The sequence below is a fragment of the Pseudomonas sp. JH-2 genome (assembly GCF_036231725.1).
GTDB classification, from domain to species: Bacteria; Pseudomonadota; Gammaproteobacteria; order Pseudomonadales; family Pseudomonadaceae; genus Pseudomonas; species Pseudomonas delhiensis.
Genome location: NZ_JAZAQP010000019.1, coordinates 55,989 through 113,659, shown reverse-complemented (window position 1 = coordinate 113,659; position 57,671 = coordinate 55,989). Strand labels below are relative to the sequence as shown.

Below are 57,671 nucleotides of genomic sequence, written 5' to 3'. Positions count from 1 at the left end.
CCATTTCGAGGCACCCATCACCCGCTCGCCGCTGAGGTCGCAGGTGGCCGGGGCGCCGGGCTGGGCGCTGACCTCGGCGGGGCAGGGGGCGTCCTTGAACGACAGGTAGCTGACGTCGTTGTAGGAGCCGTTGAAGTTCAGCGTCAGGCCGCGGACCGGCAAGGCCGTGGCCTCGAACTCCAGGCCGCGCGAGCGCAGCTTGCCGGCGTTGGCCAGCACCTGGAAGCCGGTGACCGAACCGGCCGGCTGGTAGTAGGTGGTGGCCTGGTAGCCGTGGATGCCGGTCCAGAACAGGTTGGCGTTGAGCAGCAGGCGACGGTCGAACAGCGTGCTCTTCAGGCCCAGCTCGGCGTCGTTGGCGCGCTCCGGGCCCACCAGCAGGGAGTCCGCCCCGGCGCTGGGGGCGCTGCCAACCGTGAGGTTCACCCCGCCGGATTTCTCGCCGTGGGACAGCGAGGCGTAGCCCAGCAGGTTGTCGTCGAACTTGTAGCTCAGGCTCAGCAGCGCCGAAGGCGCGGCGTTGTGCAGGCTGAGGTCGCCGGAGTCGTAGGCGCCGGCCTGGCTTGCGCGCACCGCCGCCGGCAGGCCGCCGACCGCAGCGCCGCCTTCGGGTGCGTAGCGTTGCACCCGTGCCTGCTTCTCCTCGTAGGTGCCGCGCAGGCCGGCGGTGAAGTCGAGCCTGTCGGTGAGGTGCCAGGTGCCCTGGGCGAACAGCGCGTAGCTCTCGGTTTCGATCCTGCCCTTGCTGGTGCTGCTGACGTTGTTCAGCGCATTGAGGTTGGCGCCGATCAGGTTGAGGTCGGCCAGCGGTCCCAGGTCGACGAAGTAGCGGTTGTTCAGGTCCTGCTCGAAGGCATAGGCGCCCAGCACGTAGTCGAAGGCGCCGCCGGTGGGCGAGGCCAGGCGGATTTCCTGGGAGAACTGGCGGTCGTGGATCTCGTAGCCGAGGTCGCGGATCACCGGCACTTCCAGCTCGTCGGAGTCGTTGGCCGGGTTGAAGTGCCAGTAGCGGTAGGCGCTGATGGAGGTCAGGGTGTAGCCGCCGCCCAGCTTCCAGTTGGCCTCGAGCGAGGAGGCGTTCTGGTGCACGCTGACGTTCTGCCGGCCGTCGATGTTGGACTTGCCCAGCACCGGGTGCGCGCCGACCAGGCTGGCGCGTTTCCAGAACAGGTCGGAGGCGCCGTAGATCACGCCGCTGCCCTGGCTGGAGTTCTCGCTGTTGTACTCGTTGATCCAGCGCAGGCTGAAGTCGTCGTTTGGCTGGAACAGCAACTGGCCGCGCGCGCCCTCGCGCTCGCCGCCCAGCAGGGTACGGTGGTCGGCGAGGTTGTTCAGGTAGCCGTCGTCGCGGCTGCGGTACACCGACAGGCGACCGGCCAGGGTGTCGGTCAGCGGCCCGGAGAAGGTGCCCTTGCCCTGGAAGTAGCCGTTCTCGCCCCCGGAGGCCTCGACGCTGCTTTCCGGGGTGAAAGTCGGCTTGCGGGTGCTGATGTTGAGCACGCCGGCGGTGGTGTTCTTGCCGAACAGGGTGCCCTGGGGGCCGCGCAGCAGGTCGAGCTGCTCGATGTCCATCAGGTCGAACACCGCCATGCCCGGGCGGCCCAGGTAGACGTTGTCCAGGTAGATGCCGGCGGAGCCTTCCAGGCCGTCGCTGGCCGGGTTGTTGCCGATGCCGCGCACGGCCAGGCTGGACTGGCGTGCATGGATGTAGGCGACGTTGACGCTGGGCAGCGCCTGCTGCAGGTCCTGGATCTTGTAGATGCGCTGCTTCTCCAGGGTTTCGCCGGCGACCGTGGTGATCGGCGTGGGCACGTCCTGGGCGTTTTCCTCGCGGCGCCGGGCGGTGACCGTGACCTTCTGCAGGGTATCCGCCTGCGCTTGTGGCTCGGTTTCGGCGGCTGTGTCCTCATCGGCCGCCTGGGCGGCGCCGGCGGCCAGCAGCAGCGCCAGGGCCAACGGATGCAACGCCAGGCCCGCCCGGGCGGCGTGGGAAAGGGTCTTGCTCATGGCTTGTCCTTGCAGCAGAGCCGTGGCACGCACGGCGGGTTTCGGCTTGACGGGGGCTCATGCCCCTCTGGTTGCCGATGCTAGGCGCGCCGGGCGCGCAAGGACGGGCTTTTGCGGACAATCCATGGTCCGTTGCGGACAGCGCCTCACACCGCCAGCGCCAGGACCGATGTCCGCGGCGCCGGCGACGGGACGGCGCCCTGGCCGAGTTCGCGCTGGCGCCACTGCCCCGGGCTCTGCCCGGTCCAGCGGCGGAAGGCGCGGTTGAAGCTGCTGGGCTCGTTGAAGCCCAGGCGGTAGCAGACCTCGCTGACCGAGCAGCGGGATTGCCGCAGGTAGTCGAAGGCCAGCCGCCGCCGGGTGTCCTCCAGCAGTTCGCTGAAGCTGGTGGCGTGGCGCAGCAGGTGGCGGTGCAGGTTGCGCACGCTCATGCCCAGCTCTTCGGCCACCAGCGCCTGCTGTACCTCGCCACGCGGCATCTGGCGGATGATCGACTGCCGCACCTGCTCCGGCAGGTCGTGCCGTGCCAGGCGTTCGAGGTAGTCGCTGAGGCTGCCGTCGAGGGTGCGCGCCAGCTCGCTGTTGCCGCTGCGCAGGGGCACCTCCAGCAGGCGCGGGTCATAGTCCACGGCGTTGTGCTCGGCGCCGAAGCGCAACGGGAAGCCGAACAGGTGCTCCCAGCGCTGGGCATCCGCCGGGCAGGCGCGCGCCAGGTGCACGCGGCGCACCACCCCCAGGCCCCAGATCGGCGCGGCATGGCGCAGCCCGGAAGCCAGCAGGGCCTCGGTGGCCATCTGCTCGACCTGCACGCCGGCGATGCGCCGATAGACCAGGCGGCAGGCCTCCGGCGTACGCTCCAGGCTGACCTGGCCGGAGGTGCTGACCACCGACGAGAAACGCACCACCCGTTGCAGCGCCTCGCCCACGGTGGGGCTGCTCTGCAGGGCGAACAACAGGCCATGGAAATCGGTGGGCAGGCTGTGCGCCGCCACCTGCAGGCCGAAGCTGGCATCGCCGGTGGTGCGCTCCACCGCCTGCCACAGGGCGCTCATGCGTGCCAGGGGAATGCGCAGGTTGGCATCCTGCAGCTGCGCCAGGTCTATCCCGGCGCTGCGCAGCAACGGCCGCGGATCGTGCCCGCTGGCCTGCAGCGCGCGGGCGATGACCTGGGCCCAGGTGGCGATGGTGTCGGCATGCATGTCATGGCCCTCCGCAGTGGCTCAAGGGGCGTCCTCTGGCGTGGGCTCGGCGGGGAAGGGCGCGAGACCTCGCGAAGGCCCGCGGTCGAGCCGAAGGCGGCATGATTGGGGATTTCGACTAGGTCATAAAGGAATTATTTATCCGTATTAGATAACTTTACGATCTAAATGGGTGTCGCCTGCCAGCTCGGAGTCAAGCGGCCCGCCGAGCCAGGACCTGTTCGACGAAGGCCAGGATCGCCGCGTTCATTTGCCCCAGCCCCGGTTCCTCCAGGGGATAGTGCCCGGCGTTGTCCAGCAGCCGGGTGGTGACCTGGATGCGCCGCAGGCGCTTGAGGAAGGGCTCGCTGAGGCCGAGCGGGGTCCAGCGGTCCTCGGCGGGTTGCGTCAGCAGCACCGGGCAGACGTCGAAGTCTTCCGGGGCCAGCGCCGGGACGTAGCCCAGGTACGAGCTGAGGAAGCGCAGGCTCGCCCACCTGGCCAGCCTGCAGATGGCGCGCATCGGGGCGCTGATAGTCGGCATGCGCTGGCCGGCCGGCGGCGACTGGAAAGGGGCGATCGGCCAGGTCATCCGCGCTGCCGCCGCCTACTACAATGCCCATCCCGCGGCTGGCGCCCTGCTCATGCGCGGCAATTTCACGCCGATCGACCGCAAGGCCCACGAAGAGAAGGATGCGATGATCGGCAATCTGCTGCGCGAGCGCCTGCACACCCTGGGCGTGCTCGGCGACCTGCCGAGGCAGCCGGACGCGGCGACCCTCGCGGTGGAGATCGCCTTCGCCTGCATGAAGTACGGCTACATGGCCGAGGGGCATATCAGCGAGGCGATCTGCGCCGAGGCGGAGCAGGCCATGGTCGCCTACCTGTCGCGCTGGGAAGCGCCCTAGCCACTACGAAAACCGACCACTCAGGAGCTGGAGACATGCAAGAGGACGAGCTGTATGCACTGCTGGACAAGCTGGAGATCGCCTTCGAGCGGGTCGAACACCCGGCCTTCGGCACCATCGCCGAATTCCACGCGGCGGGCATCGAATTCCCCGGGCAGAACGTCAAGTGCCTGTTCCTGCGCAACCGCAAGGGCAGCCGCCACTACCTGCTGATCCTCGACGAACTCAAGAGCGCCGACCTGGCCGCCCTGGCGAGCCAGCTCGGCGAGACGCGGTTGTCCTTCGCCTCCGAGGAGCGGCTGATGGCGATGCTGGGGCTGACGCCCGGCTCGGTCACGCCCTTCGCCCTGGCCGACGACCGCGAACAGCGCATCACCGTGCTGCTCGACGACGGCATCCGCCAGGACGACCTGGTCGGGTTCCACCCGCTGGTCAATTCGCAGACCCTGTGCATCCGCTACGCGGACCTGCTCAGGTACCTGGCCCACACGGGGCACACGCCGGTCCGGGTGACGCTCTGAGCGCAGGGGCTATAGTGGGCAGGACCTACCCATGGAGGCGCCCCATGGCCGAGCTGATACTCACCACTTTCGACTGGGTCCCCCAGATGCCGCGCGGCTTCGTGCGCGACCTGCGCGTGCGCTGGGCGCTGGAGGAGGCCGGCTTGCCCTACCGCGTGGAGGGCGTGCCGTTCCGCGACCGCGGCCCGGCGCATTTCCTGCGCCAGCCCTTCGGGCAGGTGCCCTGGCTCACCGACGGTGAACTCTCCATCTTCGAGAGCGGCGCTATCCTGCTGCACTTGGGCGAACGCAGCGAGGCGCTGATGCCTAGCGACCCGCGCGGCCGCGCCGAGGTCAGCCAGTGGCTGTTCGCGGCGCTCAACTCGGTGGAAATGGCGGTGTTGCCCTGGGCGCTCTTCCTGTTCCTCGGCGACACCAGCGAAACGCCCGGGCACAAGCTGCTGCACGACTTCGTCCAGGCCCGGCTGCGGCACATGGACGGGGTGCTGGAAAACCGCGAATGGCTGGCCGGGGCCTTCTCCATCGCCGACATCCTCATGGCCGACGTGCTGCGCCTGGTCGAGCACTTCGATGGGCTGCAGACCTACCCGGCCTGCAGCGCCTACGTCGCCCGCGCCACGGCCCGGCCGGCATTCCGCAAGGCGCATGCGGACCAGCTGGCGCATTTCGCCGCGGCGGATTGAGCGGGGCCGGCATCAGCCCGGCACGCATGAGCCAGGTCAGCGCGCCCCCGACACCGGCGCCAGCTTGTCCAGGATCTGCCGCGCCAGGGCGTGGTACAGCGAGACCGGTGCGATCCAGCCGGAGACGGTGGCGGCCATGACCGTGGCCGCCAGCATGGGGATGAGCAGGTCGGGGCTGTGGGAGAGTTCCAGGACGATCACCGAGGCGGTCAGCGGCGAGCGCGTCACCCCGGCGAGGTAGGCGCCCATGCCCAGCAGCGCGCAGGTCTGCGGGTTGACGTCGGGCAACTGGGCCAGCAGCGGGGCGAAGGCCGCGCCTATGCTCAGCGAGGGCGAGAACAGGCCGCCGGGGATGCCGGCGAGGTAGGACACCACGTTGGCCAGGAACTTCCACAGCAGGAAGCTCTGCTCGGTCATCGGGTGGCCTTCCAGCAGGGCGCGGGTTTCCTCGTAGCCGGTGCCGAACACGTGGTTGCCCGAGGCCAGCCCCAGCAGCGCCAGCAGCAGCCCGCAGGCGCCGGCGAAGCGCACCGGGAAGCGCTCGCGCAGGCGGCACATGCGGCCCAGCCAGCCGGCCCGGGTGGGCAGCACCAGCTTGACGTAGAGCCCGCCCAGCAGGCCGCCGAGCAGCGCGCAGGCCGGCACCTCGCTCCAGCCCCAGCCCGCCGGCAGGCTGCCGCCGATCTCGCCGAAGTAGGAGTAGTGGCCCATCAGCCCGAGGGTGACGGCGCCGCCGATCAGCACCGCGGTCAGCACCAGGCCGCTGAAGCGCTGCTCGAAGGTGCGGCTGAGCTCCTCGATGGCGAACACGATGCCGGCCAGCGGCGTGTTGAAGGCCGCGGCGATGCCGGCCGCGCCGCCGGCGAGGATCAGCCCGGCGATGGTGCGCCGGCCGTGCAGCCCCAGGCGCCGGCCGAAGGCGTAGATGACCGCGGCGCCGACGTGCACCGTGGGCCCTTCGCGGCCCACCGAGCCGCCCACCAGCAGCGCGCCCAGGGTGAAGACCATGCGCACGGCGGCCACCGGCAGCGCCAGCACCTGGGCGCGGAAGCGCCGCGAAGGCGACTCCAGCGCGGCGATCACCTGGGGAATGCCGCTGCCCTTGGCCTCGACGAACCAGCGCTGGGTGACCCAGGCCAGCAGGGCGAAACCCGCGGGGGTGACCAGCAGCGGCAGCCAGGGGGCGACGCCGAGCATGCGCTTGAACAGGGCGAAGGACTGGTCCGCCAGCCAGGCGAAGGCCAGCGCCACCAGGCCCACCAGCAGCGCGCCGACCCAGAACGCCAGGCGCTGTCGCCATTCCAGCCAGCGGGGCCGGCGGAAACGCCGGGGGCGGGCAGGGGAGGCTTGTTCTGCGTTGGCTGGGCTGGGTTGCTCGGACATCGACGGGGCCTGGATCGGGGGCAAGCGCCGATTATGGCCGTCTCGCTAGCGCCTTGCACGCCGCGGGCGGGCTTCCCGTGCCGCGTAGCGGAATAGGGCAATGCCTTGTCGTCTGCTTGCGAAACTTGCCGAGTTCCAGTTGTGGTTATTTCCCACGTGAGTTTGGGACAAGTCTTATTTTATCCCCCCGTTCGCGTCGATACACTCGTAAATGGCTGATCTACGTGCGCAATGAATCCGATGAGTTCATGGGGCGAAAAGCGAATATCCGATTGGCTGGAAGTTATGGCATCGGTAGTTCTTAGTGAGGACTACGGCAATGTCACCGCTCTAATAGTTTTTTCAGAAGTAAGAAATGGAATTCGCGATCTTCGGATCGGGCTGTCGGCGCGCGCCTTCCCGCTGTTGCCATGAATTCCAGCCTGTTTGACTCACCCCTCACCAGGGAGGTATCTGGAGTAGTCATGGCTTCGAACAGTTTCCAAAATGAAGTGCCCAAGGCACGGGTCAATATCAAACTTGACCTTCATACCGGCGGTGCGCAGAAAAAGGTCGAGTTGCCACTCAAGTTGATGGTGATGGGCGACTACAGCAATGGCCGCGAACAGCGCCCGCTGTCCGAGCGCAACAAGGTCGACGTCAACAAGAACAACTTCAACAATGTGCTGGCCGACTTCAGTCCCAGTGTGAAGTTGGCCGTGCCCAATACCCTGGCCGACGACGGCTCCGACACCAGCATCGAGCTGACCTTCCGCAACATGAAGGACTTCGAGCCCGAGCGGGTGGCACGGCAGATGCCGGAGCTGCGCGCCATGCTGGCCATGCGCAACCTGCTGCGCGACCTCAAGTCCAACCTGCTGGACAACGTCACCTTCCGTCGCGAGCTGGAACGCATCCTCAAGGATGACGCCCTGAGCGACAAGCTGCGTGCCGAACTGGCCCAGCTCGCCCCGCAAGATCGCTGAAGACCAATTCAAGGAGAGCCCCATGTCTGCCGAAGGGACTGCCGCGCAAACCGGTAGCGCGAGCGTATCGCTGCAAGAAAACCAGGGCGTCTATGCGAGCCTGTTCGACAAGATCAACCTGAGCCCGGTGTCGGCACTGGGCGATTTCGAGGTCTACCAGGACAGCGATGCGCTGTCCGAAGCCTCCGCCGACGAGCGTGTGACGGCCGCGGTCAGCGTCTTCCTGGACCTGCTCAAGCAGTCCTCGCAGAAGGTCGAGCGCCTGGACAAGAACCTGCTGGACGAGCACATCGCCTCGCTGGATGCGCAGATCAGCCGCCAGCTGGACGCGATCATGCACCACGGCGACTTCCAGCGCGTCGAGTCGACCTGGCGCGGCGTCAAGTCGCTGATCGACCAGGTCGATTTCCGCCGGAACGTGCGCATCGAGCTGCTGGACATCAGCAAGGACCACCTGGTGCAGGACTTCGAGGATGCCCCGGAGATCGCCCAGAGCGGCCTGTACGTCCACACCTACACCCAGGAGTACGACACCCCCGGCGGCGAGCCCATCGCCGCTGCGATCTCCAACTACGAGTTCGACCGCGGCCCGCAGGACATCGCCCTGCTGCGCAACATCTCCAAGGTCGCGGCGGCGGCGCACATGCCCTTCATCGGCTCGGTCGGGCCGGCGTTCTTCGGCAAGCAGAGCATGGAGGAGGTGGCCGCGATCAAGGATATCGGCAACTACTTCGACCGCGCCGAATACCTGAAGTGGAAGTCCTTCCGCGACACCGACGATGCGCGCTACATCGGCCTCACCATGCCGCGCGTGCTCGGCCGCCTGCCCTACGGCCCCGACACCCTGCCGGTGCGCAGCTTCAACTACATCGAGAGCGTCAAGGGCCCGGACCATGGCAAGTACCTGTGGACCAACGCCTCCTTCGCCTTCGCCGCCAACATGGTGAAGAGCTTCATCAACAACGGCTGGTGCGTGCAGATCCGCGGCCCGCAGGCGGGCGGCGCGGTCACCGACCTGCCGATCCACCTGTACGACCTGGGCACCGGCAACCAGGTGAAGATCCCCTCGGAAGTGATGATCCCGGAAACCCGCGAGTTCGAGTTCGCCAACCTGGGCTTCATCCCGCTGTCGTACTACAAGAACCGCGACTACGCCTGCTTCTTCTCCGCCAACTCGGCGCAGAAGCCGGCGCTCTACGACACCGCCGACGCCACCGCCAACAGCCGCATCAACGCGCGCCTGCCATACATCTTCCTGCTGTCGCGCATCGCCCATTACCTGAAGCTGATCCAGCGCGAGAACATCGGCACCACCAAGGACCGCCGCGTCCTGGAGCTGGAGCTCAACAACTGGATCCGTGGCCTGGTCACCGAAATGACCGACCCCAGCGACGACCTGCAGGCTTCGCACCCGCTGCGTGACGCCAAGGTGACGGTCGAGGACATCGACGACAACCCCGGTTTCTTCCGCGTGAAGCTCTATGCCGTACCGCATTTCCAGGTGGAAGGCATGGACGTCAACCTGTCGCTGGTTTCGCAGATGCCCAAGGCCAAGGCCTGAAAAACGGCTTCAGGGAAGAACGCATGAAGATCGATCGCCCCTTGTGGGGTGCGGGGACCTTGCTGTCCCCGCAGCAATTCCAGCAGCAGGCTCGCTGGGAGGCCTGGACCAACGAATGCCTGGCGCGGCTGTCGCGGGTACATCCCTGGGGCGTCCAGGTGGCCTCCTTCGACCTGGACGCACTACGGCTGGGCAAGCTCAAGGCCACCCGGCTGCGCGTGCGGCTGCCGGATGGCACGCTGGTCGACAGCGACGCGAGCGACCGGCTGCCACCGGCGGTGGAGCTGGCCCGGCTGGCCACGGAGGAGTTTGCCGTGGCCACGCTGCTGCTGGCATTGCCGCTGGAGCATGCCAATGGCGGCAACTGCCTGACGGGGGAGGGCGTGCCCTCCCGGCCCATGCGCTATCGCCAGGACTGGCGGGAGGTGCAGGATCTCTATGGCGAAGAGAGCCAGTCCATGGCCGCGCTGGAACACATGCTTTCGTTGCGCCTGGACAGCGATGAAAACGCCGAGTATCTCACCTGCCCGGTAGCGCGCGTGGTACGCGACGGCCAGGGCGTCTGGACGCTCGACCCGCAGTTCGTCCCGCCGCTGCTCAGCTTCGATGCCCAGCCCCAGTTGCTCGCCCAGCTGGACAACCTGATGACCCAGCTGGCGGCCAAGCGCAGCCGCCTGATGGGCATGCGCCGCGAGAGCAACCAGCGCATGGCCGACTTCGCGGTGGCCGACGTCTCGCTGTTCTGGCTGCTCAACGCGCTGAACAGCTACCAGCCGGTGCTGGCGGACCTGCTGGCGCACCCCGCGCGGCACCCCGAGCAGGTCTACCAGGAGCTGATCAAGCTGGCCGGCAGCCTGCTGACCTTTTCCCTGGAGCACGACATCGGTGCCATTCCCGGCTACCGGCACGACCAGTTGGAAGCGGTGTTCCCGCCGCTGTTCCGGCTGATCTCCACGCTGCTGGAGGCCAGCCTGCCGTCACGCGTCATCGCGCTGGAACTGGAACAGCCCAATGCGCACCGCTGGCAGGTAGCGCTGCACGATGGCCGGCTGCGCGATGCCGAGGGTGTCGATTTCTACCTGTCGGTACGCTCCAGCCTGCCCGCCGCGCAAGTACAGGGCCAGTTCCCGCGCCTGTGCAAGGTGGGGGCGCCGGACGACGTCGACCACCTCGTCAACGTGGCCCTGGACGGCGTACCGCTGCTGCCGCTCAGCCATGTGCCCGCGGCTATCCCGATGCGCCTGGGCAACCAGTACTTCGCCCTTGATCTGGCCCATCCCAAGGCGCGAGCCATGCTTTCGGCCGGCGTCTGCGCGCTCTACGTCCCCGGCACGCTCGGGGAAGTCCAACTGGACCTGTTCGCGGTGCTGCGCTCATGACCCAGGCATTCGGAAAGAAACCGCTGGTGGATATCGACGCACTGCTGCAGGACAGCTACCTGCTGGTCGTCGAGCTGCAGCAGAAGGCCTCGGCCAAGGACGGCGCCGAGCTGTGGAAGCACTGCGCGGCCCAGGTCGAACACAGCCGTGCCCGCCTGGCTGAAGCTGGCGTGAGCCTGAACGCCATCGACCGCATCTGCTATGCGCAATGCGCGCTGCTCGACGAGACGGTGATGCGCAACGCCGGCGAGCAGTCCCATGCCGTCTGGGCTGCGAAACCGCTTCAGGCGCACTTCTTCAACCGCCACCAGGCTGGCGAGCAGCTCTACGAGGACATGCGCGCGGCCCTGGCGGAACCGGCGCCCGACCTGCGGGTGCTGACCTGTTACCAGCGCGTGCTGATGCTGGGGTTCCTGGGCCGTTATCGCGACGAGCAGGCTCCGGAGCGGGAGCAACTGCTCGACGCACTGAGCGAGCACGTACAACCCTTTGCCGCCACGGGCGAGGCCCCGGTGCTGGTGCGCGCCGGCGGTGGCGGCTGGCGCCGCTGGCTCGGCATGCCATGGTTGCACCTGGTGGCCGCCGCGATCCTGCTGGCAGGAGTGTGGCTGGTGCTGCACCGGATGCTGGTGGATACCGTGACCACCCTGCTGCCCGGCCAGGTGTAGCGATGTCCATGCAGCTCACATGGGTACGCGGCCTTTGGCTCTGGGCGGGAGCGCTGGCGCTGTTCCTGCTCCTGGCGGTGCTGCCGCTGTTCCCGGTCGGGCGCGCGCTGTCGGCGCTTGGCGTGGTCATCGCGGTCGCGCTGGGCTGGTGGCTCGCCGGGCGCAACGCCGCGCGGCAACGCCAGGCCATTGCGCTGGCCGAGGACTGTGCGCTGCCGGCGGCGGGGTTCCGGCAACCGGTGGTCGCGGTCTGTGGCGATGGCTTGCGCGCACTGTTCGGCGAGGCGCCCGAGGAACAACTGGCGCTGCGCGTCACGGAGCAGGGCTGCTACCTGCGGATACCCAGCCTGGATCGCTTGCCAGCGGTCATCGAATACGTGTTGGCGAACCGTCCGCACTGGGCGGGCCAGCTGAGCGTCTTCTATGTCGTCGATCCCGCCGGGCAGCAGGACAACGCCTTGCTCGCCGGCAACCTGCAGACCTTCCGCCAGCAGGTGGCCCGCGTCCGCAGAAGCGGAGTGGCCTTGCCCGTGCTGCTGGGCTGCTACCTGCCGAGCCTGCACGGCGCCGGCCCCTGGTTCGCCTGGGAGGCGGAGCGTCAGGGGCTGAGGGTTCGCGAGGGTGCGAACCACCTGCCCATGGCCCACTGGCAGCAGCGCCCCGCGGACCTCCCCACGCGCGCCGCGCGCCTGCGCACCAGCGTCCAGGTCGAGAGCCTGGGCGCCTGGCTGACGAAGGCGGTATTGCCGCACCTGGTGTCCCGGGAGCCGGGGGAACCGCCATGCCCGGTGCTGGCCTGCGCGATGACGCTGGTGCCTGGTTCACCTGCTTCGCTGCCGGGCAACCTGTGGGCGAACTGGCTGCACGAACGCACGGCGCTGGAACCCTTCGCCGCGGCACAGGCGGCCGGCCCCGCGGCCCTGCCGTTCCCCGATCCCCTGTTGGCCCTGCTGCCCCGCCAGCCCGGCCTTGCACCTTCCCGCCGTATGGCGCTGCAGGCCCTGTGGCTGTTCGTTCTCGCCGCGACCGTCGCGCTGTGCAGTTCCGCCTGGCAGAACCGCCTGCTGTTGCGCCAGGTGAGCGACGACCTGCGCCGTTTCCAGGCGATCCCCCAGCCGACGACGCTCGAACAGCCCGAACACCGCCTGAAGGAACAGGCCTTGGCCGTACTGCGGGACGATGCGCAAAGGCTTGACCGCTATTACCGCGAAGGCGAGCCCCTGTCCCTCGGGCTCGGCCTGTACACCGCCGAGCGGACGCGCCCGGCACTACTGGCCGCGCTCGCCGCCTACCGGGCGCCCGCTCCGACACTGGCGCCGGAAAGGATTCCCGACCCCGTCCGCCTGGACAGCCTGTCGCTATTCGCCAGCGGCAGCGCCGCACTCAAGGCCGGCTCGACGAAGGTGCTGGTCAACGCGCTGGTGGACATCAAGGCCCAGCCCGGCTGGCTGATCGTCATCGCCGGGCACACCGACGCCACGGGCGACGCGCAGCGCAACCTGGTGTTGTCGCGTGCCCGCGCGGGCGCCGTGCGCGACTGGATGCAGCGCATGGGGGACATCCCCGACAGCTGCTTCGCCGTCCAGGGCTTCGCCGCCGACCAGCCCATCGCCAGCAACGACACACCGGAGGGGCGCGCAGCCAACCGCCGGGTCGATATCCGCCTGGTACCCGAGTCGGGAGCCTGCACGCTCCCGGGCCGGGTCTCGGGCGGCCAACCCCTGCCGCGGCAAAAGCCTGCGGCGCATTTGTCCCTGTAGAAGGAACTTCACATGGCTATTCCAGTTTACCTGTGGCTCAAAGACGACGGCGGTGCGGACATCAAAGGTTCGGTCGACGTCCAGAAGCGCGAAGGCAGCGTCGAAGTGGTGGCGCAGGACCACAGCCTGTACATCCCCACCGACAACAACACCGGCAAGCTGACCGGCACCCGCATCCACACGCCGTTCAACTTCACCAAGGAAATCGACGCCTCCAGCCCCTACCTGTACAAGGCGGTGAGCACCGGCCAGACCCTCAAGAGCGCCGAGTTCAAGTGGTACCGCATCGATGACGCCGGCCAGGAAGTCGAGTACTTCAACACCCTGCTGGAGAACGTCAAGGTCGTGAAGGTCGCGCCGAAAATGCACGACGTGAAGGACCCGACCAAGGAGAAGCACAACCACCTGGAAGAGGTGGAACTGCGCTACGAGAAGATCACCTGGACCTACAAGGACGGCAACATCATCCACTCCGATGCCTGGAACGAGCGTCAGAGCGCCTGAGGCCGGCGTTACGGACCGGCGGGCTAGCCGCCGGTCACTCTCTACCGATTGGAATGGCTTTCATGCTCCAGCCGGAGCGACAAGCCTGCCGACAGCAAGGAACGCCCCATGGAACAGTCGTCCGCCCATCTGCTTCGCCGCCTCAACCCCCACTGCGCCAGGGCGCTGAGCGCGGCTGCCTCGCTGTGCCAGGCCCGCGCCCATCCCTACGTCACCATCGAGCACTGGCTGCTCAAGCTGCTCGAACAGGGCGAAGGCGACCTGGCCCTGATCGCCCGGCGCTACGAATGGGACCTGGAGGGGCTGTGGAACGGCCTGCTCGAACACCTGGACCAGTTGCCGCGCAGCGTGCGCGACAAGCCCCAGCTCTCCGCCGCGCTGCAGCAACTGATCAAGGACGCCTGGTTGCTGGCATCGATGCAGGGCGATAACCAGGTGCTGCGTTCCTCGCACCTGCTCGGCGCCTTGCGCGACACCCCCTCGCTGCTGGCCTGCGATGCCGCCTGGCCGCTGCTCAGCGTGGGCGCGCTGCAACTCGAGCGGCTGCTGCCCCTGCTGGACGAGCAATCCGAAGAGCGGCCTCAGGCACAGGCTGAGGCCGCACTGGCCGAGCCGGCAGCGCAAGCGGAGGGCCCGTCGCCCACCGCGGCCACGGCCCAGTCGGCGCTGCTCGACCGCTTCACCCAGGACATCACGGCCAAGGCCCGGGCGGGGCGCATCGATCCGGTCTATGGCCGCGACGACGAGATCCGCCAGGTCATCGACATTCTCGGCCGGCGACGCAAGAACAACCCCATCCTGGTGGGCGAGCCCGGCGTCGGCAAGACCGCGCTGGTCGAAGGCCTGGCCCTGCGCATCGTCGAAGGCAACGTGCCGGACGCCCTCAGGGCCGTCACCCTGCGCACCCTGGACCTGGGGCTGCTGCAGGCGGGGGCGGGCGTGAAGGGCGAGTTCGAACAGCGGCTGAAGAACGTGATCGACGCCGTGCAGCAATCGCCGACGCCCATCCTGTTGTTCATCGACGAGGCGCACACGCTGATCGGCGCGGGCAACCAGGCCGGCGGCGCCGATGCCGCCAACCTGCTCAAGCCGGCGCTGGCCCGGGGCGAGCTGCGTACCATCGCGGCCACCACCTGGTCCGAATACAAGCGCTACTTCGAGCGCGACGCGGCGCTGGAGCGGCGCTTCCAGATGGTCAAGGTCGATGAGCCGGACGAGGCCAACGCCTGCCTGATGCTGCGCGGCCTGAAGCCGCTCTACGTCAACCACCACGGCGTGCACATCGTCGACTCGGCGGTGCAGGCCGCCGTGGCGCTGTCCCGCCGCTACCTGCCGGGGCGGCAGTTGCCCGACAAGGCGGTCGACCTGCTCGACACCGCCAGCGCACGGGTGCGCATGAACCTGGACTGCGAACCCCAGGCGATGGTGCAACTGCGTGCCGAACACGGCGCACTGGAGCTCGAGCGCCAGGCGCTGGAAGAGGATGCCCGGCTCAGTGGCTCGATGGCCATCCAGCGCATGGCCGACATCGGCGTGCGCTTGTGCGAGCTGGAGCTTGCCCAGCAGCGGCTGCAGCAGCAATACCAGGACGAATTGAGCCTGACGCGGCAATTGATCGATGCGCGCCGCAAGGAGCCGGAAGCCTGCCCCGATCTGCAGCGGCAGCTGGCCCAGCTGCAGGGCGACCAGCCACTGCTGCCGCTGGATGTCGACGCGCGCACCGTCGCCGAGGTGGTGGCCGACTGGACGGGGGTGCCGCTGGGCAGCCTGCTCAAGGACGAACAGGCCAACCTGCTGCAACTGGAGCACGACCTGGGGCAGCGGGTCATCGGCCAGCAGCCCGCCCTGCAAGCTTTGGCGCAACGCCTGCGCGCCGCCAGGACCGGGCTGGCCCCGGACAATGCTCCCCTGGGCGTCTTCCTGCTGGTGGGCAGCAGCGGCGTGGGCAAGACCGAGACCGCCCTGGCGCTGGCCGACAGCCTGTTCGGCGGCGAGAAGTCGCTGATCACCATCAACCTCTCCGAATACCAGGAAGCCCATACCGTCAGCCAGCTCAAGGGCTCGCCACCGGGCTACGTCGGCTATGGCGAGGGCGGCGTGCTCACCGAGGCGGTACGCCAGCGCCCCTACAGCGTGGTACTGCTCGACGAGGTGGAAAAGGCGCACCGGGACGTGCTCAACCTGTTCTACCAGGTGTTCGACCGCGGCTTCATGCGCGACGGCGAGGGGCGCGAAATCGACTTCCGCAACACCGTCATCCTGATGACCTCCAACCTGGGCAGCGATCTGCTGCAGGCCCTGCTGGAGGAGCGCCCGCAAGCCAGCGACGGCGAACTGCAGGAACTGCTGCGGCCCGTGCTGCGCGAACACTTCCAGCCAGCATTGCTGGCGCGCTTCCAGACGCTGGTCTACCGGCCCCTGGATGCCGACGCGCTCAAGCGCATCGTCGCCATCAAGCTGGGCCAGGTCGCCAAGCGCCTGCAACGCCACTACGGCATCGCCTGCCAGGTCGACGACGGCCTCGCCGACGCCCTGGTCGCGGCCTGCCTGCTGCCCGACAGCGGCGCGCGCAACATCGACAGCCTGCTCAACCAGCAGATCCTGCCGGTGCTGAGCCAGCAACTGCTGCAGCGCCAGGCGCAGCAGCGCAAGACCACCGGCGTCACCCTGGGCTACTGCGCCGACGACGGCATCGCCCTGGAATTCAGCGAAGAGCCTTCGGGGCTCGAAGGTGCGGAGGCCTGAACATGCTCGACCAGATTCGTCCGTTCTTCGACCACAGCCGCCACAGCCTCAGCGTGGATGGCCTCGACGCGGCCCTGGACGTCCTCGCGTTCGAAGGCACGGAGGCGCTGAGCCAGACGTTCCGCTACCGCATCGAAATCACCAGCCCCCAGCTGGATATCGCCGCCCAGGACGTGCTCGGCAAGGACGCCAGCTTCAGCCTGCGCGCGGCCCCCGAATCGCTGGGCCTGCGCGGCTACACGCCGCCGGCGGTGGCGCCGCTGCGCACCCTGCATGGCGTGCTGACACGTTTCAAGCGGCTGTCGGCATCCCGTGACGAAGCCCGCTACGAGGTGACGCTGGAGCCGCGCCTGGCGCTGCTCGACCATGGCTGCCAGTACCGCATCTACCAGAACCAGAGCGTGCCCGAGATCGTCGACGCCATCCTGCGCAGGCACGGCCTGCGCGGCCAGGATTTCCTGTTCGAGCTCGGCCGGACCTACGCGCAGCACGAACAACTGCTGCAGTACGGCGAAAGCGACCTGGCGTACCTGCAACGCCTGTGCGCCGAACGGGGCATCTGGTACCGCTTCAGCATGGACACGCGGCTGAAGATCGACGTGGTCGAGTTCCACGATTCGCCGATGCACTACCAGCGCGACATCGCCCTGCCGCTGCGGCCGCAGAGCGGCATCCAGAGCAGCGGCCAGGACGCCGTCTGGGACCTCCAGGCCAGCCACCAGGTGGTACCGCAGCAGGTCAGCAACCGCGCCTACTATTCACGCGATGCCGGCGCCAACCTCGACGGCCAGGCCGATCTCGCCCACGGCGCGACCACCACATACGGCGAGGCCTACCACTACGCCGACGAGCCCTACCAGGCGCTGGGCGACCCCCATGCGCGCGGCGACGAGGAAGGGCATGCCGAAAGCGGCTTCTTCTACGCGCGCCTGGCGCACGAGCGCTACCTCAACGACCAGACCCGCCTGTTCGGCACCAGCAGCAGCGCCGCCCTGGCCCCGGGCCAGGTGCTCGAAGTCCAGGGCGGCGCGCCGGCCGCCTTCGCCCAGGGCGCCCTGATCGTCCGCCTGCACAGCAAGGCCGCCCGCGACCGCAGCTACGAAATCCGCTTCGAAGCCATCCCGGACAGCGACACCGTCGCCTTCCGCCCCGCGGTCCCGGCCAAGCCCCGCATCGCCGGCACCGTCCCGGCGCGGGTCACCAGCCCGCAGCGGAACGACCCCTACGGCCACATCGACGGCGAAGGGCGCTACCGCGTCAACTTCCTCTTCGACCGCGATGCCTGGCCCGCCGGCCGGGAAAGCATGTGGTTGCGCCTGGCGCGCCCCTATGCCGGCGACACCCATGGCCTGCACCTGCCGCTGCTGGCCGGCACCGAGGTGGCCGTCGCCTTCGAACAGGGCGACCCCGACCGGCCCTTCATCGCCCACGCCCTGCACGACAGCCTGCACCCCGACCACGTCACCATCCACAACTACAAGCGCAACGTCCTACGCACGCCGGCGAACAACAAGCTGCGCCTGGACGACACCCGCGGGCAGGAGCACATCAAGCTCAGCACCGAATACGCCGGCAAGAGCCAGCTCAACCTCGGGCACCTGGTGGACGGCCAGCGGCAGCAGCGGGGCGAGGGCTTCGAGCTGAGGACCGACGGTTGGGGCGCCATCCGCGCGGGCAAGGGTGTGTTCATCAGTGCGGACGAGCAAGGCAAGGCCCAGGGCCAGGTGCTGGAAATGAAGCCCGCCGCCACCCTGATGGAGAACGCCGCCGACCAGCTCAAGCAATGGCAGGACATCGCCCAGGCCCACCACAGCCGCGAGGCTTCCAGCGATGGCCTGCACGACCTGCTCGCACAGGGCAAGACCCTGCAAGGGCCAGCCATCCTGCTCAGCGCGCCGAAAGGCATCGCCGCTGTCACCCCGGCCAGCCTGCTGCTGGGCAGTAACCAGTCCATGTACCTGCAGAGCCAGGACGAAATCGACCTGACCGCCGCCCAGCGCATGGCCCTGCAATCCAACCAGGCCATGTCCCTGCTGGCTCAGCGCGAGGGCATGCGCCTGGTGTCGGGGAAGGGGCCGATAGAGATCGAATCCCACGGCGACATCCTCAACGCCATTGCCCAGCAGGACATCACCGTCCAGTCCGTGCAGGGCCACCTGCAACTCACCGCCAAGAACGGTATCACCCTGGCCTGTGGCGGCGGCTACATCCGCATCACGCCCAGCGGCGCCATCGATGTTCATTCTCCCGGCCAACTGCTGCTCAAGGGCAGGCATGTCTGGGAAGACCCTAGGATTTCCCCTTGCCTGAACTGCCTCAGTCCGTCTGCAAGGAATGCCTGGAGTTGGCAAAGGAAAGGGCCGCCAGCTTGGTACGGCGCGAAGGTTGATCAGGGAGAGCATCTATGTCACCGCAATGGCTTCAACACATTGAAAAAGTCTGTGCCAGTGTCGAGACCCAGCAAGTCGACCTGATTCTTGACCAGACCGGCCTGGAACATTCCGTGCTCCAGGCACTCGGCCAGATTCAGCCCAGCATCAGTTGGTGCTCGCTGTTCGACGGCACCCCGGAAGAACACCTCCTGGATCAAGCACCCATCCTGATGCGTCTGGACCTCACGCTCTGGCAGCACAAGGCCTGGCTGGAAGAGGTCATCGCAAGCTGCGCCGCCGACGCACGCCTGATGGTGATGATCACCCCCCTGGGCTTCGAGGCACTCGGCGAGGCACTACGAGCCTTGCTGCAGGCTGAGTGGGGCGGGCAATCCTTCCTGCTGCGCTACTACGACCCGCGCATCTTCCCCATTCTGCTGTCGTCGGTTCTCACCCCCGAGCAGCGCATGGGCTTCATGCAGGTAGCTTGCTACTGGGGATGGCTCGACCGCGATGGAGAGACCCAATGGCTCCCCGGCGCCTGCCTGCGGGAAACCCGCACAATCCAACCTTCCGATGTTCTGGTGGTAAATGACCAGCAGGCCGACTTGCTCGGCTGCATCAGCGATGCCCAGTCACTACTACACGCCGGGCACTACAACCACCTGGCTACTACTCAGGAGGAGTGCTTCGGGCATCTCTACAAATGGGTACTAATGGCTAGCGAACAAGGCTACGTCGGCGATTTGAAAGAATACGTGCAAAAGCACCTTGGAGTATCTACAGAAGCAACTTAGGTGTCGCTAAGCAATGGTTAGTCCGCGCTCATATGGGGATTTCAAATAATGACTATCCGTGGAGTGAGTGATGAAGATGTATTTCAAGATAAAAATGTTGCTGTATTTATTCAATGGTTGTTTCTTTCTGGTATACCCGGTTGAGCCAATCAGCTTGTGGTGGAGAATATGAGAAATATTGTATGGGTGCGCATGTTATTAGGCTTTCTGAGCCTAGCCTTGGTGGCCTGCTCCTCGGCAGATAATGACAATGAAACGGCGGCTGGAAATATTGAAGCCATCAACCACACCACCCATGGCATCAATTGGCTGAAGGTCAATGGCTATCGGGCGGATGGTGGCGGGGGGAGCTCCTGCTGCATTGTCATGCCGGTCAAATGGCGGCCTGGCTTGAAAGCGCGTATCGAGTGGGAGGTTGATCCTGATCCTTACGCAGATGCTCCGCCACTTGGCACTGATGAGTTTAGGGCGTTTATGGTTGAACATAAAAAAAGCTACAAGCATTACAGTGCAACAGTTGATATTCCAGAGTGGCCCGGTACAGAGTCCTGTGATTTCAAGGTGCATTTCCTGACCTGCAATCGGGTTCAGGTCACCACGGCATGTGCGTTATATGGACAGCCCAATTACCCCATCAACGAGCCACTGCGGATGAAGGAGCCAGCCGTATGTCAGAAGTAAAAAAAGAACAAGGGAGCGACAACGTCTGGGTGCCGCCTGTGTTTCCCACAGCAGGACGCATGCCCACCGATAAGTTAGTGGTTTCGGATAACTATAATAGGCAGTTCCAAGAGGCGAATCTGTTTCGACAGTGCCGCAACGAGAAGGGGCAAAAACAGAGCTTCGAATGTTGCCAGAGTTTGCATGTCAGTTTGTTCTTCGATGGCACCAACAACAATGAGCACAATGACACCCAGGAGAACCATCCCAGCAATATCGCCAAGCTGTTCCATGCCTCTATTCGTGGGCCTGAGGCTAAGGAGCGTGGCTATTTTTCCTTCTATATGCCTGGCGTGGGCACGGCCTTCCCGGAAATCGGCGAGTTCGACTACAGCGAGGAGGGGTTGAAGTACGCCCTGGGTGGAGAAGATCGCATTAACTGGGGTCTGGTATCCGTGGCCGAGGCATTGCAGGCCGCAATCCTGAAAAAGCCCATCACCCAGGCGCAGAAGAAAGCCTTGGTCAAGTCCATGGGCACCCCGAGAGGTCAGAGCTTTCTCGGTGGGATGAAGCGTCGCTCAGTGATGATGGACCTGCTCAAGGACCTTCGCGCAAATTTGGATAAGAGCAAGCCGCGAGTCTTGGGTGTGAAGCTCTATGTGTATGGCTTCTCCCGTGGGGCAGCGGAGGCCCGTACTTTTGTCAACTGGCTGAGTGAACTGTTCGAAACACCCGAGGGGGCGGACAAGCCCGCGCAGCAGTTAGCCGGGGTGCCGGTGAGCGTGGAGTTTCTCGGCATCCTGGATACCGTGGCCTCGGTGGGCATTGCGCATGCGGCGCCATTCTTCGCCGGGCATATGGACTGGGCGGACGATACCCAACTGCTGCCCTGCGCAGAGAAATACCCACAGTTCGTCAAGCAGTGCCGGCACTTCGTGGCGGCCTTCGAGCAGCGTTCGTGCTTCCCGCTGGACTCGATCCGCAATGAAGACGGCAAGTACCTGGCCAACACCTACGAGGTGGTGTACCCCGGCGTGCATTCGGATATAGGTGGCGGCTACCCACAGAACGATCAGGGCAAGGCGCGGGGCGGCACCGACGAGCTGATTTCCCAAGTGGCGCTACATGATCTGTATGCCGAAGCCTTTGCCTGCGGCGCGCCGCTACAGGTGCCGGGAGAGGCGATGCCTGAATATCTGTTGGCACAACAGCCTTGGCGGAAGATGAGTCTCGATACTCAAGAAGAGTTCGATATCAAACCGCTGGTTGCCGAACGTTTCAACGCTTGGCGCGCGATAACTTTGTCCGGTGTCTCAACAGCGGCGCCCGATAAGCCTGCCTGGGAATACGACCCGGTGCGCTTCAGCATGACGGTCGAAGATACCCTGGCTGACCAACTGGGCTGGATCACCGGCTGGCGTATCGGCCGCTATGCCAATGACGAGAATGGCGGCAAGGACAGCTACAAGCGCCAACCCTTCTTCGAGAAAGCTCGAGAGGATGACCGATACAAGGAGAGCGTGGACCGCAAGGCCTACGAGAAGCAGAAGCAGGACGCTGCAGATGAACGCCTGAAAAAGTCCGCTGCGGCGGTGAATTACCCAGGCCCGAAGATCTACGAGCCAGTGCTCGACCAGACCCAGATCAGTCAGGCCGCGGCGGAGTTCAAGGCGGACTACTACGACCGCAAGCGCGAGCAGACCAGCGCGGCCGGCACCCTCTTCGATGTGCTGCTGCGCGATACCGCGTACCTGCTCAACGAAGACGACGAGCGCAAGGCCCGCGAGACGCTAAAGGGTGTTGGGAAGGAGCGCAGCCAACGGCTCTTCCGCGATCACCAGGGCATGCCCAGCGACGACCCGACGATGGCCCTGCTGGTTGCGTTGTTCGACGACCAGATTCACGACTCGCGCGCCTGGTTCATGCACGACGCGCTGAAGACCCGCGAGATGTGGGCCGGGTACTTCTTCTACCGGATGATCTACTTCGGCAAGGACAATAGCGCCGCGATGACGCCGGTCATGATTGCTGGGCGGATTCTGGGCGTGGCGATGATCGCCGGCGCCACGGTGTATGGCATCCGCTTGCTGCGTGGCAACGCGCTCGAAGGCGCATCGGGCGGCTTAGCAGGTTTGGCGGCAGGGGTTTTGCTGTCCGGGGTGGCGTACCAGGTGATCGATGCGGCCTCCGGTGCGGTGGTGCCGTTCGTGCCGGGCGCAGCGGACCTGCTCAAGCCCACCACGCATATCGGTGCGGTGGCCAGCGCACTCAAGCAGCAGATCGGCCAGGAGGACTACCTGTCGCGGCTGGACCGCACCACGGCCATGCTGCGTGATGCCGGCAACCTGTTCGAGTTGGACAAGGGGGCGGCCTGATGCTGCCGTTGGTACGCCAGGGCGACCCGCTGCGCCCCTATGGGGGAGAGGTGCTGGACGGCCATTATCTGGCCTTCGGTAAGCCGGTGGCCTTCGTCGGCGGCCGGGCCCGCTGCAACAAGCATGGCATGACCCAGATCGTCGAGGGCGGTTCGCTGTCCACGGTGCGTGGCAAGGCGGTGGCGCTGGATGGCCACCGCTGTGCCTGTGGTTGCCAGGTGGTGAGCACGCTGCCGGGCAGCAAGATGATCGTCAGACCATGAATCGCCTGCCTCGGTACGCGGACTATGTAGAGCCGGGCGAACCGCGCTGGCGCCGCTGGTGGCTGGCCCTGTTGCTGCTGTGGGGCGCGCAGTCGGGGCTGTTGCTGACGCTGTGGCCCGAAGGCCGGCCGCGCCTGGAGTTGTGGCTGTGGGGCGCGGTGCTGCCGTTGTCCTGGGGGCTGGCGCTGGCGGTGCGAGCGCTGGTGTGGCGGATCGGGCTGATGAACCGGGATGCATACCGCCAGACGATCCAGGCCGCTGAACAGCGCTGGTGGCGCAAGCGAGCCCGGACTCTACCGGTGCACCAACTGCTGTTGTTGGGGCCGGTAGGCGATGTGCAGGCGCAATACAGGGACCTCATGGATGGGGCGAAGATGCCCGACCCGGAACTACCCACCAGCGCCGGTGTGCCGCTTTTGCGCTGCCAGCTATCGCGGGGGATGCCAGGTGAGCGGGTGCCGATGTTGGCTCGCCATCTCGCGCGCCTGGCGCTGGCGTTGCCGGAGCGCACCGAACGTTGGCCTTCACTGCGCGGCTTGGCCTGGGTAGGCGACGCGGTAGGAGAGGCTGCGTTTGTCACCGCGTTGTCGGCCGGTGAGCTGGACCTGCCTGCCACGCGCTTCTCATTGCGAACGCTGAAGGACCTGGATGCCTTGATCGATGCCCTGCCGAAGGTTTGCCCAGATGAGACTGACGGCCTGCTATGCGCCGGCGTGGTGTCTCGGGAGCAGGCCGACGAAGGGGAGATGCCCGGTGAGGCGGGTTTCCTCTGGGTGGTGGGCCGCAAGGGCACGTTGCGACTGCATCGCGGCGAATACCTGCTGCCGGAGAAAGGTGAAACCGCCAGCGAGTTGTGCGCACAGATGCAGGGCTACGCCGGGTTGAACCAGGCCCCGGAAGACTGCCTGGCGCTGGACGCCGTAAGCCAGGCGGCCTTCGTCGAGGGCGGCTGGACGGTGGGCCAGCATCAATTGGCCGAGTACTGGGGGGCGTTGGGCGAGTTGGCGCCGTTCGTGGGGATGTCGCTGGCAGCACTGCAAGCAGAGCAGAGCGGTGAGCCCTGTGGATGGCTGGGCAAGGATGACGCGGGGCGTTTGGCAATGGGCGTGGTGGTCTCTCATGGTGGTTGATAAGGCAAGCAGCCTTCGTTCGGCATTTGGTGCAGGGCTGGTGTATTGCCTGGTGGTAGCGCTGTTGGTGGTGCTGGGCGGGCTGCTGTACTTCCTGTTCGGCGACTGGCTGGACCTGCCCAAGTTGCCTTTGAAGGTGCTGCTCATACGCGCTCTGGGGATCTGGTTGGCGCTCTGCCTGTTCTGCCCTGTCTATTTGAAAGCCTGGAAAGCGTTGGCGGTTGGGCAGGCGGTGCAGGAAACCGGCGAGGGGGAACAGGAGGAAGAGACTGTGTCCACGTCGTCCAAAGGGGGCCCGGCATCGGAAGTGCGCGAGCATCTGCGCGATGTCTTGGGGTTCTTCTGGCGCCGGCACGTTCGCGTGTTGCTGGTAGTCGGCGAGGCGGACGAGATCGAGGCGGTTGCGCCGGGGCTGGCCGAGGCCAAATGGCGGGAAGGCCAGGGCACGCTGCTGCTGTGGGGCGGCAGCCTGACAGGCGATTGGGAAAGCGAGTGGCCGGGCAGCCTTCGCCGGTTGTCCTGGCGGCGTCCGCTGGATGGCATCGTCTGGGCCATGACGGAAGAGCAGGCCGGCAACGTGGAGCTGTTCGGCGGAGGCGTTCGTCGCCTCCAGGGCCTGGCGCGCGAACTGCGCTGGCAGGCACCGCTGTATCTTTGGCAGGTTCGCCGCTGTACCTGGACGCAGGAGGGGCGTGCCGCCCAATCGACCGGCTGTCTGTTACCGCCGGCACCCACGGCACAGCGCATCGAAAGCGCGTTGCGCCAGTTGCTGACGCCGCTTCGCGAACATGGCCTGGAGCAGATGAGCCAGGCGCGCGCCAACGATTTCCTGCTGCGCCTGTCCCGAGACCTGGAGCACAACGGTATCGCCCAATGGCGTGATGCCCTCGTACCGCTGTTGCAGAATTTCGCTCGCGGCGTACCGCTTCGCGGACTGTTGTTCGCTGCGCCGCAAAAGCCTTCCATCGAGCCAACGGCCAGGCACAGCTGGTCGCCATCGCCGGCCTGGGAGGCCATCCGCGAGGACCGCCAGGCCCGCGGCAGCCGCCTGGGCTGGTCCTGGCCCCGCGCCGCATACGCCTGCGCCCTGGCGCTCGCCGGCCTCTGCCTGCTGGCCCTGCTGCTGTCCTTCGCCAGCAACCGCAGCCAGGTCGCCACGGTCGAGGCGGCGCTGGCGACCCTCGGCCAGCCCGGTGATGCGGAGGCGCAACTGGTCGCCCTCGACGCGCTGACCCGCGAGTTGTCGCGGCTGGACTACCGGCGCGAGCATGGCGTGCCCTGGTACCAGCGTTTGGGCCTGAGCCAGAACGATGCGTTGCTGGCGGCGCTGTGGCCGCGCTATGCCCAGGCCAACAATCGCCTGCTGCGCGATGGCGCGGCGCTGCGCCTGGAGCGGCAGCTTGCCGAGCTGGCCGCGTTGCCCGTGGGCAGCCCGGAGCGGGTGAGGCGGGCCGAGGGGGCCTATGACCAGCTCAAGGCCTACCTGATGATGGCGCGCCCGGAAAAGGTCGAGGCGGCCTTCCTGGCCAAGGTGCTGGCCGCCAACGAAACCGCCCGCCCCGGTGTGGCGCCGGGCCTTTGGCAGGGCCTGTCGCCCAGGCTGTGGGCCTTCTATGCGCAGCACCTGGCGGCGCATCCGCAGTGGCGCATCGAGGCCAGCCCCGCCGTGGTGGCCCGGGCCCGGCAGGTGCTGCTGGGGCGGTTGGGCCAGCGCAACGGCGTGGCCAACCTGTACCAGCAGGTGGTCGAGCGGGCGGGCAACGACTATGCCGCCATGGGCCTGGCGCAGATGGTGGGCGAAACCGATGCGGCGCTGCTGTTCGATACCCCCGAGAGCGTGCCGGGCGTGTTCACCCGCCAGGCCTGGGAAGGCCAGGTGCGCAAGGCCATCGACGATGTCGCCGAGGCCCGTCGCGAGGAGATCGACTGGGTGCTGAGCGACCAGCAGGGCAGCCTCGACGCCGAGCTGCAACCCGAGGTGCTCAAGGCCCGCCTGACCGAGCGCTACTTCCAGGCGTTCGGCGACGCCTGGCTGGCCTTCCTCAACAGCATCCGCTGGCGCAAGGCGCAGAGCCTGTCCGACGTCATCGACCAGCTCACCCTGCTCAGCGACGTGCGCCAGTCGCCGCTGATCGCGCTGATGAACACCCTGGCGTACCAGGGCCGGACCGAAGCCAGGGCCGAGGCGCTGGCCGACTCGCTGATGAAGTCGGCGCAGCAGTTGCTGGACGGCGACCGGCAGCCGGTGATCGACCAGCGGCCGGGCGGCCCCCGAGGCCCGCTGGATACCACCTTCGGCCCGCTGCTCGGCCTGCTGGGCAAGGACCCGTCGGCGGCCGCGGGCGGCGACGGCAGCCTGAGCCTGCAGGCCTTCCTCACGCGCGTCACCCGCGTGCGCCTGAAGCTGCAGCAGGTCACCAATGCCGCCGACCCGCAGGCGATGACCCAGGCCCTGGCGCAGACCGTGTTCCAGGGCAAGAGCGTCGACCTGACCGACACGCTGGACTACGGCAGCCTGATCGCCGCCAGCCTGGGCGCGGAATGGAGCGGCTTCGGCCAGAACCTCTTCGTGCAGCCGCTCAACCAGGCCTGGGAGGGCGTGCTGCAGCCTTCGGCGCAGAGCCTGAACCGCCAGTGGCAGCGGGCGATCGTGGCCAACTGGCAGCGTGCCTTCGATGGCCGCTACCCGTTCGCCGCCACCGGTAGCGACGCCTCGCTGCCGATGCTGGGGCAGATGATCAGGGCCGATAGCGGGCGGATCGACCAGTTCATCCGCACGCAGCTGGGCGGCGTGCTGCGCAAGGAGGGCAACCGCTGGGTGCCGGACAGCGCCGGCAGCCAGGGGCTGCACTTCGACCCGCAGTTCCTCGAGGCGGTCAACCGGCTCGGCGAGCTGGCCGACATCCTCTACACCGACGGCGGCATGGGGCTGGCCTTCCAACTGCAGGCCAAGCCGGTGCGCAACCTGGTGCAGACGACCTTCATCCTCGATGGCGTGACGCTGGAGTACTTCAACCAGGAGGAGAGCTGGCAGCAGTTCATCTGGCCGGGCGGCGCCGACCACCCCGGCGCCTCGTTGAGCTGGACCAGCGCCAGGGGCGGGGCGCGGCTGTTCGGCGACTTTGCCGGCATCTGGGGGCTGATCCGCCTGCTCGAACAGGCCCAGGTCACTGCGCTGGACGACAGCGACACGCGCTTCGAGCTGGTGCTGACCGCGCCCGACGGCCTGCCCCTGACCTGGCAAATGCGCACCGAGCTGGGCAGCGGGCCGCTGGCGCTGCTGCAACTGCGCGGCTTCGCGCTGCCGACGAACATTTTCGACGTAGGAAGCGGGCGAGCCGACCCCTACGCCATGGCCGAGCCGTTCGAGGCGGCCGGTTCGAACACACGCGAAGGGATGTAGGACGCGCCGATGAGTTTGCAAGGACTGATTTCGACCTGCCTGGAAGGCCAGGACGCCGTGGCCCTGGCGAAGGCCCAGGCGCAGCGCTGGGAACCCTGGCTGGCGCCCATCGACGCGGCGACGCCGGTGGGGGAAGACCCCGGCTACGACGATGACTTCCAATGCCTGCGCGAGGAGATCGACAAGCTCTCCGGCGCGGATGTGGAGCGGGTGGCGCGGCTGGCGGAGCAACTGCTCAAGCAGCGCTGCAAGGACCTGCGGATCGCCACCTATTACCTCTGGGCGCGGACCCAGCGCGACGGCGAGGCGGGCCTGGCCGATGGCCTGGAGCTGCTGGCGGCGCTGCTCGAACGCTTCGCCGGGCAGGTGCTGCCGGGCCGCCCGAAGAGCCGGCGCATGGCCCTGGAGTGGCTGGCCAGCGGCAAGGTGCTGGACAGCCTGTCGCTGTTCCCCGAGGTGGTGAAGGCCGAGGCGCAGCGCACGGTCGCGGCGCTGGCCTGGCTCGAACGCAGCGTCGCCGCCTGGCCGGAAGCCGAGCGGCCGGGCCTGGGCGCGCTCTATGGGGCCCTGGCCGCGCGCCTGACGCAATCCGGCGGGGTGAACGCGCTGGTGCCGCAGAACAGCGCCGCCCACGCCGAGCCCACGCCGCACGCCGCGCTGCCGCCGATGTCGGCCGTCAAGTCCGGCCGTGACCTGCTGGACACCGGCAAGGCCCTGGCCGGCTACCTGCGCGACCAGCCCCAGGGCTGGCTGGCGGCCCACCGCCTGCTGACCAGCCTGCGCTGGGACACCGTGCACCAGTCGCCGCCGCAGGAGGCCAATGGCAACACCCGCCTGGCCCCGCCGCGCACGGAATACCGCGCCCAGCTCAAGCGCCTGTACCTGCAGCAGAGCTGGAGCGAGTTGCTGGACCAGGCCGAACGCATGTACGCCGAGGGGGTGAACCACTTCTGGCTGGACCTGCAGTGGTTCCTCTGCCAGAGCCTGGCCAGGCTGGGCGTGCCCTACGAGGGCTGGGCGGACATCGTCAAGCGCGACCTGGGCATGTTCCTCGAGCGCCTGCCGGGCCTCGAGCAGTTGCGCTGGAGCGACGGCACGCCGTTCGCCGACGAAACCACGCGCGAATGGATCAGCCAGCACGTGAGCGGCAACCGCCCGCTGCAGTGGCCGTCCACGGCCGTCGCCGTGCCGGCCGTGGCGGACGACATCCTGGCCCTGGAGGGCGAGGCGCTGGCCCAGGCCGACAGCGATGGCGTCGAGGCGGCGCTGGCCTGGCTGGCTGCGCGCCCGGATGCGAGCAGCGGCCGCCAGCGCTGGCTGCTGAGGCTGTTGATGGCGCGGGTGGCGGAGCAGTACGGCAAGAGCGACCTGGCGATCCACCTGCTGGGCGAGCTCGACGGCGTCGCCCAGCAACAGGGCCTGGGCGCCTGGGAGCCTGAACTGGGCTTCGAGGTCAAGGCGCGCCTGCTCAAGCTGCTGCGCCAGAAGCTCCAGCGCAACGACGTCGACAAGGCCGCGCTGGGCCGCCGCATGGAGGCCCTGCTGGCGGCGCTGGTGGCCATCGACCCGGTACGCGCCGCGGTGCTTTGCGGCTGAGCCCCTCACTACTTTCAGGACATTCTTTCGTGAGCATGGACAATCTGACGCTGCGTTATTTCGATGCCGAAATGCGCTACCTGCGCGAGGCGGGCAAGGAGTTCGCCGAGGCGTTCCCGGACCGCGCGGCGCAGCTCAACCTGGACAAGGCCGGGGCCCGCGACCCCTACGTGGAGCGGCTGTTCGAGGGCTTCGCATTCCTCATGGGGCGCCTGCGCGAGAAGCTCGACGACGACCTGCCGGAGCTGACCGAGGGGCTGGTGAGCCTGTTGTGGCCGCACTACCTGCGCACCATCCCGTCGCTGTCGGTGGTCGAGCTGACGCCGGACTACCGGGAGATGAAGCGCTGCGAAACGCTGCCCAAGGGCACCGAGGTGCTGTCGCAGCCGGTGGGGCCACGGCGCACGCGCTGCCGCTACAGCACCACCGCGGACGCCATGCTGTACCCGATGGCCATCGACTCGGTGCGGGTGGGCAGCGAGCCGGATGGGCGCTCGGTGCTGCACCTGCGCTTCGCCTGCAGCCCCCTGGCGGACTGGTCGCAGATCGGCCTGGGGCGCCTGCCGCTGTACCTCAACGCCGACGCACCGCTGGCCTGCGCGCTGCACCATGCCCTGACACTGAAGGCCCAGGCGCTTTACCTGCGGCTGCCGGGCCAGCCCGACCGGCTGAAGCTGGACGGCCATTTCGCGCCCAAGGGCTTTGGCGACGACGATCGCTTGTGGCCCAAGGGGGAGGGCGCCTTCAGCGGTTACCAGCTGCTGCTGGAGTACTTCACCTTCCGCGAGAAGTTCATGTTCGTCAGCCTCTGTGGCCTGGAGCAGGTGCCGCTTCCCCCCGGCCTGCCGGGCTTCGAGCTGGACGTGGTGCTGGGCGAGCAATGGGCCCACGAGTTCGCGCTGGGCGCCGAGCACGTGCGCCTGCACGCGGTGCCGGTGATCAACCTGTTCGCGCTGGAGGCCGACCCCCTGACGCTGTCGCCGCTGCAGACCGACTACCTGCTGCGGCCGATGCGGCTGCAGGACGGGCACACCGAGATCTACTCGGTGGACAGCGTGTCTTCCTCCAGGCACTCGGCGCAGCGCGACTACGTGCCCTTCAGCAGCTTCCGCCACAAGGGCGGCATGCTGCGCGACGAAGCGCCCGAACGCTATTTCCACACCCGCATGAGGCGCGGGGCGAACGGCATGCACGACACCTGGCTGATCCTCGGCGGCGAGGGCTTCGACATCGACCGCCTGGAGGAGGGCGAAAGCCTGTCCCTGCGCCTCACCGGGACCAATGGCCAACTGCCGCGCAAGGCCTTGCAGAGCACCCTGCTGGACACCCTGGCGAAGGCGCCGCTGGCCGGCCTGAGGGTGCGCAACCTGTGCGCGCCGAGCCTGCCGTGCTACCCGCCGAACCAGGACCGCTTCCACTGGCGCGTGCTCAGCCACCTGGGCTCGAACTTCCTGCCGATGCTGGACAACGCCGAGGTGCTGCGCGGCACCCTGGCGCTCTACGACTGGAGCCACAGCGAGCTGAACCGCCGGCGCCTGGCGGCCATCGTCGAGGTCCGCCACCACCTGATCCAGCGCTTCGAAAAGGGCTTCCTGCTGCGCGGCGTGGACATCGAGGTGACGCTGGACGCCAATGGCTTCTGCGGCGAGGGCGACATCAGCCTGTTCGGCGAGATGCTCAACCGCTTCTTCGCCCTGTATGCCGACATCCACCTGTTCAACCAGCTCACCCTGGTCCTGCAACCCACCGGTAAGTGCCTGCGATGGAAAGAGAACCACAATCAGCGTATTCCCGGCTGAAGGCCAGCGGCCTGCTGCAGGCGCTGGAGGGGCGGGTTTGCGAGGCGAACCTGTACCGCTTCTGCCAACTGGTCGAGGCCGCCGCCCCGGGCAACCCGCCCCTGGGCACGACGAGCCGGCCCGGCGACGATGCCGTGCGCTTCCGCCCGGACCCGGGCATGGGTTTTCCCGCCGGCGAGCTGAAGGCCATCGAGTTCGACGAGGAACATCCCGAGCGCCCGGCCACGGTGCGCACGCGGCTGCTCGGCCTGTACGGCGTCGACTCGCCGCTGCCCACCGCCTACTTGGACGACATCGCCCAGCGCCGCGAAGGGCACGAGGCGCTGAAGGCCTTCCTCGACATCTTCAACCACCGGATATTCACCCAGTTCTACCGCATCTGGCGCAAATACTCCTACCCGGCCACCTTCGAGGCCGGCGGCACGGATGGCACCTCGCAGTGCCTGCTGGGCCTGATCGGCCTGGGCATCCCGGGCACGGCGGAGCACGTCGCGACGCCGGTCTCGCGCTTCCTGGCCCTGCTCAGCGTGATGCGCCTGCCCACCCGCAACGCCGAGGGCATCGGCGCCCTGGTGAAGCTGCTGGCGCCCAACACCCGGGTGCGGGTGACGCCCCACTGGCCGCGCAAGGTGCCGCTGGCGCGGCCTGCCAGCCTATCGCCGGAGGCGCCTGTGAGCCTGTCCCAGGGCACGCCGCTGGGCGCCATGGGTGCCGATGCCAACAGCCAGGTGCGCCTGGAACTGGCCACCGAGGACCCCGCCGAAGTGCAGGGCTGGTTGCCGGGGGGCCAGTTGCACAGCGACCTGCTGGTGCTGCTGCGGGTGTACCTGGGCTGGCGCTGCAACGCGAAGCTGCAGCTCACCCTGCCGCTGAAATGCCTGCCCAGGCCGGTGCTGGGCGCCGCCCCGGTGCTGCTGGGGCTTACCGGCGTGCTGGGGCTCGATGCCGGGCCCGAAGACGCCGGGCAACCATGCATGACGGTCAACCTCGGGCGTTACCAGGGCCTGGCCGAGAACCCGAAAACCAGGGAGGTACGGAATGTCGCTTACCGTTTTTAGGACGCTGCTGGCCATGGCGGCGCTGGGCCTCGCGCTGGGCGGCTGTGGCGTGGCTCAGCGCGTGGCGGAGGGAGGCAGCTCCCTGGCGCAGGGGATTTTCTACAAGCAGGTCAAGGTGCTGCGCCTGGACTTCAGCGGGCGCGCGGCGCTCAACACCGATGTCCGCGACATGTCCGGGCTGTCGGTGTCGACCCTGGTCCGCGTGTACCAGTTGCGCAGCCGTGAGGCGTTCGACAAGGCCGGCTACCAGGCGCTGCTGGGCGAGGGGGCCGAGGTGCTGGCGAACGACCTGCTGGAAGAGCGGCAGGTGGTGGTCAAGCCCGGCGAAGGCGCGCAGCTGAGCATGCCCCTGGCCGCCGAGGCGAAGTTCGTCGCGGTGGTCGGCCTGTTCCGCGCCCCCGGCGCCGACGATGCCCGCTGGCGCCTGGTGCTGGGCCGCGATGAACTGGACCCCGACCGGGCGCGGGTCATCGAGCTTTCGGACAGCACGCTGAACCTGCTGCCCCTGGCGGAAAAGGACGCATAGCGATGAGCGAGGTCAACCCGTCGCTCTACGAGCTGCTGCTGCAGAACTTCAGCGGCGAGCTGGACCTGCACCGGGTGCGCGAGGAAGACCAGGTGGTGCTGTCGGTGCTCGACAACCTGCAGCGCATCCTCAACTGCCGGGCCGGGAGCCTGAGCCATCTGCCGGACTACGGCCTGCCGGACATGAGCCAGATCCTCCAGGGCCTGCCCGGCAGCGCCCATGGCCTGATCGAGACCCTGCGCGCAACGCTGCTGCGCCACGAGCCGCGCCTGGCCGCCATCCGCGTCGAGCTGCTGCCGCAGACCCGCCCCGGGCACCTCGAATACGCGCTGGAGGTGACGCTCCGCAGCGGCGCCCACGCAACCTTCGGCACCACCCTGGCGCCTGAGGGCAAGGTGCTGCTACGGCACCTGAAGCAGGCGCAGCAACTGCGCGCGTACCCATGATCACGGACTGGATGGCCAAGGCCGAAGGGATGCCCAATGTCGGTACTGTCTGAAATGCAACTCCGCCCGGGCGCGGACCCGAGCAAGCAGGCCCCGTACATCGCGCTGGGCGAGGAGCTGGCCAAGCTGAGCCACCCGGCCTGCCCGGACGTGAACTGGCAATGGGTCGAGTACCAATGCCTGGAGCTGTTCCAGGAAAACGGCGCCGACCTGCAATCGGCCGCGGCCCTGGCCCTGGCGCGCAGCCATGTCCACGGCTTGCCGGGCATGGAGCAGGGGCTGGCGCTGGTGACCGCGCTGCTGTCGCAGAGCTGGCCGCAACTGTGGCCGGCCGCCTTGTCGGCCCGTATCCAGATACTGACCTGGCTGTTCGCCCAGTTGCAGCCGCTGGTGCGGCGCCTGGAACTGCTGGGTTCCGACCTGCCGCTGCTGGAGCGCGTCGGCAGCGGCCTGGCGGGGCTGGGCGAACTGCTGGGCCGGCACGCGCAGGTGCCCTTGCTGTCGCTGGAGGCCCTGCAGGCGCAACTGGCCAGCCTGGCCAGGCGCCTGGAGCGCGAGGCGGCGCCCGCCGAAGCGGCGCCTTTCAGCCTGCCGGCGGCGTTACCGGCCAGTATGCCTGCAACGCCGCCGCGGCCGGCGGCTTCGCCCAGCGTCCTGGTCCTGAAGCTCGACAACCCGCCGCCAGCATCCCAGTCGCAGGAGCGCCGCCGTGGCCCACGCCTGCTGTGGCTGGTGCTGCTGCTCATCCTGCTGGCCGGGCTTTCGCTGGGCAGCTTCTGGGTGTGGCACGCGGCCAGGCAGGACCGGGACGAGCAGGCCCGGGTTGCCGACCCCGTCTACCTGGACAGCCTGCTGCTCTTCGCGCCCGGCAGCGCGGAGCTGAAGCCCGAGTCGACCAAGGTCCTGATCGACGGCCTGATGCACATCAAGGCACAGCCCGACTGGCTGATCGTGCTGAGCGGGCATTCCGACAACTCGGGCAACGAACAGCAGAACTTGGCGCTGTCGCAGGCCAGGGCGGCCGCCGTGCGCGACTGGATGCAGCGCATGGGCGACATTCCGGAACGGTGCTTCGTCGTGCAGGGGTTGGGCGCCAGCCAGCCGATCGCCAGCAATGATTCGGAGCAGGGGCGCTCGGCCAACCGGCGGGTGGACGTGCGCCTGGTGCCGGCGCCGGGCGCCTGCAGCGGCGAGGCGGGGGCCGGCACGGGCCGCTGACCGACTCGTCGTCGGCGACGGGGCTCAGATCAACCCGCAGGCCTTGGCCGCCACCGCCGCCTGCGCCCGGCTGTCCACCTGCAGCTTGCTGAAGATGTGCTTCATGTGGCTCTTGATGGTTTCCGGGGTCACCCCCAGCAGCTTGGCCATCTCCTTGTTCGACTTGCCCTGGGACACCAGGTCCAGGACGTTCCGCTCCTTGCTGGTCAGGCTGATCATCAGCCGCGCGGTGTGCTGCGTGGCGCTGTCCGCCGTGCTGGGCTGCAGGTGCTGCAGGCGGGCCTTCAGCGCCGGGGCGAGGCCGGGCTGGGGCAGGGCGTGGGCGATGAGCGGCTGCAGCATGTCCTGGGCCGGCAGGTCCCGCAGCAGTTGCGGCGCGTCGCAGTGCTCCAGCAGTTCGGCGACTTCCAGCAGGCTGGCCAGGGCCTGCTCGCCGGCCCGGCGCCGCCAGTGGACCATGGCCAGGCTGCCGGCCAGGCGCAGCTGCATCAGGCGCAGGTTGTGCCGGTGGGCCAGGCGGCAGAGCCGCTCGGCGCCCTCCAGGTCGGCCTGGCGCCCCATGCCGGCGGCTTCGCACCATAGCTCCGCCAGGCTGGCGAGGCAGGCGTATTCGGAAAGCTCGGCGCTTTCGCCGCCATGGGCGAGGCGCAGGGCGTCGAGCTGGCCCAGGCAGGCGTTCGCCTCGTGGGATTTCTGTTCCAGCAGGCTGACGCGGGTCCGCTCCAGCAGCAGTTGCGCCTGCAGCCGCGGCCAGGTGCGGGCCTGCGCCAGGCGGTCGCCTTCCTCCAGGAAATAGCGCGCGCCCTGGGGGCTGGCGTGGCTGCTGCTGAGGCGGCTGGCGGTGATGAACAGCACCCCGGCGCAGTCGAGGAAGCCGCAGATCATGATGGTCTCGACGCTTTCCATGATCAGCCGCTCGGCCTCGGCCAGGCTGCCCTGCAGGTAGCGCACGCAGCCGAGGAAGCTGGCCGGCAGCGCGCGCAGCACCGAGCGGCTGGTGATGCCCCGTTCGGCGGTGACGCGCATGGCTTCCTCGAACAGCGCCACGGCCTGGCCGAAGCGGCCCTGCAGGGCTTCGCCCAGGCCCTGCAGGCTGAGGCGGTAGACCTGGTTGAACTGGTAGCGGTTGGGGTCCAGCGGTGTGCGCACCGAGGCCGGTAGGGCGTAGAACGCCTGCCAGCGGCAGGTGCGCAGGTGGCTGAAGCACAGCAGGTTGAGCAGGGTGTTGCTGATCCACGGGCGCTCGCGCAGGTGCGGGTAGCAGGCACTCGCCAGTTGGCCGGCGTCTTCGGCCTGGTCTTCCAGGGCCAGTAGCGTCGCTTCCAGCGCGCGGCATTCCCAGGCCAGGTGCTCCCGCTGTGCTTCGTCGGCGATGCCGGGCAGCGCCTGGCGCACCTCCGCGAGCAGTTGCCGGGCGCGGCCGCTGCCCATGGCCAGGCCGCTGGCCCAGCCCATGGCCAGCTTCAGTTGCGCCGGGCTTTCCAGCAGGCGGTCGTGCAACTGGCGCTGCCAGTCGACCAGGGTGACGAATTCGCCGCGCTCGACCATGTCCATGGCGCAATGCGCGATCCAGGCGCGGGCGCTGTCGTTGTCGCCGCAGGCCAGCGCGGAGCGCACGGCGTCCATCCACAGCTGCTGCCCGGCGAACCAGCGCGCGGCCTTGTCCAGGGTGGCCGCCAGCGCGTCGGCCGGCAGGCGGCGGCGCAGGTGCTCGCGGAACAGCGGGTGGAAACTGAACCACTGCGCCTGGGCGTCCAGGGTGGTGAGGAACAGCTGGCGGCGGTCGATGTCCTCGATCAGCGCGCGGCCATCGGCGGCGCCGGTCAGGGCCTCGGCCAGCACCGCGTCGAACTTGTCCACGGCCGCCAGGCGCGGCAGGCAGCCGGCCAGTCCGGCGGGCAGGCGCGCCAGCAGCTCGTCCAGCAGGCCGCTGATGCTGTTGCTCAGGCGCGCGCTGCCCGCGGGGCGTTGGCGCAGGGTGAGCAGGCTGGCGCGTAGTGCGGCGATCCAGCCCTCGGTGGCGGCGTGCAACTCCAGCAGCTCCGTGGCGTCCACGTTCGGCGTGCCGGTGCGTAGCAGCAGGTCGCGGGTTTCGTCCAGGTCGAAGCGCAACTGGCCGACGTCCACTTCCAGGCAGGCGTCGTCGTAGGTGTGGGCGATCAATGCCGCCGGCAGGTCGACGCGCCCGCAGAACACCAGGTGCAGGTTGTCCGGGGCGAAGCGCACCAGGCTGTCGAAGGCCGCGGTGAGCACCGCCGGCGGCACGCAGTGGTAGTCGTCGATGAACAGGAAGCACTGCTCGCTGCGGCGCTCCAGGTCGTTGGCCAGCAGCGTCGCCAGCTGCTCCACCGGCAGCAGCGAGAGTTCCTTGAACAGGTTGTCGTCGGCGCTGCCGTCGAAGCCCCGCTGGATGGCCGCGGCGAGGTAGAGCAGCAGGCGGTCGGCGCTGTCGTCGGCCTCGTCCAGGTTCAGCCAGGCCACCTTGCCGCCACGGGCCAGCGCCGCCTCGGCCCAGCTGCCGGCCAGGGTGCTCTTGCCGAAGCCCGGCGGGGCCTTGAGTACCGTCAGGGTGGCCTCGGCAATGCGCTCGACCAGCTGTTCCAGGCGGGGCCGGGGCAGGGTGCCGCGGGCCCGGCGGGGCGGCAGGAGTTTGGTGGAAAGCAGCGGAGAGAGCATCGTCGTCGTGGGTTCGTGGCGCGGCGTATGCCCCGCGGAGGGATACAGTATGGTGGGTAAATGGTATCCAAGTCTTTCGGCGGGTTACAGCGACAGGTCCCGATTGGCCGCGCCGCCAATGCAAAAGGCCACCCGCAGGTGGCCTTTCGTCCGAGGGGGGATTCCGCTGTCAGCGCACGCCCATGTTGCGCAGCGCGGCGGGCAGGTAGTCGGCGTTGGAAGCCTGGTAGCCGAAGTTGTAGAAGCGCTTCTCCTCGTTGGTCAGGCCCAGGGCCAGGTAGCGGCCGGACTGCAGGTCGTAGAGGGTCTCCATGGCGTACAGCGGCACCTGGTGATCGTAGAACTGCATGGCGTGGGCCTCGGCGACGCGCCACAGCAGGCCGCGGCCGTCGTAGTGGTCGATCTCGGCGGCCTGCCAGCTGTCCTCGTCGATGAAGAAGTGGCGCTTGGCGTAGATGTGGCGCTGGCCGGGCTTGAGCGTCGCTTCCACTTCCCAGACGCGGTGCAGCTCGTAGCGCGCCAGGTTCTGGTTGATGTGGCCGGCCTGGAGGATGTCCGAGTACTTCAGCTTGGTGGAGGCCAGGCGGTAGCTGTTGTAGGGGATGTAGATCTCCTTCTTGCCGATCAGCTTCCAGTCGTAGCGGTCGGGCGCGCCGTTGTACAGGTCGTAGTTGTCCGAGGTGCGCAGGCCGTCGGTGGCCTGGCCGGGGCCGTCGTAGGCCACCTGCGGGGCGCGGCGCACGCGGCGCTGGCCGGCGTTGTACATCCACGCCTGGCGCGGCTCGGCCACCTGGTCGATGGGCTCGCGTACCAGCAGCACGTTGCCCGACAGGCGCGCCGGCTGCACCACCTGCTGGGTGAAGCAGAACAGCAGGTTCTTGTTCTCGTCCGCGTTGTAGTCCTTGAGGTTGGTGCGGAAGGTGAAGTGGTCCTCGAAGGTCACCAGGCTCGGCGTGCCGTCGGCCTGCGGGGTGGCCTGGACGATCTGCCGGCTGAAACTGCCGCCGCGGTAGCGGGTGATGTGGTTCCAGATCACCTCCAGGCCGCTCTTCGGAATGGGGAAGGGCACGGCGGTGTCGAAGTCGGCCAGGCCGTTGCCGCCGGTCACCAGGCTGGTGTGGGTGGCGTTGCGCTTGGCGGCGGCGTACACCGCGTCGGGCAGGGCGGCGCTGCGGTGGCTCGGGTAGACCGGCATCACGTAGGTGCCGCCATAGCGCTTGAACATCTCCACCTGGCCGGGGGTGAGCTTGTCCTGGTACTGGGTGTAGTTGTCCTTGGTGATGGTGAACAGCGGCTTCTCGCTGGCGAAGGGGTCGCTGAGGAAGCCCTTGGCGTCCACCGGCGCGGCGTCCCTGGCCAGGCCGCCGGTCCAGGCGGGAATGCTGCCATCGGCATTGCCGGCCTTTTCCGCGCCCATGGGGGTGAGCTTGCCGCCCAGTTGCGCGGCCTCGTCGGCCGGCACGGCAGCGAGGGCGGCAGCGGAGAGTGCAGTGAGAGAGAAAGCCCCGGCGCGCAGCCAGGATCTTATTGGCGACATATTACTTTCCTCGATGTGCTGGATGCGGCGCGGTCGCGCCGGGGGCAGGTTCGGCCCTGACGCCAAGCTAGCAATCCGCCGCGCCGGAGAATGTCCCCCAAATGGGGGGCGGGCCCGGGCGGGCCCCGGTGGAGCGCGGCCTTGCGCGAAAGGTATGAATTTCGAATCACTACTAGGTTGCTTTCGACGCACCGGCTCGGCTGATTAGCTTCTGCGGCCAACAAAAACACCCAGAATGGGGAGAGCCGCATGAGTACAACGAGAAAGCGCGCCGGGTTCCCGCTGCAGGCGCTGGCCGCGGCGGTCGCGGTCGGCATCGGCGGGCACGCCCAGGCCGTCACCTTCAACATCGGCGAGATCGAGGGGCAGTTCGATTCCAGCCTGTCGGTGGGCGCCAGCTGGTCGACGAGCAAGCCGGACAAGGACTTCATCGGCGGCAACAACGGTGGCCGCGGCCTGTCGCAGACCTCCGACGATGCGCACCTGAACTTCAAGCGCGGCGAGACCTTCTCGAAGATCTTCAAGGGCATCCACGACCTGGAGCTGAAGTACGGCGACACCGGCGTCTTCGTCCGCGGCAAGTACTGGTACGACTTCGAGCTGAAGGACGAAAGCCGCCTGTTCAAGGACATCGACGACAGCGGCCGCAAGGAAGGCGCCAAGTCCTCCGGCGCCGAGCTGCTCGACGCCTTCGTCTACCACAACTACAGCATCGCCGACCTGCCGGGCAGCGTGCGCCTGGGCAAGCAGGTGGTGAGCTGGGGCGAGAGCACCTTCATCCAGGGCGGCATCAACGCCATCAACCCCATCGACGTGTCCGCCTTCCGCCGGCCCGGCGCCGAGATCAAGGAAGGCCTTATCCCGGTGAACATGTTCTATGTCTCGCAGAACATCACCGATTCCCTGTCGGCGGACGCCTTCTACCAGCTGGAATGGGACCAGACGGTGGTGGACAACTGCGGCACCTTCTTCTCCCAGGCCGACGTGGTGGCCGATGGCTGCAGCAACAACCTGGCGGTGCTGTCCCCGGCCCTGGCGCCGTTCGGCCCGGCCTTCGGCTACCAGACCACCCGCGAGGGCGTGATAGTGCCGCGCAGCGGCGACAAGGACGCCCGCGACGGCGGCCAGTACGGCATGGCCCTGCACTGGATGTCCGATGCGCTGGACACCGAATTCGGCGCCTACTACATGAACTACCACTCGCGCCTGCCGATCCTCAGCGTCAACGCCGCCGACCGCGCCACCTACGTTCGCTCGGCACAGGTGCTCGCCGGCGCGGTGCCGCAGGTGCCGGCCGCCGCGCGCCAGGGCGTGGCCATCGCCAACGTCGCCGGCGGCAGCAGCTACTTCATGGAATACCCCGAGGACATCCACCTCTACGGCCTGAGCTTCTCCACCACGCTGCCCACCGGCACCGCCTGGCAGGGCGAGATCAGCTACCGGCCCAACGCCCCGGTGCAGATCAACACCACCGACCTGCTCTACGGCGGCGTGCGCGGCCTGGCCGGGATCAACCCGGCGTTCGCCGCCTTCTCCAACTTCTCCCTGGCCGGCGGCGACCCGGCGTCCATCCCCGGCAGCTCCCTGGCCGGCTACGAGCGCAAGGAGATCACCCAGCTGCAGACCACCTTCACCCACTTCCTCGACCAGGTCATGGGCGCCGAGCGCCTGACCCTGGTGGGCGAGGTGGGCTGGACCCACGTCGGCGGCCTGGAAAGCAGCCACGACGTACGCTACGGCCGCGACCCGGTCTTCGGCCCCGGCGAACTGCCCAACAACACCTGCCGGGCCATCAACGCCAACACCGTCGGCGCCAACGGCAAGAACGTCAGCCGCTACTGCGACAGCGACGGCTTCACCACCACCGACTCCTGGGGCTACCGGATGCGCGCCATCTGGGACTACAACGACGTGTTCGCCGGGGTGAACCTCAAGCCCAGCCTGGCCTGGTCCCACGACGTCGATGGCTTCTCGCCGGGCCCGGGCGGCAACTTCGAGGAAGGCCGCAAGGCGATCAGCCTCGGCCTGGACGCCGACTACCTGAACACCTACACGGCCAGCCTGTCGTACACCAACTTCTTCGGTGGCGACTACAACACCTCCAGCGACCGTGACTTCGTCGCCCTGAGCCTGGGGGTGAACTTCTGAAGGCAAGGGCGGCGGGCCCCGGTCCGCCGCCCACACCGGCAACATCCGCTTCGGGCGGTTTGTGGGCCGCCCCTTTTACTTCCCGCCGCTCCCGGCGGGCGGCCTCTCCGGCCGTCGACAGAGCAACTCCGTGGTTTGGCGGCCCCCCGGGCCGCCCTTTTTCCCCCGTCCGGGGGATGAACCTTGTCCGGCGCGCTTCCTAGCATTGGCTGAAAAACGCCCAGCCGCGCCCGGAGTCTCCCCGCATCATGCCGCACAACCTGCCCGACCTGCCGCTGGACCACCTGTCGCGCCCGCGCCTGAGCGAGCCGCTGCTTCGGGGCAGCCCGCGCCTTCGCCTGCTCTGCGCCTGCGCCGGCAGTGGCAAGAGCCTGCTGCTGCGCGCCTGCGCCCAGGCAGCCCCGGCGAACACCGGGTTGTGCTGGCTGGACCTGCGCGGCCGGCGCATCGGCGCCAGCGAAGTGGTGCAGCGCCTGGCTTCGATGCTGGGGCTGCAGGACGCCACGGAACAGGCGCTGGAGGCGCGCCTGGCGCAGCAGGAGCGGCCGTTGTGGATCATGCTCGACCACCTGTGCGGCGCCGGCGAAGAGGTGGAAAGGCTGGTGGGCCGGCTGCTGCAGCTCGCCTCGCCGCAGGTCGGCTGGTGGGTCGCCAGCCGGCGCCGCCCGGCCTGGCCCCTGACACGCCTGCTGCTGGCCGGCGACCTGCACGAAGTGGATGCGCGGCAACTGGCCCTGAGCGAGCCCGAGTTGCAGGCGCTGCTGGAACGGCAGCCGGCCCCGCCGCTGGAGGCCGACACGCTGCTGCAGCGCACCCGTGGCTGGTGCGCCGGCGCCGCCCTGGACCTGCTGGCCGCCCGCCTGGGCGAGCCGCCGATCGGCCGCGAGCGCCTGTTGCTGAACTACCTGCACTGCGAACTGCTCGACGGCCTGCCGGCGCGCCAGCGCCAGGCGCTGTGCCAGCTGGCCTGCCTGGCGGATTTCGACAAACACCTGCTCGGCCACCTGTTCGAAGCGGGCGAGGGCGCCCAACTGCTGTCCGCGCTGCTCGACGCCGGGGCCTTCATTGAGCCCGTGGGGCCGGGCGAGGAACGCCTGCGGGTCCATCCCGCCGTGGCGGGGACGCTGGCGGCCAGCCTGTCGCCGTCGACCCGGCTTTGCCTGTATCGCCAGGCGTGCCAGTACTTCGTCGAACTGGGCGAGGAAGCGCAGGCGGTGCACTACGCATTGCTGGCCGAGCAGCCGGACATGGCGGCCAGCCTGATGGCGCGCATCGGTATCGAGGCCCTGCTGCACGGCGAAGGGCCGGCGGCGGTGCTGTGCTGGAGTGAACTCCTGCCGGAAACGCTGCTGCGCAGTACGCCGCAGGTGGTCCTGCTGCGGGCCTGGTCGCTGCTGCTGGCCGGCCGGCTGGATGAGGCCGGCGCCTGCGCCGGGCAACTCGCCGCCTTCTTGCCGAGCCCGTGCCGGCAGCGTCAGGCCGAATGGCTCGGGCACTGGCAGGCGCTGGTCGGCCAATTGCAGTTGCGTACAGGCGATGCAGTGGCTGCCGCGGCGACGCTGGAGCAGGCCCTGCAGGGCTTGCCCGGGCAGGCCTGGGCGGTGCGGGTGCTGACGCAACTGGCGCTGCTCGAACAGGCCCAGGCCGAAGGCCGCGACGACGCCGTGAGGCAGCTCGAAGACGCCGTGGCCAGGGTGGTTCGCGACCGCGATTGCCGAACCCTGGAGGCCATGCTGGTGCTCCAGCACGCCCGGCGCCTGGAATGGCGCGGCGAGTTCGCCCGCGCCGAAGGGGTGCTGAGGCGCGCGAACAGCGAACTGGCGGCCCTCGGCGGCCGGGTGCGGGGCCGCACGCAGCTGCAGCTCGCCCGCAACCTTTGGCACCAGGGTCGCCTGGCCGAGGCGCGGGAGCTGTATGCGCAAGGCCTGGCATTCTGCGGGGCCGCCGCCGACCCCGCGGTGGCCTGGGCCCACGCCGGCCTGGCCGAGATCGATGCCGCCCAGGGCGACCTGGCCAGCGCCTATGCCAGGCTCACCGAGGCCCTGCGCTGCATGCAGCTGCTGCGCGTCGCGGAACCGCTGTACCGCCCGCAGCTGGACCTGCTACGTGCCCGCCTGTGGCTGCGCGAAGGCCAGCACAGGCGCTGTGCCGAACTGGCCGAGGCCTACCTGGCGCTGTGCCTGGAGCGGCCGGGCTGGCACCTGGAATTCCCCGGCGTGGATGCGCGCCGGCAGTTCGAACTGCTCCAGGCCCGGGCCGCCGTGGCCGCCGGGCAGGACCTGGCCGAGGTGCTGCAACCCTGGCTGCAAGAGGCGCTACGGGCGAGGCAACTGGAGCTGGCTGCCGAGCTGGGCTTCGCCCTGGCCGAGGCGCACCTGGCCGGCGGCCGGCAACGCAAGGCGCAGGCGGCCCTGTTCGATGCGCTGGCCCAGGCCAGGCGCTTCGGCGGGCCCGGCACCCAGGCCTACTGGCACTCGTTCCGCCCCGAGATCGCACGCTGGGCCGGAAGGGCCGGCGAGGGTGAAGGCGAAGCGCTGGACGTCAGCCAACTGAGCCGGCGCGAGCGCTCGGTGCTGGGCATGATCGCCGAAGGCCTGGCCAACCAGGAGATCGCCGAGCGCCTGCACATTTCCCTGCACACGGTGAAAAGCCACGCCCAGCGCATCAACAACAAGCTGGGTGTGTCGCGGCGCACCCAGGCCATCGTCCGGGCGAAGGCCCTGGGCCTGGTGCATTGAGCCCTGCGCGAAATCGCTGGCCGGGGCAGGGCGCATAACCGTTCGCGGTTATCCGCCGATGGCCGATGCACCGGGGCCTGACGAAAACGGCGGATAACGCCGTAGGCGTTATGCGCCCTACGGGAACGCCATGCCTCAGGGTGACTGTAGGAGCGGGCCCTGCCCGCGATTCGCGCGCAGGGCGCGCTCCTACAGGGGATGGCGTGAGTGAGGCAACGTAGGGCGGATAACCGTTCGCGGTTATCCGCCGATGGCCGATGCACCGGGGCCTGACGAAAACGGCGGATAACGCCGTAGGCGTTATGCGCCCTACGGGAACGCCATGCCTCAGGGTGACTGTAGGAGCGGGCCCTGCCCGCGATTCGCGCGCAGGGCGCGCTCCTACAGGGGATGGCGTGAGTGAGGCAACGTAGGGCGGATAACCGTTCGCGGTTATCCGCCGATGGCCGATGCACCGGGGCCTGACGAAAACGGCGGATAACGCCGTAGGCGTTATGCGCCCTACGGGAACGCCATGCCTCAGGGTGACTGTAGGAGCGGGCCCTGCCCGCGATTCGCGCGCAGGGCGCGCTCCTACAGGGGATGGCGTGGGTGGGGCAATGTAGGGCGCATAACCGTTCGCGGTTATCCGCCGCCATTCGTGCCGCCGGGGTGTCCAGCGTAGCCGGGGTCAATCGCGGACGGAGTCCGCTCCTACGATCGTGCTTCCTGGAACCGTAGGAGCGGACTCTGTCCGCGATAGCAGGAGGTATCGGCGCGCCTCGCGGATAACGCCTTAGGCGTTATGCGCCCTACGGCTGGATGGGGGCGGGCAGAAAAATGCCCTCGTCGTCGGAGGGCATTGTCGGTGTTGCAACGGTGGCGGCTTCATCACCGCGCCTGGTGGGCCAGGGCGTACAGCTGCTTGGCTTCGCCGGCCAGGGGCGCCAGGGCGGAGGCGATGCGGGCGGTTTCCATCACCAGGACGTCGGAGCCTTCGTGGTTCTCCAGTACCCGCAGCATGTCTTCCAGGCGGCTCAGGCGCGATTCGGCGGCTTCGAACAGGTGGTTGGCGGGGGCATTGGGGTTGACGAAGAGGACGTCTTCGTACGACTGGTGCTGCAGGGGTTCCAGCTTCGCTTCGGGCACGGGCTACCTCCAGGGGGCGGGTCGGCAACGGATGCACGGTGTGGAGAGGTAGCGCATGTCCTTTGCCTCATGGGAGTGGGAAGGGCCGCGGCCCAAAAGGGCGGCGGACCGTGCGGGGGTCGCAAACCGGTGCATAGAAGCAGAAACCGGCCAGGCTGGAGCCTGACCCGCACGATCCGCCATGACTGCACCGTGCAGCGGGCAAGAAAAAGCGCCTGTGCAAGATGCATTGGCGCTTCGTGCGCTTCTATGCGGTTTCGGGTTGCGACGCCCGGCCACGGGATCACCGTGACGGGACCGAATCTAGGGGCTCGCCTTGTAAGACCACAAGGGCGAATGCGCGTGGGACTTTTCGGTTGAAACGGAGCGAGGGCGGTGTATGTACCGCCCTTCGCCATTCAGGGGTGGGCGGCGCCCGGTTCGCCCGCGGGTTTTTCCGCCGCCGGCTGTTCGCCGCCGTTCTGCACCTGGTCCACCCAGGAGTTGAACAGCTCGTAGCCCACCGCCAGCACCACCGGGCCGATGAACAGGCCGATGATGCCGTTGCTGATCATCCCGCCCAGGGCGCCGATCAGCACCACCGGCATGGGCACGGAGACGCCGCGGCCGAGCATCAGCGGCTTGAGCACGTTGTCCGACAGGCCCGCGGCTATGGTCCAGATGGCGAAGAGGATGGTGGTTGCGCCCACGCCGTCCTGGCTGAACACGTAGAGCACCACCGGCAGGGTGATCAGCAGCACCGGCAGCTGCATGATGCCCAGCAACAGCACCAGCAGGGCCAGCAGGCCGGCGCCGGGCACGCCCATCAGCACCAGGCCCACGCCCACCAGCAGCATCTGGATGAAGGCGATGCCCACCACGCCCTGGGCCACCGCGCGGATGGTGGCGGCGCACAGGCTGGCCAGCTCGGCGCCGCGCTCGGGGCTGAAGATGCGCTGGGCGATGACGGTGGCGCGCTGCGCGCTGCGCTCGCCGTTGGCCAGGAACAGCCCGGCGATGATCAGGGCGAAGACGAACACCAGCACGCCGGTGCCCACGCCGGCCAGTTTCACCAGCAGGGTCTTGCTCAGGTCCTTCAGGTGCGGGGCCACCTGCTGCAGGGCCCAGCTCAGGTCCTGGGAGGCGTGCATCCAGATGCGGTACAGCGGCTCGCCGATCACCGGCCAGCCTTGCACGGCTTCGGTGGGCGGGGGGATTTCCAGCTTCCACTCCTGGGCCGAGTGCAGCGCCAGTTGCACGGAGCTGGCGATGGATTCGCCGAGGAAGGCCAGGGGCACGATGAGGCACAGCAGGGCGAGCAGCACCAGCAGGGTGGCGGCCTTGCCCGGGGACAGGCGCAGGGCGCCGGCGATGCGGGCGTTCAGCGGGTGCAGGGTGACGGCGAGGATCACCGCCCAGAGCATCACGCCGAGGAAGGGGCGGAAGATTTCGTAGCAGAAGATCACCAGCCCGGCGATCAGCCCGGCGCGTATCAGGACGTCCAGGTAGTCGCGGGCACTGCTGATCTCGAGGAACTTGCGGGCGGCCATGCGGAAGAGCTCCATTGCGGGTGCGATGCCTGAAGGCTAGCCGCACGCGCGGGGCTCGCCAGCGCAGGGGAAAAACCGGCCTTCTCTTTGAACGACAGGCCCCCGCCAGGGCCGGGCCCAGGAGCCTGGCGGGGCCCGGCGGGGAGCGCTCGCCCGCAACGTCGGCGGGCCAAAAAGGCCATTGCATCGGAACACGAGAGCCGCCCGCCCGGAGGCCGGGTGGGCGACAACCTAGGTATAGCCGGCGGTGGCTGCCGCAGCGGCCGGGAACTGTGGCGCAGTCGATGTTTCCGGCAGGTGCCGCCGGCGCGCCGACGAATGTCGCGCCAGTGGCTACGCTTGAGCCAGGGCACCCGTGCGTGCCCGCAGGTGTAGCCATCGATGCCCGCAGCGAGGGCCAAGGAGTGGAGTACATGAGGCGCTGGTTCAGCATGCTGCTGTTGCTGTTCGTCGCGTTGCCGGGGTGGGTGCTGGCGGAGGTGCCGGCCGATGCCACGGAAGGGGTGCCGGGCACGCCGGCGGAGCTGAAGGTGGCCAACCGCAGCATCATCACCTTCCACGCCACCTTGCTGGGCGAGACGCCGGCGGCCCGCGCGCAGCGGGCCAAGGCGGTGATCGAGGAGGCCCTGCAGGGTACCGACGAGCTGCAGGTCGGCGTCGACTCCATCCTGCACAGCCAACTGGTGCTGCTGGGCGGCCGGCGGGCGTTCATCGTCTCGCCGCTGGACCTGGACGTGCCCGGCGGCTCGGTGCAGGAGGCGGCCCGGGCAGCCGCGGCCAACCTGCGCGTGGTGGTGGAGGAAACCGGCCAGGCGCGCAGCCTGCGCTTCCTGCTCATGGCGCTGGGGTTCTCGGCGCTGGCCACGCTGGTCTATGCGCTGCTGCTCAAGGGCGCCGGCTACCTGCGGCGCAAGCTGCGCGGCCGGCTGCCGCTGCTGATGCGTGAACGCACCTACCAGATCAAGGTCGGGCACACGCCGCTGCTGGACATGCAGTACGTGTTCTACCTGGCGGACCGCCTGCTGGCATTGCTGTACTGGGTGTTCGTACTGCTGTGCAGCTACAAGTGGCTGAGCTTCGTGCTCTCGCAGTTCCCCTACACCCGCCCCTGGGGCGAGAGCCTCAACCTGTATTTGCTGGAGCTGGCCAACTACCTGCTGGACGGCATCGTCGGCGCCATCCCGGGCATCGCCGTGGCCGTGGCGATCTTCTTCATCGCCCGCGGCGTGAGCGGCTTCAGCCGGCGCCTGCTGGAACGCCTGGCGCGCCCCGGGAACATCCGCTGGCTAACCGTGGAGACGCTGCAGCCGACCACGCGCCTGACGTCCCTGGCCATCTGGCTGTTCGCCCTGGTGATGGCCTACCCGTACCTGCCGGGCTCGGGCACCGACGCCTTCAAGGGGCTTTCGGTGCTGCTGGGCCTGATGATCTCCCTGGGCGCGTCGAGCATGGTCGGCCAGGCCGCCGCCGGGCTCATCCTCACCTATTCGCGCACGCTCCGGGTGGGCGAGTACGTGCGGGTGGGCGACAACGAGGGCACGGTCACCGAGGTGGGCATGTTCAACACCACCATCCGCACCGGCCTGGGCGAGGTGCTGACGCTGCCCAACTCGATGATCACCGGCTCGGTGACGCGCAACTATTCGCGCGCCGTGCAGGGCACCGGCTACATCGTCGATACCGTGGTGACCATCGGCTACGACACGCCCTGGCGCCAGGTGGAGGCGATGCTGATCGAGGCTGCCCGGCGCACCGACGGCATTCTCGGCAAGCCCCGGCCGCAGGTGTTCCAGACCGGCCTGTCGGACTTCTACCCCGAGTACCGCCTGGTGGCCCAGGCCGTGCCCAGCGAACCGCGGCCGCGCGCCGAGCTGCTGAGCCTGCTGCACGCGAACATCCAGGACGTGTTCAACGAATACGGCGTGCAGATCATGTCGCCGCACTACCTGGCCGACCCCGCGCAGGAGAAGTGGGTACCCCGGGACAGGTGGTACAGCGCGCCGGCCGCGCCACCGGCCGGGGAGGGCGACCCCGGGGCCGATCCGCGCCGCTAGTCGGTGGCCCCCGGCATGATGATGCCGGGGTCGCCGTGCAGGCGCCGGTGCTCCAGGGGCGTCATGTCGAACCAGCGCTGGTGCGCGCGGCAGAACGAGGTGGTGCGCCGGTAGCCCAGCTCGCTGGCGATCTGCGCCACGCCCAGGTTGGTCCGGCGCAGCATCTGTTCGGCCTGGCGGCGGCGGATGCGGTCCAGGTGTTCCTCGAAGTCGATACCATCGTCGGCGAGGCGCCGCTGCAGCGTCCTGGGGTGCAGGCCGAGGGCGTGGGCGACCTGCTCCAGGCTGCAGCGGTGGTTCGGCAGCAGGATGCGGATCTTGCGCGCCACTTTCTCGCGCAGGTCGTCGTTGACGTCGCTGTAGGTCTCCAGGTAGAAGCGCACGATGGAGTGCAGGATCGCGTCGTGGTGGAGGCAGGCGCGCTGCAGCACCTCCGCGGGCATGACCAGGGCGTTGTGGTCCTGGCCGAACAGCACCGGGCAGCCGAAGTACTCGCGATAGGTCTCCATTTCGCCCACGGCCTGGTGGCGGAACATCACGGCCTTGGGAGTCCAGGGGGTGCCGCTCACTTCGCTGACCAGCAGTTTGCCGTGCAGCACCGATTTCTCCACGATCTGCGGCGTCTGGATGTTGCTGGGCAGGGCATTGTCGAAGTACAGCAGCGCCTGGCCGGGGCGGCGTTCCAGGCGATAGAGGATGGAAGGGCTGTATATGCTCATGTAGCGGATCACCGCCACCAGGGCGTCGCCCACCGTGGGCGCGGAGTGGGCCAGGTGCTGCAGCGGGCCTGCCAGCGCGAAGCCCTGGCGGGTGGCCAGCTCCAGGCCGAAGTGCGGTAGGTCGAGGGCCCGGGCGCTGCCCTCGAAGATCTGCACCAGGCTCTTGTAGGGCAGTTGCTTGTCGAAACTGCCGACCACGTCCAGGCCGATGCGATGGGGGGCGAGGAAGTCGCGCACGGAGGCGCCGCGCTCGGTGACCAGTTCGCCGAATTTGAGAAAGGCTGTGCCGCGAATGCTATCCATGTCCGTTCTTGTTCGTAGCCGGTGGGTTGCCCGTCAGTATGGCCGCCGAGGTGGGGCCTGCACGCTGGGGCGATGAGCTGTCGTGTATGGGGTGCTGCGGAAAAGGCGCCCGGGGCAGCGGGGCCCCGGGCGGCGGGGCTTACTTCTTCAGTGCCTGGAACGACTTGACCATGTCCGCGGCCCAGCCGTCGAGCACGGCGCGGGCGTCGCTGGCCTTCATGACCTGGGAGGAGTTCTCCAGCTCGGCGCCGGCGCCCTTGCGCACAACCTCGGCCACCACCTGGCTGTTGCCGCCGTCAAGGAAGGCCGCCTCGGTGGCGATGCTGGTGTCCTGGTCGCGGATGCCGGTGGCGACGCTGACGCCGGCGGCCACCAGGGCGATGGGGATCACCTCGTAGGGCTGCAGGCCCTTGGTCGAGGCGCTCACCCCGGTGATCGCCGGGCGCACCACCAGCACGCCCGGGCCGGGGCCGCCGGCCAGCGGCAGGACCTTGGCGAATTGCGTCTGCAGGGCCTGGTCGTAGTAGGTGGTGATGCCGCTCAGGGTGCTCTGCGGGATCTTCTCGGTGGGTTGCGGCTGGGGATAGAGCTGGCTCGGCTCGACATAAACGCTGGTGAAGCGGTTGACGTCGATGCCCGGCTGGATCCAGCGCATGACCGGTGCTCCGGAAGGCGATTTTTCTTCCTTCAGCACGCTGTAGTTCTTGAGGAAACCGGAGTACTGCTCGGGCTCGACGTACTTGCTCGCGCAGCCGGAGAGCACGAGGGACACCAGGCACACGGATACCGCTAACGACTTCAACTTCATCGAGTTGCTCCTTGTGGACGGTTCTGTAGTCAGTGAGATTAGTGCTGTCCTGGCCGGGCCGCCACGCGTGCCCTAGAAGCGCCAGGTCGCGCCACCGCCGATGATGTGCAGCGCGGCGTCCTTGTAGGTGCCGGAGAGCGTGGTGCCCGAGCGCGCCTTGGTCTGCTGGTCATCCATGTCGCCCAGCCATACCAGAGTGTAGGCCAGGTGCAGGTCCAGGCCCTCGTCGACCTGGTAGTTGACCCCGGTGGCCAGGCGCCAGGCCTCGCCCATGGGGTTGTCGACGGTGCGGTCCTTGTCGTCCACCGCGGAGCTGTCGTAGCCCAGGCCGAAGCTCCAGCGCCATTGCTTGCTGGCCTGGTACTGGGCGCCGAGGGAGGCGTGCCAGGTGTCCTTGTACTGGCGGTCGACGGTGCGGCTGACGCCGCCGGCGTTGGCGTCCACTTCCACGCCGATGTCGCCGAAGTCGCTCCAGTCCTGCCAGCCCAGGCTGCCCAGCAGCTTCCACTGCGCGTCGAGGTCGTGGGCCACGCTCAGCAGCACTGTCTGCGGCACGTTCATGTCCAGCTCCAGCGAGTCCACGTCGGCGCGGCGCAGGGCGGCATTGATGATCGGGTTGCTGACCTTGCGCACGTCGGGGCTGTCCTTGAACTCCAGCTTGACCTTGCTGGTGTAGGCCAGGCCGATCTGCGTGCTGGGGCTGACGCGGTAGAGCAGGCCGAGGTTGATGCCGGTGCCGACGTCGGTGTCCTTGTACTCCAACTGGCCGTCGGGGCGGTCGAGCAGGCCCAGCAGGTTGTTGTTGATGGCCGTCTCGTTGCGGTAGTAGGCGTACATGATGCGCGGGCCGATGCCCACGGACAGGTCGTCGGTGAACTTGTGCGCCAGGGTCGGCTGGAAGGACACGCCGATGACTGCCGCCTCCTGGTTGAAGTAGCGGCCGGCCCAGTCGTCGTCGTAGTCCAGGGCCAGGCCGAAGTTGCCGTACATGCCGAAGCCGATGGCCGAGCGCTCGTCGAGCTGGTGGCTGATGAACAGGCTGGCGCCGGGCAGGTACTGCAGCGCGTTGCCGCCTTCGTTGCCGTCGAACTGGTTGGCGCCATCGCGGGAGAAGCGCAGGTGGCCGAGGATCAGCTGGCCATTGGCGCTGACCTGCGTGCCCTTGAGTTCGGTGATGCCGGCGGGGTTGCTCATCAGCACGCTGGGGTCACTGGCCAGGGCGGCGGCGCCGGCGTTGGCCAGGCCGTTGCCTTCCTGGCCGGCCTCGTAGATGAGGATGCCGCCGGCCCAGGCATGGGCGCTGGACAGGCCCAGGGCCACGGTCACGGCCAGGGTCTTCAGTCGCAGGCGGCGAGGCGGCGAGTGGTGGTGCATGGCGCTTCCTTTTGCTCGTGTATCGGGTGGGTTCCGGAACAGGCCTCGCTTGCCTTGCACACGCGAGAACCACCCCTTTGGGGGAGTGTTGTGACACAGACCAGCCTAGATACTGACAGCGGTTACGCAACCTCGCCGGTTCCGTGTTTCGTCGGGGATGCTCATTACACGACAGTGCGGCTTTTCCCGTGGCGCAGAACGAGGCGCGGGCTAGAGTTAGGGCAACCCTGCGCCAGCGCAGTGGAGTGGCAAAGCGCCAGGCATGGTGCGCCCGCCGCAGGGAAACCGCATGCGATGCGACGGCCGGAACAAGGAAAAAGACAGTGAGCACACGTGAGCAGATCGCCAGCCTGGAAGCCAGCGTCGGTGCGCAGGTACTGGGGCAGGAAGAGACCATCCGCAACATCCTGCTGGGGCTGCTGGCCAACGGCCATGTGTTGCTGGAGAGCCTGCCCGGCCTGGCCAAGACGCGCACGGTCAAGGCCCTGTCGAAGAACCTCGACGCGCGCATGAGCCGCATCCAGTTCACCCCCGACCTGCTGCCCTCGGACATCACCGGCGGCGAGATCCTGCAGCAGACCGAGGCCGGCAACCAACTGAAGTTCCAGCCCGGCCCGCTGTTCGGCAACGTCATCCTCGCCGACGAGATCAACCGCGCCCCGGCCAAGGTCCAGGCGGCCCTGCTGGAGGCCATGGAGGAGCGCCAGATCACCGTGGCCGGGCAGACCCACGCCATGCCCGGGCTGTTCATGGTGCTGGCCACGCAGAACCCCATCGAGCAGGAAGGCACCTACCCGCTGCCCGAGGCGCAGATGGACCGCTTCCTGATGAAGCTCTTGATCGACTACCCCAGGGTGGAGGACGAGACCCAGGTGCTGCGCCTGGTGCGCGCCGAGGAGCAGCGCCAGCAGGCCGGCGCAGCCGCCGAGGCGCCCGCGCCGCTGGCCCAGGAGGCGATCTTCGCCGCCCGCCGCGAGGTCGGCCAGGTGCACGTGGCCGAGGCCATCGACCGCTACCTGATCGACCTGATCAACGCCACCCGCCGCCCGGCCGACTACGACGCGGACCTGGCGCGCTGGATCAAGGTCGGCGCCAGCCCGCGCGGCGGCATCAGCCTGGACCGCGTGGCGCGCGCCCACGCCTGGCTGGCCGGCAGCGACTACGTCTCGCCCGACGACGTGCGCGCCGTGCTGCACCCGGTGCTGCGCCACCGCCTGCTGCTGTCCTACGACGCCGTGGCCGACGGCGTGAGCGCCGACCAGGTGGTCGACCGGCTGCTCGACAAGGTCGCGGTACCGGCCTGAGGGGAGGGTAGCCATGGCCCCTGCAACGCCCGTCGCCGACGGCTTCGTCTACGCCTCGCTGGAGCAGCTGATGCTGCTGGAGCACCAGGTGCGCGGGCTCAGCTTCCTGTCGCGGCAGCCGCTGTCCAGCGTGCTCTCCGGCAACCACGCGGCGCGTTTGCGCGGCCGCGGGCTGAGCTTCGACGAACTGCGCCAGTACAGCCCTGGCGACGACCTGCGGCACCTCGACTGGCGCGCCTCGCTGCGCTACGGCAAGCCCTTCGTGCGCAGCTACACCGAGGAGCGCGACCGCCCGACGCTGCTGCTGGTGGACCAGCGCATGAGCATGTACTTCGGCTCCAAACGCAACTTCAAGTCGGTGACCGCTGCGGAGCTGGCGGCCATCGGCGCCTGGATGGCCTTCCATGCTGGCGACCGGGTGGGCGGGCTGGTGTTCGGCGACCAGCGCATCGACTACGTGCGCCCGTTGCGCAGCCGCGCGCGGGTGGAGGCGCTGTGCTCGGCGGTGGTGCGGCACAACCATTCGCTGCAGGCGACACGCACCGACGACGAGTCGCCGGGGCAGCTCGACCGGGTGCTGCGCGAGTGCCTGGCGGTGGCCGGGCACGACGCGCTGATCGTGATCATCAGCGACTTCGCCGGCGTCGGCCCGCAGACCCTGCAGCTGCTGCGCCAGCTGAGCGCGCACAACGACGTGCTGGCGCTGCAGGTGTTCGACCCCATCGCCCTGAAGATTCCCGACCGCGGCCGCGTCACCGTCACCCAGGGCGAACTGCAGGTGGAACTGGAAGTGGGCCGGCGCCAGGTGCACCAGCCGCTGGGCGAATTCCTCTCCGGGCGGCTGAAGGACGTGGCCACGCTGCTGCGCCGCAGCCAGGTGCCGCTGATGATGTTCAGCACCGGGCGCGAGAGCCTGGAGCAGCTGCGCGGCGAACTGGGCCGGCTATCGGGCGTGCCGCGATGAGCCTGGCCGCCGTACCGGGCATCGACCAGCTGCAGGAGCTGGCGCTGCCGCCACCGGTCACCGGCTACTGGCCGCAGACCTGGGGCTGGCTGGTGCTGGCGCTGGTGCTGGTCGCCTTGCTGGCGGCCTGGGGCACCTGGCGCTACCTGCGCTGGCGGCGCGACCGCTACCGGCGCGAGGCCCTGGCCCTGCTGGACCAACTGAGCGCCGAGCTGGCCGACCCGCAGCGCCGCCTGGGCGCCCTGCGCGAACTACCGCAGCTGCTCAAGCGCGTGGCCCTGTCGCTGCCCGGCGGCGAGGCCGCGGCGCGCCTGGGCGGGCCGCAGTGGCAGGCGTTCCTGCAACGGCGCAGCGCCACGCCGCTGCCGGCGGACCTGGCGCAGCGCCTGGCGCTGCTCGCCTACGCCCCGGCCGAGCGCCTGCAGGCCCTGGCCGACAGCGAGGTACAGGCGCTGCTGGCAGCCTGCCGGCACTGGATCGAGGTCCACCATGTGGCAGTTTGATTATCCCTGGCTGCTGTTCCTGCTGCCGCTGCCCTGGCTGGCGTACCGCTACCTGCTCGCCTACCACGAGTCGCGCAGCGCCCTGCGCGTGCCGTTCTTCGCCGCCATGAGCCGCGCCACCGGCCAGGCCCCGGGCAGTGGCCGGGCCGCCGGCGGGCGCTGGCAATTGTGGCTGAACCTGCTGGTGTGGGCCCTGCTGGTGGCCGCCTGTGCGCGCCCGGTGCTGGTGGAGAAGCCCATCGAGAAGGAACGGCCGATCCGCGACCTGATGCTGGCGCTGGACATCTCCCAGTCCATGGAGACCCGCGACTACGCAGGCCCCGACGGGCAGAAGGTGGACCGCCTGAGCGCGGTGAAGAGCGTGGTGCGCGACTTCATCGCCAGGCGCAAGGACGACCGCATCGGCCTGATCGTCTTCGGCACCGGCGCCTTCCCCCAGGCGCCGCCGACCCTGGACCACGCCAGCCTGCTGATGCTGCTGGACGAGGTGGGCATCGGCATGGCCGGGCCGAACACCGCCCTGGGCGATGCCATTGGCCTGACCATCAAGCTGCTGGCCGACGCCCGGGAGCAGGAGAAGGTGCTGATCCTGCTCACCGACGGCAACGACACCGCCAGCGCCATCACCCCCGACCACGCGGCGGCCATGGCCCGCGAGCACGGCATCGTGGTGCACACCATCGGCATCGGCGACCCCGCGGCCAGCGGCGAGGCCAAGGTGGACCTGGACGGCCTGCGCGGCATCGCCCAGGCCACCGGCGGGCGCTTCTTCCGCGCAGGCGACAGCGGTGCCCTGCAGCAGGTGTACGCCACCCTGGACCGCATCACCCCGCACAAGGTGAAAACCTTCAGCCACCAGCCCAAGCGCGACCTGTTCTGGCTGCCCCTGGGCGCGGCGCTGCTGGCCCTGGCGCTGGCCCATGGCCTGGCGGCCCTGGCCGGGCGCGTGAGCGCGCCGGGGCGGCGCCAGACGCAGGTGGAGGGCTGAGATGGATATCGACCTCGCCGCCTTCCACTTCCTGCGCCCGCTGTGGCTGCTGGCACTGCTGCCCGGCGTCCTCTTCCCGCTGCTGTGGGCGCGCCGCCACGACCTGGCGCGGCGCCTGGACGGCATCATCGCCCCGCACCTGCTGCAGCACCTGGTGATCACCCCGCAGGACAACCAGCGCCTGCGCCCGGTGCACCTGCTCGGCGCCTTCCTGGTACTGGGCGGCATCGCCGCCGCCGGGCCGACCTGGGAGCAGGACCGTCCGGCCTTCCTCGACAACCGCGCGCCGCTGATCCTGGCCCTGGACCTGTCGCCCTCGATGGACGCCGCCGACGTGCCGCCCTCGCGCCTGGAGGCGGCCAAGCACAAGCTGCACGACCTCATCCAGCGCCGCGCCGGCGGCCATACCGCGCTGCTGGCCTATGCCGGCAGCGCGCACCTGGTGCTGCCGGCCACCGAGGACCCGGCCCTGCTGGACAGCTTCCTGCAGGCGCTGTCCAGCAACCTGATCGAGCGCAGCGGCAAGGACGCCCTGGGCGCCATCGAGGTGGCCAAGCGCCTGCTGGCCGCCGAGCAGGCGCCCGGCACCCTGGTGCTGGTCACCGACGGCGCCGACCGCACCCAGTTCGACGCCATCGGCAAGGCCCTGCAGGGCAGCGAGCTGCAGGTGCTGGTGCTGGCCGTGGGCAGCCAGGACGGCGGCCTGCTCAAGGGCGGCCAGGAGGACGCCGAGGGCCGGCCGCTGCTGGCGCGCTTCGACGCCGAGGGCCTGAAGGGCCTGGCCGACGCCGCCGACGCGCCCCTGGGCAGCCTGACGCTGAACGACGACGACCTGGACTGGATCGAACTGCACGCCCAGCAGCACTTCCAGGCGGCCCAGGACGACGGCCGCGAACTGCACTGGAAGGACGCCGGCTACTGGCTGTGCTGGCCGTTGCTGGCGCTGGCGCTGCTGGCCGTCCGCAAGGGCTGGCAGGTGCACTGGCTGGGCGCCGCGCTGCTGGCCCTGGGCCTGGGCTGGCCGGCGCCGCCGGCACACGCCGGGCCGCTGGCGGACGCCTTCTTCACTGCCGACCAGCAGGGCCGCTGGGCCTTCGAGCACGAGCACTACCCGCAGGCCGCGGCGCACTTCCAGGATGTGTACTGGAAGGGCATCGCCGCCTACCGCGCGGCGGACTACCCACTGGCCCTGGCCAGCTTCGCCCGGCTGGACACGGCGCAAGCGTATTTCTACCTGGGCAACACCTATGTGCGCCTGAGCAAGTTCGAGCAGGCCATCGCCGCCTACCGCCAGGCCCTGGCGCGCCAGGCGGACTTCCCCGAGGCCAAGGCCAACCTGGCCCTGGCGCAGGCCCTGCAGAAGGACCGCGACGCCCAGCAGGAAGCCGGGCCGCCGGACGAGAAGGCCGACAAGGAGGTGTTCGACAACACCACCGGCAAGGGCAAGTCGGTGCAGAGCCAGACCGGCCAGGCCAGCTCCGACGAGCAGTGGCTGAGCAACCTGACCACCTCGCCGGCGCGCTTCCTCAAGCGCAAGTTCCTGCTGCAGGACGCCGCGCGCAACCCGGCCACGGAGGCCACGCCATGAAGCGCCTGCTGCTGTGCCTGCTGCTGGCCCTGCCCGTGCCGGCGCTGGCCGACGAACCGCTGGTGAAGGTGCGCAGCCAGCTGCTGCCGGGCGACTCGGTGCTGGTGGGCGGCACCCTCAGCCTGCAGCTGGACCTGCTGGTGGACACCTGGTTCAGCGCAGCGCCGCAACTGCCCAAGCTGGCGCTGGACGGCGCGGTGGTGTCGGTGCCCAGCGGCGAGGCCACGCACCTCACCGAGCAGATCGACGGCAAGCCGTTCTTCGGCCTGCGCTACAGCTACCAAATCACCCCGCAGCAGGCCCGCGCCTTCGACATTCCCGCCCTGGCCATCCAGGTGCAGCCGGGGCAGGGCAGCGGGCCGCTGACGGTGCACAGCCAGCCCCTGCATTTCACCGCCCGCGAGCCCGCCGGCGGCGAGGCCGGGGCGCAGCGGCTGGTGGCCCGGCAGCTCGACTTCAGCCAGGTGCTGGAGCAGTCGCACAAGCCGCTGCGGGTAGGCGACAGCGTCACTCGGCGCCTCCACGTGCAGGCCGAGGGGGCCCAGGCGATGTTGATCCCGGCGCCGGCCTTCGCCGAGGTGGACGGGCTGCGCCGCTACGTGCAGACGCCGACGGTGAAGCCCATGGGCGACGGGCGCGGTGGCGTCGACGGCGGCGAGCGCGAGGATGCGGCGACCTACGTGGTGAGCGAGGCCGGCCGCTTCAGCCTGCCGGCCATCGAGCTGCGCTGGTGGGATGCCGCCACGGGCGAGCAGAAGACCGCCTCCGTGCCGGCCCTGGACCTGGAGGCCAAGGGCGCGGCCGGCTACCAGGCGCCGTTCTCCATCACCGAGGACCTGCGCCGCCTGGGGCAGAAGGCCCAGGTGCACATCGCCGGGCACTGGCTGCTCATCGGCCTGGCCCTGGTGCTGCTGGCCGCGCTGGCATTCGCCGGGCAGCGCTGGGGCGCGCCGCTGGTCGGCCAATGGCGCAGCTGGCGCCAGCGCCGCCAGCAGGCCTGGCTGGACTCTCCCGAATACGCCTGGCGCCAGGTGCGCCCGCAGCTCGAAGGCTCGCCGCCGCAGCTGGGCGCGCTGTACCTGTGGCTGCGCCGGCGCACCGGATGTCACGAAATGAGTAGCGCCTTTGGCCGCCTGCCCGAGCCGACTGTCGATTATTTGCTAGCGTTTTTCAGAACTCGCTATGGACGCGAACACCGTGCAGACACCCCGGAGGCGCTTCTGAAGGCGCTGCCCGGGCTGCCGAAGGCTGTTGCCGAACACGACGAACCCGCACCGGCGCACCACAGCCTCAAGCCGTTGAACCCCTGAAGCAAGGACGTCCCATGTACGCACACCGCACGCCGCCCACCCTGCGCTGGATCTTCACCCTGCTGCTCTGCCTGCCGCTGCTGGCCCAGGCGGCC

At 68.6% G+C, this 57,671-nt stretch carries 43 protein-coding genes and 1 pseudogene (2 of these 44 cut by a window edge); 33 read left to right on the top strand and 11 right to left on the bottom strand.

What is annotated here, in order from left to right:
* The 3 genes from VV867_RS15415 to VV867_RS15405 form a co-directional block, all read right to left on the bottom strand.
* A protein-coding gene (locus VV867_RS15415; RefSeq protein WP_328566887.1) for a TonB-dependent receptor crosses the window boundary here: on the bottom strand, nucleotides 1–2,007 show its 5' portion. The gene continues 324 nt to the left of window position 1, outside the view; 2,007 of the gene's 2,331 nt are visible here — the first part of the coding sequence; its start codon is at nucleotides 2,005–2,007; its stop codon lies off the left edge, out of view.
* Nucleotides 2,008–2,153: 146 nt separating this feature from the next.
* Nucleotides 2,154–3,206 carry an AraC family transcriptional regulator gene (locus VV867_RS15410; protein WP_328566886.1) on the bottom strand — a complete coding sequence of 351 codons (1,053 nt, stop codon included), beginning with the start codon at nucleotides 3,204–3,206 and terminating at the stop codon, nucleotides 2,154–2,156.
* 193 nt (nucleotides 3,207–3,399) lie between these two features.
* A complete protein-coding gene (locus VV867_RS15405) occupies nucleotides 3,400–3,708 on the bottom strand; it encodes a hypothetical protein (RefSeq protein WP_109935547.1) in 309 nt (102 codons plus the stop codon).
* Here VV867_RS15405 and VV867_RS15400 point away from each other — a divergent pair.
* The 3 genes from VV867_RS15400 to VV867_RS15390 are packed head-to-tail and all read left to right on the top strand — an operon-like array spanning nucleotide 3,698 to nucleotide 5,297.
* Nucleotides 3,698–4,093 carry a hypothetical protein gene (locus VV867_RS15400; protein ID WP_328566885.1) on the top strand — a complete coding sequence of 132 codons (396 nt, stop codon included), beginning with the start codon at nucleotides 3,698–3,700 and terminating at the stop codon, nucleotides 4,091–4,093. The genes VV867_RS15405 and VV867_RS15400 overlap by 11 nt on opposite strands.
* A 35-nt stretch (nucleotides 4,094–4,128) precedes the next feature.
* Nucleotides 4,129–4,614, top strand: a complete 486-nt coding sequence (locus VV867_RS15395; RefSeq protein WP_328566884.1) for a prolyl-tRNA synthetase associated domain-containing protein — start codon at nucleotides 4,129–4,131, stop codon at nucleotides 4,612–4,614.
* A 44-nt stretch (nucleotides 4,615–4,658) separates the two neighbouring features.
* Nucleotides 4,659–5,297, top strand: a complete 639-nt coding sequence (locus VV867_RS15390) for a glutathione S-transferase family protein (RefSeq protein ID WP_328566883.1) — start codon at nucleotides 4,659–4,661, stop codon at nucleotides 5,295–5,297.
* Nucleotides 5,298–5,333: 36 nt separating this feature from the next.
* On the opposite strand, the gene VV867_RS15385 is transcribed toward VV867_RS15390, so the two are convergent.
* The gene (locus VV867_RS15385; protein ID WP_328566882.1) at nucleotides 5,334–6,680 is read right to left on the bottom strand and encodes a chloride channel protein; all 1,347 of its coding nucleotides are present in this window, start codon (nucleotides 6,678–6,680) and stop codon (nucleotides 5,334–5,336) included.
* A gap of 464 nt (nucleotides 6,681–7,144) precedes the next feature.
* Between VV867_RS15385 and tssB the strand changes: the two genes are divergently transcribed.
* From tssB to VV867_RS15285, 20 genes and pseudogenes are all read left to right on the top strand, one after another.
* Nucleotides 7,145–7,645 carry a type VI secretion system contractile sheath small subunit gene (gene tssB / locus VV867_RS15380; protein ID WP_109934077.1) on the top strand — a complete coding sequence of 167 codons (501 nt, stop codon included), beginning with the start codon at nucleotides 7,145–7,147 and terminating at the stop codon, nucleotides 7,643–7,645.
* 22 nt (nucleotides 7,646–7,667) lie between these two features.
* Nucleotides 7,668–9,206 (top strand): type VI secretion system contractile sheath large subunit, encoded by a 1,539-nt coding sequence (gene tssC / locus VV867_RS15375; RefSeq protein WP_109934076.1) that lies wholly within the window; start codon nucleotides 7,668–7,670, stop codon nucleotides 9,204–9,206.
* A 23-nt stretch (nucleotides 9,207–9,229) separates the two neighbouring features.
* Nucleotides 9,230–10,585, top strand: coding sequence for a type VI secretion system baseplate subunit TssK (tssK, locus tag VV867_RS15370; RefSeq protein WP_328566881.1), 1,356 nt, complete (start codon nucleotides 9,230–9,232; stop codon nucleotides 10,583–10,585).
* Entirely contained in the window at nucleotides 10,582–11,253 is a 672-nt protein-coding gene (gene tssL, locus VV867_RS15365; RefSeq protein WP_109934074.1) for a type VI secretion system protein TssL, short form, read from the top strand. The genes tssK and tssL overlap by 4 nt, the downstream gene beginning before the upstream one ends.
* Nucleotides 11,254–11,255: 2 nt before the next feature.
* The gene (locus tag VV867_RS15360) at nucleotides 11,256–13,013 is read left to right on the top strand and encodes an OmpA family protein (RefSeq protein WP_328566880.1); all 1,758 of its coding nucleotides are present in this window, start codon (nucleotides 11,256–11,258) and stop codon (nucleotides 13,011–13,013) included.
* A gap of 12 nt (nucleotides 13,014–13,025) precedes the next feature.
* Nucleotides 13,026–13,517, top strand: coding sequence for an Hcp family type VI secretion system effector (locus VV867_RS15355; protein WP_328566879.1), 492 nt, complete (start codon nucleotides 13,026–13,028; stop codon nucleotides 13,515–13,517).
* 108 nt (nucleotides 13,518–13,625) lie between these two features.
* A complete protein-coding gene (gene tssH / locus VV867_RS15350) occupies nucleotides 13,626–16,262 on the top strand; it encodes a type VI secretion system ATPase TssH (protein ID WP_328566878.1) in 2,637 nt (878 codons plus the stop codon).
* A gap of 2 nt (nucleotides 16,263–16,264) precedes the next feature.
* Nucleotides 16,265–18,651: pseudogene (locus VV867_RS15345) on the top strand (type VI secretion system Vgr family protein).
* A gap of 15 nt (nucleotides 18,652–18,666) precedes the next feature.
* Nucleotides 18,667–19,431 carry a DUF4123 domain-containing protein gene (locus VV867_RS15340; protein ID WP_328566877.1) on the top strand — a complete coding sequence of 255 codons (765 nt, stop codon included), beginning with the start codon at nucleotides 18,667–18,669 and terminating at the stop codon, nucleotides 19,429–19,431.
* A gap of 168 nt (nucleotides 19,432–19,599) precedes the next feature.
* Nucleotides 19,600–20,112 carry a DUF3304 domain-containing protein gene (locus VV867_RS15335; RefSeq protein ID WP_328566876.1) on the top strand — a complete coding sequence of 171 codons (513 nt, stop codon included), beginning with the start codon at nucleotides 19,600–19,602 and terminating at the stop codon, nucleotides 20,110–20,112.
* Nucleotides 20,100–22,466: a T6SS phospholipase effector Tle1-like catalytic domain-containing protein gene (locus tag VV867_RS15330; RefSeq protein WP_328566875.1), complete on the top strand. Its 2,367-nt coding sequence runs from the start codon at nucleotides 20,100–20,102 to the stop codon at nucleotides 22,464–22,466. Before VV867_RS15335 ends, VV867_RS15330 begins: the two co-directional genes overlap by 13 nt.
* Nucleotides 22,466–22,729, top strand: a complete 264-nt coding sequence (locus tag VV867_RS15325) for a PAAR domain-containing protein (protein ID WP_328566874.1) — start codon at nucleotides 22,466–22,468, stop codon at nucleotides 22,727–22,729. Before VV867_RS15330 ends, VV867_RS15325 begins: the two co-directional genes overlap by 1 nt.
* Nucleotides 22,726–23,859: a hypothetical protein gene (locus VV867_RS15320; protein WP_328566873.1), complete on the top strand. Its 1,134-nt coding sequence runs from the start codon at nucleotides 22,726–22,728 to the stop codon at nucleotides 23,857–23,859. The genes VV867_RS15325 and VV867_RS15320 overlap by 4 nt, the downstream gene beginning before the upstream one ends.
* Entirely contained in the window at nucleotides 23,849–27,262 is a 3,414-nt protein-coding gene (locus VV867_RS15315) for an ImcF-related family protein (protein WP_328566872.1), read from the top strand. Before VV867_RS15320 ends, VV867_RS15315 begins: the two co-directional genes overlap by 11 nt.
* 9 nt (nucleotides 27,263–27,271) lie before the next feature.
* Nucleotides 27,272–28,858 (top strand): type VI secretion system protein TssA, encoded by a 1,587-nt coding sequence (tssA, locus tag VV867_RS15310; RefSeq protein WP_328566871.1) that lies wholly within the window; start codon nucleotides 27,272–27,274, stop codon nucleotides 28,856–28,858.
* Between the two features lie 29 nt (nucleotides 28,859–28,887).
* Entirely contained in the window at nucleotides 28,888–30,657 is a 1,770-nt protein-coding gene (gene tssF / locus VV867_RS15305; RefSeq protein ID WP_328566870.1) for a type VI secretion system baseplate subunit TssF, read from the top strand.
* Complete coding sequence (gene tssG / locus VV867_RS15300; RefSeq protein WP_328566869.1) at nucleotides 30,621–31,715, top strand: type VI secretion system baseplate subunit TssG; 1,095 nt, start codon at nucleotides 30,621–30,623, stop codon at nucleotides 31,713–31,715. The genes tssF and tssG overlap by 37 nt, the downstream gene beginning before the upstream one ends.
* Entirely contained in the window at nucleotides 31,696–32,241 is a 546-nt protein-coding gene (gene tssJ, locus VV867_RS15295; RefSeq protein WP_328566868.1) for a type VI secretion system lipoprotein TssJ, read from the top strand. Before tssG ends, tssJ begins: the two co-directional genes overlap by 20 nt.
* A gap of 2 nt (nucleotides 32,242–32,243) precedes the next feature.
* A complete protein-coding gene (gene tssE / locus VV867_RS15290; protein ID WP_109934061.1) occupies nucleotides 32,244–32,687 on the top strand; it encodes a type VI secretion system baseplate subunit TssE in 444 nt (147 codons plus the stop codon).
* Between the two features lie 54 nt (nucleotides 32,688–32,741).
* A complete protein-coding gene (locus VV867_RS15285) occupies nucleotides 32,742–33,905 on the top strand; it encodes an OmpA family protein (protein WP_328566867.1) in 1,164 nt (387 codons plus the stop codon).
* A gap of 24 nt (nucleotides 33,906–33,929) precedes the next feature.
* Here VV867_RS15285 and VV867_RS15280 read toward each other — a convergent pair whose 3' ends face one another.
* On the bottom strand, nucleotides 33,930–36,581 hold the full coding sequence (locus VV867_RS15280) for a LuxR C-terminal-related transcriptional regulator (RefSeq protein WP_328566866.1): 2,652 nt from the start codon (nucleotides 36,579–36,581) through the stop codon (nucleotides 33,930–33,932).
* A 169-nt stretch (nucleotides 36,582–36,750) separates the two neighbouring features.
* Nucleotides 36,751–38,118: a DUF1329 domain-containing protein gene (locus VV867_RS15275; protein WP_109934058.1), complete on the bottom strand. Its 1,368-nt coding sequence runs from the start codon at nucleotides 38,116–38,118 to the stop codon at nucleotides 36,751–36,753.
* A 249-nt stretch (nucleotides 38,119–38,367) separates the two neighbouring features.
* Here VV867_RS15275 and VV867_RS15270 point away from each other — a divergent pair, with 249 nt between their 5' ends.
* A complete protein-coding gene (locus VV867_RS15270) occupies nucleotides 38,368–40,266 on the top strand; it encodes a DUF1302 domain-containing protein (RefSeq protein WP_109935726.1) in 1,899 nt (632 codons plus the stop codon).
* Nucleotides 40,267–40,514: 248 nt separating this feature from the next.
* On the top strand, nucleotides 40,515–43,004 hold the full coding sequence (locus VV867_RS15265) for a LuxR C-terminal-related transcriptional regulator (RefSeq protein WP_328566865.1): 2,490 nt from the start codon (nucleotides 40,515–40,517) through the stop codon (nucleotides 43,002–43,004).
* Between the two features lie 870 nt (nucleotides 43,005–43,874).
* Here the strand turns inward: VV867_RS15265 and VV867_RS15260 are convergent.
* Nucleotides 43,875–44,132, bottom strand: coding sequence for a hypothetical protein (locus VV867_RS15260; RefSeq protein WP_089393320.1), 258 nt, complete (start codon nucleotides 44,130–44,132; stop codon nucleotides 43,875–43,877).
* Nucleotides 44,133–44,530: 398 nt separating this feature from the next.
* Nucleotides 44,531–45,661 (bottom strand): AI-2E family transporter, encoded by a 1,131-nt coding sequence (locus VV867_RS15255; RefSeq protein WP_328566864.1) that lies wholly within the window; start codon nucleotides 45,659–45,661, stop codon nucleotides 44,531–44,533.
* 431 nt (nucleotides 45,662–46,092) lie between these two features.
* On the opposite strand from VV867_RS15255, the gene VV867_RS15250 reads away from it, so the two are divergent.
* On the top strand, nucleotides 46,093–47,715 hold the full coding sequence (locus VV867_RS15250; protein ID WP_442965032.1) for a mechanosensitive ion channel family protein: 1,623 nt from the start codon (nucleotides 46,093–46,095) through the stop codon (nucleotides 47,713–47,715).
* Here the strand turns inward: VV867_RS15250 and VV867_RS15245 are convergent.
* The 3 genes from VV867_RS15245 to VV867_RS15235 form a co-directional block, all read right to left on the bottom strand.
* A complete protein-coding gene (locus VV867_RS15245; RefSeq protein WP_328566862.1) occupies nucleotides 47,712–48,737 on the bottom strand; it encodes an AraC family transcriptional regulator in 1,026 nt (341 codons plus the stop codon). The genes VV867_RS15250 and VV867_RS15245 overlap by 4 nt on opposite strands.
* Nucleotides 48,738–48,876: 139 nt before the next feature.
* The gene (locus VV867_RS15240; RefSeq protein ID WP_328566861.1) at nucleotides 48,877–49,545 is read right to left on the bottom strand and encodes a DUF3313 domain-containing protein; all 669 of its coding nucleotides are present in this window, start codon (nucleotides 49,543–49,545) and stop codon (nucleotides 48,877–48,879) included.
* A gap of 72 nt (nucleotides 49,546–49,617) precedes the next feature.
* Complete coding sequence (locus VV867_RS15235) at nucleotides 49,618–50,919, bottom strand: OmpP1/FadL family transporter (RefSeq protein ID WP_328566860.1); 1,302 nt, start codon at nucleotides 50,917–50,919, stop codon at nucleotides 49,618–49,620.
* 323 nt (nucleotides 50,920–51,242) lie between these two features.
* On the opposite strand from VV867_RS15235, the gene VV867_RS15230 reads away from it, so the two are divergent.
* The 7 genes in view from VV867_RS15230 to VV867_RS15200 are tightly spaced (at most 14 nt apart) and all read left to right on the top strand, a layout consistent with a single transcriptional unit that may run on beyond the window.
* Entirely contained in the window at nucleotides 51,243–52,223 is a 981-nt protein-coding gene (locus VV867_RS15230) for an AAA family ATPase (RefSeq protein ID WP_109935720.1), read from the top strand.
* Between the two features lie 13 nt (nucleotides 52,224–52,236).
* Nucleotides 52,237–53,187, top strand: coding sequence for a DUF58 domain-containing protein (locus VV867_RS15225; protein ID WP_109935719.1), 951 nt, complete (start codon nucleotides 52,237–52,239; stop codon nucleotides 53,185–53,187).
* The gene (locus VV867_RS15220) at nucleotides 53,184–53,690 is read left to right on the top strand and encodes a DUF4381 domain-containing protein (RefSeq protein WP_109935718.1); all 507 of its coding nucleotides are present in this window, start codon (nucleotides 53,184–53,186) and stop codon (nucleotides 53,688–53,690) included. Before VV867_RS15225 ends, VV867_RS15220 begins: the two co-directional genes overlap by 4 nt.
* Entirely contained in the window at nucleotides 53,677–54,678 is a 1,002-nt protein-coding gene (locus VV867_RS15215; RefSeq protein ID WP_328566859.1) for a vWA domain-containing protein, read from the top strand. Before VV867_RS15220 ends, VV867_RS15215 begins: the two co-directional genes overlap by 14 nt.
* A gap of 1 nt (nucleotide 54,679) precedes the next feature.
* Nucleotides 54,680–56,266, top strand: coding sequence for a VWA domain-containing protein (locus tag VV867_RS15210; RefSeq protein ID WP_328566858.1), 1,587 nt, complete (start codon nucleotides 54,680–54,682; stop codon nucleotides 56,264–56,266).
* On the top strand, nucleotides 56,263–57,576 hold the full coding sequence (locus tag VV867_RS15205) for a BatD family protein (protein ID WP_109935715.1): 1,314 nt from the start codon (nucleotides 56,263–56,265) through the stop codon (nucleotides 57,574–57,576). The genes VV867_RS15210 and VV867_RS15205 overlap by 4 nt, the downstream gene beginning before the upstream one ends.
* Before the next feature lie 14 nt (nucleotides 57,577–57,590).
* Nucleotides 57,591–57,671: the 5' end (the start) of an HAD family hydrolase gene (locus tag VV867_RS15200; RefSeq protein WP_275630078.1), read on the top strand. The gene runs 933 nt beyond the window's last position; the window shows 81 of its 1,014 coding nt (coding positions 1–81); it begins with the start codon at nucleotides 57,591–57,593; its stop codon lies off the right edge, out of view.

Coding starts and splice junctions, on each gene's coding strand:
- VV867_RS15410 (WP_328566886.1), bottom strand. CDS start 3,206: ATGCATGCCGACACCATCGCCACCTGGGCCCAGGTCATCGCCCGCGCG.
- VV867_RS15400 (WP_328566885.1), top strand. CDS start 3,698: ATGGCGCGCATCGGGGCGCTGATAGTCGGCATGCGCTGGCCGGCCGGC.
- VV867_RS15405 (WP_109935547.1), bottom strand. CDS start 3,708: ATGCGCGCCATCTGCAGGCTGGCCAGGTGGGCGAGCCTGCGCTTCCTC.
- VV867_RS15395 (WP_328566884.1), top strand. CDS start 4,129: ATGCAAGAGGACGAGCTGTATGCACTGCTGGACAAGCTGGAGATCGCC.
- VV867_RS15390 (WP_328566883.1), top strand. CDS start 4,659: ATGGCCGAGCTGATACTCACCACTTTCGACTGGGTCCCCCAGATGCCG.
- VV867_RS15385 (WP_328566882.1), bottom strand. CDS start 6,680: ATGTCCGAGCAACCCAGCCCAGCCAACGCAGAACAAGCCTCCCCTGCC.
- tssB (WP_109934077.1), top strand. CDS start 7,145: ATGGCTTCGAACAGTTTCCAAAATGAAGTGCCCAAGGCACGGGTCAAT.
- tssC (WP_109934076.1), top strand. CDS start 7,668: ATGTCTGCCGAAGGGACTGCCGCGCAAACCGGTAGCGCGAGCGTATCG.
- tssK (WP_328566881.1), top strand. CDS start 9,230: ATGAAGATCGATCGCCCCTTGTGGGGTGCGGGGACCTTGCTGTCCCCG.
- tssL (WP_109934074.1), top strand. CDS start 10,582: ATGACCCAGGCATTCGGAAAGAAACCGCTGGTGGATATCGACGCACTG.
- VV867_RS15360 (WP_328566880.1), top strand. CDS start 11,256: ATGTCCATGCAGCTCACATGGGTACGCGGCCTTTGGCTCTGGGCGGGA.
- VV867_RS15355 (WP_328566879.1), top strand. CDS start 13,026: ATGGCTATTCCAGTTTACCTGTGGCTCAAAGACGACGGCGGTGCGGAC.
- tssH (WP_328566878.1), top strand. CDS start 13,626: ATGGAACAGTCGTCCGCCCATCTGCTTCGCCGCCTCAACCCCCACTGC.
- VV867_RS15340 (WP_328566877.1), top strand. CDS start 18,667: ATGTCACCGCAATGGCTTCAACACATTGAAAAAGTCTGTGCCAGTGTC.
- VV867_RS15335 (WP_328566876.1), top strand. CDS start 19,600: ATGAGAAATATTGTATGGGTGCGCATGTTATTAGGCTTTCTGAGCCTA.
- VV867_RS15330 (WP_328566875.1), top strand. CDS start 20,100: ATGTCAGAAGTAAAAAAAGAACAAGGGAGCGACAACGTCTGGGTGCCG.
- VV867_RS15325 (WP_328566874.1), top strand. CDS start 22,466: ATGCTGCCGTTGGTACGCCAGGGCGACCCGCTGCGCCCCTATGGGGGA.
- VV867_RS15320 (WP_328566873.1), top strand. CDS start 22,726: ATGAATCGCCTGCCTCGGTACGCGGACTATGTAGAGCCGGGCGAACCG.
- VV867_RS15315 (WP_328566872.1), top strand. CDS start 23,849: ATGGTGGTTGATAAGGCAAGCAGCCTTCGTTCGGCATTTGGTGCAGGG.
- tssA (WP_328566871.1), top strand. CDS start 27,272: ATGAGTTTGCAAGGACTGATTTCGACCTGCCTGGAAGGCCAGGACGCC.
- tssG (WP_328566869.1), top strand. CDS start 30,621: ATGGAAAGAGAACCACAATCAGCGTATTCCCGGCTGAAGGCCAGCGGC.
- tssJ (WP_328566868.1), top strand. CDS start 31,696: ATGTCGCTTACCGTTTTTAGGACGCTGCTGGCCATGGCGGCGCTGGGC.
- tssE (WP_109934061.1), top strand. CDS start 32,244: ATGAGCGAGGTCAACCCGTCGCTCTACGAGCTGCTGCTGCAGAACTTC.
- VV867_RS15285 (WP_328566867.1), top strand. CDS start 32,742: ATGCAACTCCGCCCGGGCGCGGACCCGAGCAAGCAGGCCCCGTACATC.
- VV867_RS15280 (WP_328566866.1), bottom strand. CDS start 36,581: ATGCTCTCTCCGCTGCTTTCCACCAAACTCCTGCCGCCCCGCCGGGCC.
- VV867_RS15275 (WP_109934058.1), bottom strand. CDS start 38,118: ATGTCGCCAATAAGATCCTGGCTGCGCGCCGGGGCTTTCTCTCTCACT.
- VV867_RS15270 (WP_109935726.1), top strand. CDS start 38,368: ATGAGTACAACGAGAAAGCGCGCCGGGTTCCCGCTGCAGGCGCTGGCC.
- VV867_RS15265 (WP_328566865.1), top strand. CDS start 40,515: ATGCCGCACAACCTGCCCGACCTGCCGCTGGACCACCTGTCGCGCCCG.
- VV867_RS15255 (WP_328566864.1), bottom strand. CDS start 45,661: ATGGCCGCCCGCAAGTTCCTCGAGATCAGCAGTGCCCGCGACTACCTG.
- VV867_RS15250 (WP_442965032.1), top strand. CDS start 46,093: ATGCTGCTGTTGCTGTTCGTCGCGTTGCCGGGGTGGGTGCTGGCGGAG.
- VV867_RS15245 (WP_328566862.1), bottom strand. CDS start 48,737: ATGGATAGCATTCGCGGCACAGCCTTTCTCAAATTCGGCGAACTGGTC.
- VV867_RS15240 (WP_328566861.1), bottom strand. CDS start 49,545: ATGAAGTTGAAGTCGTTAGCGGTATCCGTGTGCCTGGTGTCCCTCGTG.
- VV867_RS15235 (WP_328566860.1), bottom strand. CDS start 50,919: ATGCACCACCACTCGCCGCCTCGCCGCCTGCGACTGAAGACCCTGGCC.
- VV867_RS15225 (WP_109935719.1), top strand. CDS start 52,237: ATGGCCCCTGCAACGCCCGTCGCCGACGGCTTCGTCTACGCCTCGCTG.
- VV867_RS15220 (WP_109935718.1), top strand. CDS start 53,184: ATGAGCCTGGCCGCCGTACCGGGCATCGACCAGCTGCAGGAGCTGGCG.
- VV867_RS15215 (WP_328566859.1), top strand. CDS start 53,677: ATGTGGCAGTTTGATTATCCCTGGCTGCTGTTCCTGCTGCCGCTGCCC.
- VV867_RS15210 (WP_328566858.1), top strand. CDS start 54,680: ATGGATATCGACCTCGCCGCCTTCCACTTCCTGCGCCCGCTGTGGCTG.
- VV867_RS15205 (WP_109935715.1), top strand. CDS start 56,263: ATGAAGCGCCTGCTGCTGTGCCTGCTGCTGGCCCTGCCCGTGCCGGCG.